Here is a 57,671-nt window from a genome sequence, read left to right on the forward strand (position 1 = left end):
CCGACCCGGGGCGCCACGCCCCGGACCCCTGGGCAGATCCCGCTGGCTCAGCTGGCCTTGTTCTTGATGCGGTTCGTCAACTCGGTCACCTGGTTACTGTGCCGACCCGGGGCGCCACGCCCCGGACCCCTGGGCAGATCCCGCTGGCTCAGCTGGCCTTGTTCTTGATGCGGTTCGTCAACTCGGTCACCTGGTTGTAGATCGACCGGCGTTCGGCCATCAGGTTCCGGATCTTGCGGTCGGCGTGCATGACCGTGGTGTGGTCGCGACCGCCGAACTGGGCACCGATCTTCGGCAGCGACAGGTCGGTCAGCTCCCGGCACAGGTACATGGCGATCTGTCGGGCCGTCACCAGGACGCGGCTGCGCGAAGTGCCGCACAGGTCCTCGACGGTCAGGCCGAAGTAAGAGGCTGTGTGCTGCATGATCGTGCCGGCGGTGATCTCCGGTCCGGCGCTGTCCGGGATGAGGTCCTTGAGGACGATCTCGGTCAACTGCAGGTCGACCGGCTGCCGGTTCAGACTGGCGAAGGCTGTGACCCGGATCAGCGCGCCCTCCAACTCCCGGATGTTCCGGGAGATCTTGCTGGCGATGTACTCGAGGACGTCCGGCGGGGCGTTGAGCCCCTCCTGGATGGCCTTCTTCCGCAGGATCGCGATCCGTGTCTCCAACTCGGGCGGCTGGACGTCGGTGATCAGGCCCCACTCGAAGCGGTTCCGCAGCCGGTCCTCCAGGGTGACCAGTTGCTTGGGCGGCCGGTCCGAGGAGATCACGATCTGCTTGTTCGCGTTGTGCAGGGTGTTGAAGGTGTGGAAGAACTCTTCCTGAGTCTGCTCTTTCGTCTCCAGGAACTGGATGTCGTCGACGAGCAGGACGTCTACATCGCGGTATCGGCGGCGGAATCCGTCTGCTTTGCTGTCTCTGATGGAGTTGATGAATTCGTTGGTGAATTCCTCAGAACTGACGTACCGCACCTTTGTGCCGGGGTAGAGGCTCCTGGCGTAATGTCCGATCGCGTGCAGCAGGTGTGTCTTTCCAAGGCCGGATTCGCCGTAGATGAAAAGCGGGTTGTACGCCTTTGCCGGGGCTTCGGCCACAGCGACGGCTGCGGCGTGCGCGAATCGGTTGCTCGAGCCGATGACGAAGGTTTCAAACAGGTACTTGGGGTTCAGTCTGGCGGCCGGTTCGGCCTCCTTTCCGGAGACCGCCTCTTCCCGGCCGGTGCCGGGGCGCATGGGCCTGGGCGACTGTCCGTGCTGGCCCTGACGGCCCGTCTGCCCGTGCCGGCCCTGGTTTGCCTGGTGGCCTGACTGGTGGTCGGACCGTCCGGGGCGTTCGGTGCGCTCGGTCTGCTCAGCGCGTCCGTCCTGGTTTCCACCGGCGGACGGCAGCGGCGCGGAGCCGCGCTCGCCGGGTCGGGGTGCGGGGCTGTCCACAAAACCGTGGACGGGCGGCGCGGAAAACTCACCCGGGATGCCGAACATTCCGTCGCGCCCGCTGAAGAGCGTTCCCTCCGCCGGCGCATCGGCGGGTGAACCCTGTTGCCGTTCGGACGCGTCGGCCGACTGCCCCGGATTATTCGTCCGCGGATCGTCGAATCGGTCCCGCTGGTCGCGGCCGTACCCGGAATCACTCGGAAAACGGTTCTGCTCATATCCGGGCCCGGTCGGGACACCCGGCCCTGTGTAGGAATGGCCGCCGTACTGGGTGCCGGGATTAGGGATGCCGCCGTACGAAGGGGAGCCGCCGTACGGCTCCTGCCGGTGACCGGGGTCCTGTCGCGCGTCGCCGTACTGACCGGGGGGGTGCTGGGCCGGATTGTGCTGAGTTGGATTGTGCTGGGCCGGATTGTGCGGCGGGAGGTTGTACAGGGCCTCCTGCTGCGGGTCGTGGGGACGACCTTCCTGCGGGCGGCCGTCGTACGGACGCGCGTCGTAGGGCCGGCCTTCGTACTGCCGGTCGGTGTGCTGGTCCGGTCGGTAGCCGCCCTGCGGTCCGTCGTACCGGCCCTGCTCGTAGCCGCCCTGTTCGTAACCCTGCTCGTAGCCGGGCCGCGGCGGGTAGCCGTACGTGCTGCCGCCCTGGCCGTACTCCTCAGGGCGGTAGGGGCCACTCTGCGGTCCTTCGTACCGGCCCTGTCCGCCGGTGTTCTCGGGACCCGAGTGGGTCTCACCGTGGTTGCTGTTCTGGCCGATCTGTCCACCAGCGCCACCCGGGCCGCCAGGACCTGCGGGGCCGTTGGCGGCGCCGGTGGGTGCCGCGCCCATGCTCTCCGGCTCCACGGCGACCGCGAACCGGATGGGCCGCCCGAAACCGTTGCTGAGGCCGTCCGTGACCACCTGTCGCAGCCGGGACTCCACCACGTTCTTCGCGTAGTCGTTCGGCACCGCCAGCAAAGCGGTGTCCGAGAACAGCGTCAGTGGCTGGATCCGGTGCAGCCAGGCGCGGTCCTTCTCGGGCACCGTCTCGTCGGTGGCGACCCGGTCCAGGAAACGTGCCCAGACAGCGGCCAGGTCGCTGGTGATGTCAGACACGGTGCACGCTCTTTCGTCGCCTCGGCGGTCAGGGGGCCACTGAAGATCTGGGCCGGATCAGGTACGGGGGCCGCTGCGGATGCCGGCGGACTATTCGAACCCTTCACGGTAGCCGTCTTCACGGCCACTCCTCAACCCGTTGTCCACAGGCTGTGAATATCGCATTTGCCCTGTTGGGAGCGGGTGGAGTGGCGGCGCAACGACTCGGACCCCGTAGTGTGGAGAGCTGATCGTGATATCGCCCGTTTGACCCAGTCGCCACTTGGCTCGTACTGTATGCAGGTCGAGTTGTCGACGGCCGCTGCCGCCTGTCCGCACACCATGTGCTCTTGATTCAGAGATCAACAGCGTAGCTGCGGACGTACGGTGGTGGCCGACGTCTTACACGTCAGCCCCCGAATCACCCCCCTGGAGCCCCCGAGTGAGCAAGCGCACCTTCCAGCCGAACAACCGTCGCCGGGCGAAGACCCACGGGTTCCGGCTGCGCATGCGTACCCGTGCCGGTCGCGCGATCCTGGCCACGCGTCGTCGTAAGAACCGCTCCGAGCTGTCGGCCTGATCTGCTGATCTGCGGGAGAGGGAACCATGCTGCCCGCCGGTAACCGGCTGCGGCGGCGTGAGGACTTCGCGACCGCAGTACGCCGAGGACGTCGGGCCGGGCGCCCGTCACTGGTCCTCCACCTGAGCCTTGCGGCCCAGGTGGCGGTCGGTGATGGCGTCCGTTCCCCGGCAGCGGCCGTTGTTCAGGCTGTCCCCGCATCCGGCATTACGGACCCGCACGCGGTCGTGGAGATACCTCCACGACCGCGTGCGGGTTTCGTTGTGAGCAAGGCCGTCGGCAACGCCGTTGTCCGCAACCGGGTGAAACGTCGGTTGCGGCACCTGGTGGCTGCCCGGATCGACCGGCTACCTGAAGGTAGCCTGGTGGTGGTACGGGCCCTGCCAGCATCGGCCGCCGCGGATTACGCGGCACTCGGCCGGGACCTGGACGCGGCGCTGGACCGGTTGCTGACTCCCTCATCGGAGCGCGGGAACCGTCCCCGGACATCAGCGGCGGAGTCAGCCGACGGCACGTCCAGTGCCGGGAACGCTGTATCCGCTCGGGGCGGGACGGGAGCGGGAACGTGACATACGTACTTATAGGCGCGGCGGTCCTCATCGGGCTGTCGCTGCTCAAGTACGTACTGCTCGGTCTCATCCGCCTGTACCAGTGGACCATCAGCCGGATGCTCGGCCCGGTGTGCCGCTTCTATCCGTCCTGTTCGCGGTACGGCTTCGAGGCGATCTCCACACACGGGTCGTTCAAAGGAGTGCCGCTGACCGTGTGGCGCATCCTGCGCTGCAACCCCTTCAACTCCGGCGGTGTGGACCCCGTGCCGCCGCGCAAGCGTAGGCCTTGGGCTGCGAGGGCGCGCGATCGTTTCAGAGATCGCACTGCCAAGCGCACAGACCTGCAGCAGACGCCTCGCACCGGGCTGCCGACCGGTGCGCACACCACCGCCCGAGGAGCTTGACCGTGGGGCTTTTGAATCCCCTTTACGCCGCTGTGTCCTGGGTCATCGTCCAGTTCCACTCACTGTTCAGTCCAATCTTCGGCAAGAACAGCGGCTGGGCCTGGGGCCTGTCCATCGTCTGCCTTGTGATCCTCATCCGGATCCTCCTGATCCCGTTGTTCGTCAAGCAGATCAAGGCGACCCGTGGGCTCCAGGCGCTGCAGCCGAAGATCAAGGAGATCCAGGCCCGGTACAAGGGCGATAAGGAGCGCACCTCCCAGGAGATGATGAAGCTCTACAAGGAGACGGGTACCAACCCCCTTGCGAGCTGCCTTCCCATCATCGTCCAGGCGCCGTTCTTCTTCGCCCTGTTCCACGTCCTGAGTTACGTCGCCAACAACAAGACCGTCGGCGTCATCGACAAGGACCTGGTCGCGAGCGCGCAGCAGGCGCACATCTTCGGTGCTCCGCTGGCCGCGAAGTTCATGGACGGCGCGGACAAGATCTCCAGTCTGGGCGCGAACAAGACCACGGTCATGATCGTCACCGCGATCATGATCATCTTGATGTCGTCCTCGCAGTTCTTCACCCAGCGCCAGCTGATCATGAAGAACACCGACCCGGCTTCGCTGGTGGGCAACCCCTTCGCCCAGCAGCAGAAGCTGATGATGTACATCTTCCCGATCATGTTCGCCGTGTTCGGCATCAACTTCCCCGTGGGTGTGCTCATCTACTGGCTGACCACCAACGTGTGGACCATGGGCCAGCAGCTGTACGTGATCAACCGCAACCCCACACCGGGCAGCCCCGCTTTCGATGTGCGCCAGGAGAAGCTGCGGCTGAAGGCCAAGGAGCAGGGCAAGGTCCTGCTCCCCGACGGCACGCTGATGACCCAGGACGAGTACGACACGAAGCAGGCGGAGGAGAAGGAGCGGGCCGCCAAGCGCGTTCAGCCCACCCGCGCCACCAAGGCCAAGCGGCACAGCGGCGGCACGGCTTCCTCCCCGGTCCGGGGTTCCACGGCGAAGACGCCCCCCGTCGCGCCGGCCGGACCGAACCTGAAGAAGACCCCGTCGGCGGACGCGCCCGCCGCGGACGCGGACAACAGCCGCGCTCCGCAGAAGCGCACGCAGCCCAAGAAGCAGGGCCGCAAGAAATAGCGGTGCCGCCCGGCGGTCCCCGCCGGAATCCTTGTAGTCCCGCTGATCCGTAGTTAAAGGAGTGCTCCCGTGACGGAAGGCACCACCCCCGCCGCTGAGACCCTGCCCGCCGTCGGCCGCACGGGTCGTTCCGCGCCCAGGGCGGACCTGCTCGAGCAGGAGGGTGAGATCGCCGCCGACTACCTCGAGACGCTGCTCGACATCGCCGACCTCGACGGTGACATCGACATGGACGTCGAGGGCGACCGCGCGGCGGTGTCGATCATTGCCGGTGAGGAAGAGGGCGACGAAGCCGAACTCAAGCGGCTTGTCGGCCGTGACGGTGAGGTCCTCGAAGCCCTCCAGGAGCTCACCCGCCTGGCTGTGCACCGGGAGACCGGTGAGCGCAGCCGGCTGATGCTCGACATCGGCGGTTTCCGCGCGGACAAGCGTGAGCAGTTCACCAAGCTCGGCGGCGAGGCCGTGGCCACGGTCAAGGAGACCGGCGAACGGCTCAAGCTCAGGCCGATGAGCCCGTTTGAGCGCAAGGTCGTCCACGACACCGTGGCCGAGGCTGGACTCCGCAGCGAGTCCGAGGGCGAAGAGCCCCAGCGCTGCGTTGTGGTCCTACCTGCCTGAACATCGAACCGTCTGCGGCCCCTCCTGCATGTCAGGTGGGGCCGCAAGCGTTGCAAAGAGGCAAGATGTTTCACGTGAAACATCGGAAGCTGACCACCCGGGGTCCGGGGGTCTCCCCCCGGAAGGACAGCAGAGTCACGTGAACCACCAGGACGAAAAGGACGAGCCGACCGACTCCACCGCTGAAGTGGAAGAGGTGCTACCGCTTGCCGACCGCGCTCCCGACGCCCCCGAAGCAGCTGCCCGGTTGTTCGGCGACAACCTGGAGTCGGCGATCCGCTACGCCGACATCCTGGCCACCGACGGCGTACGGCGGGGGATCATCGGTCCGCGTGAGGTGCCCCGGCTGTGGGAACGGCACATCCTCAACTGCGGGGTCCTCGACGAACTCGTGGGCCCGGACATGGTCGTGCACGACGTCGGCTCCGGCGGCGGCCTCCCCGGAATCCCGCTGGCGCTCGCCCGTCCTGACCTGCGGATCACCCTTATCGAGCCGTTGCTGCGCCGTACGACGTTCCTCAGTGAGGTCGTCGAGGAGCTCGGCCTCAGCCACGTCACGGTGCTGCGTGGCCGGGCCGAGGACCTGCGCGGCGAGGAACGGGCCGATGTGGTCACCGCCCGCGCGGTCGCTCCACTGTCCCGGCTGGCCGGCTGGGGTCTTCCGTTGCTGCGTTCAGGCGGCGAGTTGTTGGCGCTCAAGGGCGACACCGCCGAATCCGAATTGGCGGATTCGGAGTGGGATCTCCGCAAGCTCGGCGCGGTCGAGTGGGATGTGGTCCAGGTCGGCGAAGGCATCGTGGACCCGTTGACCACCGTGGTCCGGGTGCGTCTTGGTGAGGCCCGGCTGCAAGGGAAGAGCAATGCCGCGAAGGCCCGTACGGCTGCCTCGAAGGCCGAACGTCGCTCGCGCGGGAAAACCACTCGATAGATCCACACGGGTTGAGCATCCGGATGGCCCGGTGTGTCGGTACGGTACGTACCGCATGCCGGGCCATCGTGTTTCACGTGAAACAACGCGCGAACCGTCGGCCCTTGCTGTTTGTACTGAATGCCGACGACGGGTCGTCAGTGCCACCAGGCACCGTGGCCGGAGGAAAGGAGAGTGGTCTCTTGTCATCCGATGCAACCACCCCGCCGGGTGGCCACCCGGTCACTCGCACTGTCGAGACGATGCCGACTCAGCGCGAGCCTGTCTCAGTCGATGTTCCACGTGGAACACCGGCGCCTGCGTTCAACGGGGCCCCGGGTGTCGTTCCCCAAGAGCCGGTAGAGCCGCGTGAAACACCGCCTGAAGTCGAGCGGGCTGAAGGATTGCCGCGTCCGGCCGAGACCCGGGTCATGGTCGTCGCGAACCAGAAGGGCGGCGTCGGCAAAACGACGTCCACGGTGAACCTCGCAGCCGCGTTGGCCATGCAGGGCGCCCGTGTCCTGGTGGTCGACCTCGACCCGCAGGGCAACGCCTCCACCGCGCTCGGCGTGCCGCACCATGCGGGTGTGCCGTCGGTGTACGACGTCCTCGTGGAAGGCCGCGACCTGGCCGAGGTCGTCCAGCCGGTCCAGGATGTCGAGGGGCTGTTCTGTGCGCCCGCGACGATCGACCTGGCCGGTGCGGAAATCGAGCTGGTCTCCCTGGTGGCCCGGGAGAGCCGGCTGCAGCGGGCACTGAACGCGTACGAACAGCCGCTGGACTACGTCCTCATCGACTGCCCGCCGTCCCTCGGGCTGCTCACCGTCAACGCGCTGGTGGCCGGCAACGAAGTCGTCGTGCCGATCCAGTGTGAGTACTACGCGCTGGAGGGGCTCTCACAGCTGCTGCGGAACATCGAACTGATCCGCGCCCACCTGAACCCGCAACTGCACGTTTCAACGATGCTGCTGACGATGTACGACGCGCGTACCCGACTGGCCGCGCAGGTGGCCCAGGAAGTGCGTGACCACTTCGCCAAGCAGGTTCTGCGTACGGCGATCCCGCGGTCGGTGCGTGTCTCGGAGGCACCCAGCTACGGACAGACGGTGATGACGTACGACCCGGGCTCCAGTGGTGCGCTGTCGTACCTAGAGGCGGCTCGTGAGATCGCCATCCGCGGGACCGGTGTAGTCGAGGAGCAGGCATGAGCAAGGTGCGACCAGGGATGGGCGGGAAGGGGCTCGCAGCGCTTCTCCCGACCGGTCCGTCATCGTTGGTCCCCGCCCCCCAGGCCGACCGCAGAGGGCCGGGAGGGGAGCTGTCAGGCCGTCGGTCAGTCATCCCCGCGGTCCAGCTGGACGAGCCTGAGGCGGTGGAGTCGGCCAGTGGGGTCGGCTACTTCGCCGAGCTTCGGCTGGAGTCCATCACCCCGAACCCGAAGCAGCCACGTGAGTTCTTCGACGAGGAGGCGTTGGCCGAACTGGTCCACTCCATCAAAGAGGTGGGTCTGCTCCAGCCGGTGGTGGTGCGTGAGATCGGGGACGGTCGCTACGAACTCATCATGGGTGAGCGTCGCTGGCGGGCTTCGAAGGAAGCGGGTACTGGGACGATTCCCGCGATCGTCCGGGCGACGGAGGACAACAAGCTCCTCCTCGACGCACTCCTGGAGAATCTCCACCGGTCGCAGCTGAACCCGATTGAGGAAGCGGCTGCCTATCAGCAGCTCATCCAGGAGTTCGACTGCACGCAGGAAGAATTGGCCAAGCGGATCGGCCGGTCCCGGGAGAAGCTGTCCAACACCATGCGGCTGCTCAAGCTGCCGGTTGAGGTGCAGCCCAAGGTCTCAGCCGGGGAACTGTCGGCGGGGCACGCGCGCGCGCTGCTCAGCCTGGAGAGCCTGGGCGATCCCGACGAGACCCGGCGTCAGCAGATCGAGCTGGCCGAGCGCATCATCGCCGAGGGTCTCTCGGTCCGTACGACCGAGGAGATCGTTTTCCTCGCCGTGCCGGAGAAGAAGCGCCGCCGCAGGACCGGACCCCGACCGGGTTCGCGGGTCTCTCCGATGCTCAGTGACCTGGCGGACCGTCTCGGCCGTCGCTTCGACACCCGGGTGAAAGTGGACCTCGGGAAGGAGAAGGGCAAGATCGTCGTCGAGTACGCCTCGATCGACGACCTGGAGCGCATCCTCGCCCTGATGGCCCCGGGGGAGGGCAGGGTCCTGGCGAGCAACCGCGAGGCGGCGGCAACCGTTGAGGGTCCCGCCTGACCCCGGAACGAGGCGCATGTTTCACGTGGAACATGTGTGGCGGGGGGGCTTACCGGGGGTTCGGGGGGTGGCCCCCCGAGGGGCAGAGCCGCGTGGAACATGTGTGGCGGGGGGCTTACCGGGGGTTCGGGGGGTGGCCCCCCGAGGGGCAGAGCCGCGTGGAACATGTGTGGGGTGTGGCACAGAGTCGGGATATAGCGCCGCAACACCTAGCGACTACCATCGTGCTGAGCGTCACTGACTGCCGTATCTCAGGAGGCCTTCATGCACATGCTGCGCTGGGTTGTTGTCGGCCTTGGAGCCGGGGCTCTCGGGGGATTTGTCGGCGGGTGGGTGAGCACTCGGGTCACGTGGGCGAAGCAGGCCGAGTCGGAACGCCCGATGTGGGCGACGGGGGGCCCTGCGGTGCCGATCCGCGACCTGCCGGCGGAGCAGCGGTGGGTGTCCGGCAGTCCGCAGTCGGTCGTGACCGACAAAGTTCTCGTCGAGAGCGCCGTGCCGGTCTGAGCACGGCCGTATGTTTCACGTGGAACATGGGCGGCGGGGGCTTCCCGGGGGTTCGGGGGGTGGCCCCCCGGCAGACAGAGCCACGTGGAACATGGGCGGCGGGGGCTTCCCGGGGGTTCGGGGGGTGGCCCCCTGGCAGACAGAGCCACGTGGAACATGGGCGGCGGGGGCTTCCCGGGGGTTCGGGGGGTGGCCCCCCGGCAGACAGAGCCACGTGAAACATGAGGAGCCTGCGCGGATGACGAAGGGCCGCGGCATAGGCCACGGCCCTTCGTCATGTGATCATCCGCTTACAGGAACACCGGAAGTCGCAGCATCCCCGTCGGGGCGTCCTGGTCCGGGGGGAGGTACAGCCGTTGGACGGCCACCACGACCGACTCGGCGACCTGGTCGCGGAACTTCGTCGAAGCCAGCTGGGCGGCGTCCTCGGGGTTGGTGAGGTAGCCCAGCTCCACGCGGACCGCCGGCATGCGGGTCATCCGCAGGAGCGGCCAGGCCTTGCCGTGGGCGCGCAGGTCGCGCATCCCCGTGCGGGCCGCCAGCTCGCGCTGCACCAGCGAGGCGAAGCGCTCACCGGTGGGGGAGCGCAGGCCGAAGCGGTCGCTGCCGCTGCCGTAGTAGAACGTCGCCACGCCGGAGGCGTGCGGGTTGGCGTTCTTGTCGCTGTGCAGTGAGATGACGAGGTCGGCGTCGGTCGCGTTGGCGAACTGCGCGCGATGCTCGTCCGTGATGACGCCCGTGCCGTCCACACCGCGGGTCAGGTAGGCCTGGACGCCGAGTGCGGACAGTCTGCCTTCAAGGCGGCGGGCGAGGTCCCAGACGACCTCGGCCTCGGTCAGGCCGTTGGTACTGATGCCGGTGTCGTCGCCACCGTGCCCGGGGTCGATGACCACGACCTTCCCGGCGAGTGCCGGTCCGGAGTTGTGGATCGACTCGGACTCCCGCATCGCGTGCGGCTCGCCGCCCACGACGGTGCGGGCCAGCCGCTCCAGCGCACGGAACGTCGCCGGTCCGGCGGTGCCGTCCGGCTGCAGCCCGTAGTTGCGTTGGAACTCGCGCAGCGCCTTGTCCGTGAGGTGGCCGAAGATGCCGTCCACCCGGCCGCCGTTGAAGCCCATGTTGAGCAGGCGCTGCTGCAGAGTCGCCACGTCGTCGCCGACGATGAAGTGCGCGGCGGAGTACGACAGGACTCGGTCGCCGAGTCGCCACTGCGCCTCGTCGAGCATTCTGTACGTCTCCGGGCCGACGACCCCGTCGACGGTCATCGCACGCTGCTGCTGGAAGTAGCGGACCGCGTGGTCTACCGTCGCGTCGAAAAGTGCCTCGGCGTTCCGGTCGACCTGGGACGTTCCCGCGCGATCAGCGTCGGTGAGCAGGCCGAGCCGCATCAGCTTCGACCTGATCTCGGCTACGGCGGGGCCATCGTCACCCCGGCGGTAGTGCCGCTGCAGGATCATGGAAAGGGTCCTCCCGAGTAATAAAGCAACACTCGATCGTACGTGTGCCGCGGGACTGGAGAAGACCGCTGAGGGTTGTCGGCCCGAGGTGAGGGCCGACGCGGTTGAGGGTCCAGATTCGAATACGAACAAAGGGTGCCTCCCAGTTCCGGAAGGCACCCCCGTACGTAGCAATACCGTACGGCTGACTGGTCGTTCCGACACACACGGCGTCGGACAGGACCGGTCAGATGAAGTCCGCGAGCTCCTTCAGGAGCATCGCCTTCGGCTTTGCGCCGACGATCGTCTTGACGATCTCGCCGCCTTTGTAGACGTGCATCGTCGGGATCGACATGACGCCGTACCGGGTGGTGATCTCGGGGTTCTCGTCGATGTTCAGCTTGACGATCTCAAGCTTCTCGCCGTGCTCACCGGAGATGGCCTCGAGCGCCGGGGCGATCTGGCGGCACGGGCCGCACCACTCGGCCCAGAAGTCGACGAGCACCGGCTTGTCGTTCATCAGAACGTCGGTGTCGAAAGTCTTGTCGGTGACGTTTTTGAGGGTCCCGGCCATGGCTGGCTCCTAGCTAGACGAGAAGAGGGGAACGGGGGCTGTTGTCAGACGGCGAGGACCGGAGCGGCGGCCTTGGCCGCGTCGTCCTGGTCCATCAGGTACTTCTCGGCGTCGAGCGCGGCGGCGGCACCGGAGCCGGCTGAGGTGATCGCCTGACGGTAGATGTGGTCGACCACGTCACCGCACGCGAACACGCCGGGGACGTTGGTGTTCGTGGTGGGCGAGCTGACCTTGACGTAGCCCGCGTCGTCCAGCTCGACGACGTCCTTGAAGAGTTCCGTACGCGGGTCGTGACCGATTGCGATGAACAGGCCGGTGACCGGCAGCTCACGGGTCTCACCGGTGATGGTGTCGCGCAGCGTCAGACCGGTCAGCTTGCCTTCGCCGTGGATCTCGGCGATCTCGCTGTCCCAGGCGAAGCTGAGCTTCTCATCGGCGAACGCGCGGTGCTGCATGCGCTTGCAGGCGCGCAGTTCGTCACGGCGGTGGATGACGGTGACCGACTTCGCGAAGCGGGAGAGGAAGGTCGCCTCTTCGATCGCCGAGTCGCCGCCGCCCATCACAGCGATGTCCTGGTCGCGGAAGAAGAAGCCGTCACAGGTCGCACACCAGGAGACGCCGTGCCCGGAGAGTTCCTGCTCGTTGGGCAGACCCAGACTGCGGTATGCGGAACCGGTGGCCAAGATGACCGACCTGGCCCGGTGCACGCCGCCGGAGGAGTCCTTGACGACCTTGATCTCACTGGTCAGATCGACCTCGATAACGTCGTCCGTGACCAGCTCGGCGCCCAGCCGCTCGGCCTGCTTGCGCATGTTGTCCATCAGGTCCGGACCCTGGATGCCGTCCGGGAAACCGGGGAAGTTGTCGACCTCGGTTGTGTTCATCAGAGCGCCACCCGCGGTGACCGCGCCTTCGAACACCAGCGGCTTCAGATCGGCACGCGAGGCGTAGACGGCGGCGGTGTACCCGGCCGGGCCGGATCCGATGATGATGACGTTGCGGACGTCGTCGCTCACGCTGGGACCTTCCAGTTTCTTCTCGCGCCGTGCTCGGATTCCCGTACGAACCGGCGCCTTCGGCTTCTGGCGTTCCGCCCCCGTGCGGTGCGAAGCGGTTACACCCTCTAAACCGATCCTATGGGCGTGACATTCCCGACCGTGCGCCGACGGGCCACAGGTGGTGTTTCACGTGGAACATTCGGCACGGGGCACGGGGGGCCGGGGGACGTCCCCCGAGCGTTGGCACAGCCATGTGGAACAACGGTATGCCTTAGCGGCTGACCGTGGTGTCCTTCAGCGGCTCCGGCGAGCACGTGTCGGCGTCCGCGATGACCACACGTACGCGTTCGGGATCCGTGGTCGGCAGTATGACCACGTAGACCTTGCGGGACTTGTACGTGCCCCGGTCGACGGCCAGCGCCTGGCTGCTGCCGGCCGCACGGGCGGCGCAGTCGGGGACGGCGGCGGTGGCCGCCTGGAACGCGGGGACAGAGGTGGACGGCGGGGAGCCGCCCGGTGGGCGAGCCTCTGGAGGCGCAGTGGAACCGGAAGTGCCTCTCGGTGCCGGGTCGGTGACCTCCGACACTCCCTTGTCTGCGAGGAGCAGGCCCACCTGTCCGGTCAGTTCGCTGTCCGTGTAGGTGACACCGCGGTCGGGCAGCGGGGAGCCGGCCGTTGTCGCGGTCCGGGGCGGGGCGGCGGACATCGAACCCGGAGTCGACCGGGCATCGTCTCCGGCGCTCGGCAGCCCACCCCCCTGCGGTGCACCCGGGGTTGCCAAGGGGGCGGCAAGGGGGCCCGGCTGCGACTTGGACGCCGCCGCGCCCGTTGCGTTCTTCCCGGCGTGGGAGTCCGACGACGTGGTGTCCAGCATCGGCGGGAGCACCAGGGCGACACCCACCACGGCAGCCGCAGCGAGCAGGCCCGCACCGATCCGCCGCCGGTTGCGGCGTCGTCGGACAGCGTCCAGGGAGACGGCCGGAGCCGCGTCAGTCGGTACGTACGACGGTGGTTCGACGGGGCGGGTCGTCAGGGATAGGCCGCTCGAAGCTCCGGCGCCCGAAGCCGCGACGTTTTCCGTGAGGCCGACCAACACCGCGTCCATCCGTACGGCGATCTCGACGGGCATCGGCTCGAACGGCTGGTCACCCAGCAGGTCCTGGACACCGAGCAGTGCTTCCCTGGTCTCCCGGCACTCGGCGCACTCGATCAGGTGCGCGGTCGCCGTGGCGGTTTCCGTCTCGTCGAGGATGCCGCCTTCGACCAGGTCGGCGATGGTGTCGACGTCGAGGTGACTGTCCTGTCCGGTCCCGCTCATGCCACACCACCTCCGTTCGCCGGATCGTTGCTCGAATGTTTGCCCTGTGGTGGGACGGATCGTCCGGCGTCGGGGTTCCCGTCGGCGCCCGCGCTGTCCTCCCGGAGATGCCGAACGAGCGGCAACAGTCGCGCGCGCCCACGCGAACAGCGGCTCTTGACGGTGCCCGGGGCGACGTCGAGTATCCGCGCGGCCTCGTCCACCGGGTAGCCCTGCATATCGACGAGGACCAGGGCGGCCCGCTGCTCGGGGGCGAGGGTCATGAGCGCGGACAGCACAGTGTCGCGCTCCTCGCCGCGCAGCACCGGATCGCCGGTGTCCGGGGCGGGCAGCCAATGGTCGAGGTCGTCAGGCAGGGGGACGGCCGGCCGGGCGGCCTTTCGGCGGGCGCGGTCCAGGCAGGCGTTGACGACGATGCGGTGCAGCCAGGTTGTGACGGCCGAACGGCCCTGGAAGGTGTCAGCCTTGCGGAAGGCGGACACGAGGGCGTCCTGGAGGGCGTCAGCGGCCTCCTCGCGATCACCGAGCGTCCGCAGGGCCACCGCCCAGAGGCGGTCGCGGTGACGGCGGACGAGTTCGGCGAACGCGTGCGGGTCGCCGGAGATATGACGTGCCATCAGCTCGGTGTCGGGAACGTCGGTGAACGCGGCCTCATGCTGACCACCCGTCACCCGGCACCCCCGTACGGCTTTAGACCTCGCAGGGTCATGGTGGCACGGGCGCGGGGGAGGCGCTCGCTATGGAGGCTTCTTGCGATCCCCGATCGGAGATTTCCGTCCGACAAGGGATCAGGACAGCCGGTAGCCCGGCACCGGCGGCTCCGTCACATACCGGAAGGTCCTTCCTTGGACTGCCGCGCGCATTGAGGTGTCGCTGACCGCGCACTCCTTGGCAAGCCGGTAGATGGACACCCCGGCACGGTGACGGCGTCGGCAGTCCGCGACGGTCTCCGCCGTGAGCTTGCGCAAGGGGATGGGGCCGGCCGTGGGGGGCAGGGCTTCCTGACGCATCGGCGGGCGGGGGTTCGGCATCCGCGCCGGGGGGTCTGCGGGAATGGCTGCACTCAACCGCGCGACGGCCATGGTGTTCATGTCCATCACCCTGGTGATGCGGTCTGTGAGGGTGTCGATGTTGTCACCGAGCCGCTCGGTGGTGGTGTTCAGCCGGTCCACCGCGCTTCCGAGGTCGGTCAGGGAGTCAGCGATGTACCCCAGCAGACCGGTCATTTCCCCGGTGTTCGCGACCGCGTACGAGCCCGTCCGGCGGATCGTCGGGAGGACGTCCTGGGTGACCCAGCGGCGGAACGGCCGGGCCTCCGGCTTGTCGCTTCGGATGATCAGCGTGTAGAGCCCGGACTCGCTGACGAACACCATGGTGGGGTTGCCGCGGGTCGGCTGAATACCCTTACTTGACGTTAGGGAAATACCCTGACCTGCGAAGGAACTGGTGTTTACCCTACGTTGCTCGTCCGGGTCGAGTCCTTGGACCGCTCTGGTGGGGTTGCTGAGGTTGAGGATCCGGCAGACGTCCGCCACGCAGAACCACGGCTCGCCGTCGATGATGACCGTGCGGACTTCCTGGTTCAGCTGGTAGGGGAATACTTCGAAGACCTGGGTGCTCCCCACGGCGGCTCTCCCCGTCACTCACAGTCCGAACAGCCAGATGTTCGGGGTTCTGCCAAGGAGTAACAAGGGATTAGCAGAGAAGTCACCCAAGAAAGTTACCCCCACACCAGTGGCAACAGCTGCTGCCTGACCTCACGGTGGCAAGGGTTGGGGTGGACAGGGGCGGCGTCAGTTGGTGAAAGTGACTTCGCGGACGGCTTGCTGGTAGCCGCTGGCAGTGTTGGGCTTGTAGTTGCCCGCATCGCCGGTGAACTTGGGGACGTGGGTCATCCACAGCAGCACGTACTGCGTCTTGACCGGCGCGGCGCCATCGATGGACAGCACGTCGCCGGACGTGGACTTGGTGCCGACGGTGGTGGAGAACTGGCCGAGGCTCTGCGGCATCGACTTGGCACCGGGGGCGGCACGCATCGAGATCGAGGTCTCAGGGCCGCTGGCGCCAAGTTGGATCTTCACGGACCGGAGGTCCTTTTCCGCGCCGAGGTCGTAGACCAGCCCGAAGCCCTGCCGACCGTACGTGATTTCGGGACCGTCGACGAAGTAGCTGGTCTTCCAGAATGTGTCGGGGTTCTCGTCGAAGGTCTTGCTGACGTTCGCCCCATCCTGTTCGGACCCCAGCGATGTGAGTTCCTTCGCGTTGACCGGTCTCAGTGCCTGATTCTTGGGCGCTACCGGAGCCACAGGCTGCTCTGACTGCTTCGTCGTCGGGCCGCCCGAATCCGTCGGCGCAGTCCCCGCGCGGTCGTTGTTGTTGACCTGATCGGCTATCGCCCACGTCCCCAGCGCCACGCCGAGCAGCACGAGCACGGCGACGACCGCCTTGAGCGTCCCGCCGAACTTCCCGCTCAGCGGTGGCGGTGGCGTCTGCCTCGACCGGGCGTTCCGGTGCGGGCCGCGCCCGTTGTTCGAGGACGCGGGCGCCGGCGGCGCGTACGACGGGCGGCTGTACTGATCGCCCGTCAGTTTTGCGGTCGCCTCGTACTCGTCCTCGTAGTCGGGGACGGCGCCGACCAGCGGCTCGGGCTCCGGCGGCAGGATCGGCGCCAGCGCGGCGACCGCCTTCGCCAGCTCCTCGGGATTGGCGAACGCCGCCTGGTGCTTGACCTCATGGCCGAGCGCCCGCATGGCTATCGCTTCGAGTTCGGGGTTCATGTGCGGCCGGATCAGACCCGGGCTGCACAGCCTCCCGCTCGTACGCGGGGCTTCCTGCAGGCCGAACGCCGGTTTGTCGGGCCACCGGTGGGTCAGCGCGGCGTACATCAGCGCGCCGATGGCATGGGTGTCATGGCGGGCGGTGTCGTCCGCGGTGTGTCCGTACAGTGCGGCTTCGATGCCCAGGCCGACGATTTTGTACTGCCCGGTGTGCATGCGGAGCACGTTGTACGGGTCCAGGCGCAGGTGGGACTGGCCCGAGCGGTGTGCCACGGCTATCGCGTCGGACAGTGAACGGGCCAGCTCGTACACCTCGTACGGCGGCAGCGGGCCGGTGGCGAGCAGGGAGGTGAGGTTGTCCGCGTCGGGCAGCCACTCCTTGACGACGTAGACCGTGCCGTCCTGCTCGGAGGCGTCCAGGACCTGGACGAAGCGCGGGTCGCCGATCAGCGCGGCGGCGCGGGCGGCGTTGATCACGCTGCGGGAGTGCTCGGTGCCGCCGGTCAGCAGATGGACGCCGACCGCGCGGCGCAGCTTCTCGTCGATCGCGCGCCAGGTGCAGCTGGTGTGGTTCTCACTCAGCTTGTCTTCGAGGCGGTAGCGGTTGGCCAGTCGGTCGCCCTGGGTGAGCTTGGGCGGCCCGGGGATGACGGTGGTGGAGGCGATGTCGTTCTTCCGGCCTGCGGTTTCGAGTTCGTCGGCGGTCATCGCCCGGGTGAGTGGTTCGGCCGCGCGGCTCTTGCCCGCCGTCCGGTCCTGACTTTTGTCGTCGGAGCCGTGGGAGCCGGCAGAGCCGTGGGAGCCGTGGGAGCTGTCACGGTTGTCGGTCTTGGCGCTTGAGTCGTCCGTGGCGGGTTCGTTCACCGCCGACTTGCCGGGTGTTTCACCCGCCGGGCCGCCACCGGCTTCGGGTGCGTCCACAGGTGCTGCGGAAAACGGCGCGGAATCGGTGGCGGCAGGGCTCTGCCGAGTGTCCCCCGCGCTGTCCGGCACCGGTTCGGCCACGGTTTCGGCAGCAGTTGCGACAGCGCTCGCCACAGCAGTGCTCTCCACCGCCGTCGGCTGATCGTCCTTCGTGGGCTCTTCCTGTGCCGCCCCCGGCGTGCTCCGCTTCAGAGCGCCCGTCCCCTTCGCTTGCGACCCGTTCTTCGACGCGACGTCGTCGGCTTCCTGCAAGGCAGCCTTCCCGGAGTCCGCGGGTTCGACAGCGGTCACCGTCTCGGAGGCACCCTGGTCGCCGTCCGCCAGTTCGACGGATCCTGCAGTCCGCTCCGTCGCCACCGTCGCCTCGCCCTCCTCGTTGCCCCGACCATCGTAGGGGGCCGTTCCGCCCGCTCATCGTTAGGACTCCCCGACGCCGGAGTGTGGTTGCCCACTCCGTCGGCACAGCGGCCCCACGGTCAACAGATGGCGCATGCAGTTTTTTCGTCCCTACCCAGCTGGGAACCGGGCTCACCAGACGGGTGGTTTTCCGGACAGCGGGCAGTGCGCCGACCGGAAGGCCCCCTGGGGCCACTGCTGCCCATCCTCGTCCATCATGTGCCGCCGCGCCCGTCGAACCTCTCAGTCCACCGGTAGCGATCGGATAAAGAGACCGCGCGGCGGCACCTCGGGTCGCTGAAGTCAGCGTCCGAGCTTGCCCTTGATCATTCCGGTCATCGCGTTCATCTCCTCGATGCGCATCTTGCTGGCGACGACGAAGAACACGACGATCATGACGGTGGTTCCGGCGAAGACCGCTGCGGCCGAGCCGACGAAGCCACTGTCCAGCGCACCGGTACACACCCGGGCCACGGCGAACGCCGCCACGGCACCGATCGCCGCGGCGATCGACAGCCGGATGTACGTACGCGCGATCCGTTTGCCGTCGAGGTCGCCGAGCTTCCTGCGCAGCCGGGTACCGGCCAGGAGCGCGCCGATGAGGTAGGCGACGCTGTACGCCGCCGCGATACCGACGCCGGCCCACTTCGCGGGCAGGGCCAGATAGGACAGCCCGGACAGGGCCGCCGTGGCGGCGGCCACCCACACCGTGTTGGTGAACGGCGTACGGGTGTCCTCGTACGCGAAGAACCCACGCAGCATCACGTACTGCGCCGAGTAGGGGATTAGGCCCAGGCCGAGGGCCATGAGCATGTAGCCGATCCAATGGGCGCTCTGGGTTCCGGACGCGAAGAACAACATCCCGCCGATGTCCCGGCCGAGGGCGAGGAATATGAACGCGGCCGGGATCATCGCGACGGCGGACAGCCGCATGCCGGATGAGATGTCATCACGGACGCTGGCCCTGTCGTTGTCCGCTGCCGCGCGGGCCATCCTGGGAAGCATCGCGGTCATCACGGAGACGGTGATCACCGCCTGCGGCAACTGCCAGATCAACAGGGCATTGCTGTACGCGGTCAGGCCGACGCCCCACTTGATGCCCTCGCGGCGGGCGTCGTCGTCGATCAAGGTGGCCAGCTGGGTGACCACGAGGTAGCCGGCCTGGTTGGCCAGCACGAACAGCAAAGACCACTTCGCGAGACCGGCTGCCTTGCCCAGGCCCGAACCACGCCAGTCAAACCGCGGGCGGAACCGGAACCGGGCCGCGCGCAGGTACGGGATCATCGTCAGCGACTGCACGACCATGCCGAGCATCGTGCCGAGACCCAGCAGCCGCACCTCGGCCTGCGTGATGGTCTCCGAATCCAGGCCGGACCTCGAGAACGGCCCGGCCACCCAGATGAACAGGCCGAAGGTCAGGATGATGACCAGGTTGTTGAGGACCGGGGTCCACATCATCGGGCCGTAGCGTTCACGTGCGTTCAGGATCTGCCCGAACATCACGTGCAGTCCCATGAAGAAGATGGACGGCAGGCAGTACCGGGCGAACGTGATCGCCAGGGAGAAGTCGGCTTCGTTGCTGGCCAGCGAGTTGGCCATCAGCCGGATGATCCACGGCGCGGCGACCACGGCGACCACGGTGACCGTGAACAGCACCACCATGACAAGCGTCAGCAGCTTGTTGGCGTACGCCTCGCCGCCGTCCTCGTCGTTGCGCATCGCACGGACCAGCTGCGGCACGAACACGGCGTTCATTGCGCCACCGCCGACAAGGATGTACAGCAGCGTCGGAATCGTGTTCGCCACCGTGTAGGTGTTCGCGAACACCTGGCTGCCGAGCGCCGCGACGATCACCAGGCTGCGCAGGAACCCGGTACCCCGGGAGACCAGCGTGCCCGCGGCCATCACCGCGGACGAACCCAGCAGACCGCCGAGCTTGCCCGGCTTCTTGCCCGGCTGCGTCCCGACGGGGATGCCCGCCATCCGCTCCTCGGCGCCCGACCCCGGCATCCGGTAGACGGGTGAAGAACTGGGGGCCGGGACCGGATTGTGGTCCAGGTCCAGCTCGACCGGATTGACCGTGATGATCGACTCGGCCCGGTGCATGGTCTCGTAGCGGTGGTACGCCTCGGCGTACGACGGCATACCGGCGTCACCGGTCAGACCCAACTGGATTCCGGTGAGCGTCTGGTCCATCAACCAGCCGCCGGGACGCTCGTAGTCGCCCCAGCCGCCCTGCTGTATCCCCTGGCCGTACTGCCCCTCGGCGAGCGGCCGGCCGTACTGGTCGTACTGCGACGGCTGCTGCGACTGCTGGGCGTACTGCTGCGGGGACCCGTGGGCGGGGGACGCGCCGTGCGCCGGTGGCGCGTAGGCCTGGTGCTGTCCGGAACCGTCGTACGGGTTCGGCTGCCCGTACGGGTCCTCGTACTGCTGTCCGTCAGGTTCGGCGCCCGACATGATCCCGTCGACGCCTACGTACTGCCCGCCGTCGTTCCCGTGGCCGCCTTGGGGCTGCTCGTCGCGGAACCAGGCGCCGCCGTCACCGGACTGCGCCTGCGGCGGCTGCTCGTGGTAGCCCTGCTCGTGGTAGCCCTGCTGGGGCTGCTGCTGCTGGGCGTAGGGATCCTGCTGGTAGGCGGGGTACTGGCCGGGCGGGTACGCGGACTGCTGCTGGTCCTGCTGTTGGTCCTGTTGCTGAACCTGCTGCTGACCGTACGGATCCTGGTAGGACGGCTGACCGGAGCCCTGCTGGTCGGGCTGGTCGGGCTGACCGTGCTGACCGTCCTGTGCGTCGGACTCGTCGTCGGTCCGCTGCTGCGCATAAGGGTCTTCGTACGGCCGGCCGTGCTCGTCGTAGTACCGCCGGTCCCAGCCGCCTGGCGTGCTCATACTGTCCCCCGCACCGGATCAGGAGTCAGTGGACCGGAGACCACGCTGCGCACCCTGCGCTCCACCATGGATCGGGACCTCTGCTCTCGCCTCACGGGGACGGACTTCTGTCTGTCGGACTCACTTTCTCATCCACACCGCCCGGAGGTGGATCCCCTGGCTGTGTGTCCCGCAGGTCCGACCCGGTTTGCCCGTTCTTCTGCCGGTGAAAATCGGTGTCCGAACCGGTGTCCGCGTCGGCCGGGTCGGCCGAGTCGGTGTCTGACTCCGTGTCCGGATCCTCGTCGGCCCTGGCCGCGGCCTCCCGCTTGCGGCGCAGATACGCGCGGATCGAGAACACCAGCAGCAGTACCGCGAGGATCGCGATGATCACCATGGTGATTGTGTCGATGCTCGTGGTGTTCACGAAGAACGTCTGCGTCTGACCCACCTGACGCCCGTCCGGGGTGAACATCTTCACCTCGACGAGCACCTTGCCGTTGGCCGCGGCCTCCGCGTCGAACCGGACGGCCGGTTTGCTCCCGGCCGCGACCTTCACTTCCTGCGTCACGGTCTTGACGGACAGTCGGTTGGGCTGCTTCGAGGTCACCTCGATCCGGACCATCACCGGCTGCTTCAGATCGTTCACCACGGTGATCGGGATGCTGCCCTTGTCACCGGAGATCGTCATCCCGCGTTTGCGGATGATGTAGACCAACTGTTCGACACTGCGCAGGCTGCGGGTCACCGCCACCCGGTAGTCCTCGGCCTTACCGGCCTCACCCCGCCACGCGGTGGAGAGCGTGCGCTCGACAGCCGGCTCGTACGGCCTCCGCACCCGGTCGGGCGCGCTGAGGATGGAGGAGAACACCGAAAGCGACTTCTGCAGCTCCGGCACCCGCGCGAGGTAGGTCGCACCGGGCTCGGACGAGCGCAGGTCCTGCGGGTAGGCCTGCATCTCACGACCGGCCCTCGGGTCCGTCGCAGCTTCTGCCAGCTGGTCCAGCTTCACCGTTGTCGCCCACGGCTTGGCCTGCTTCAGCACCTCGGCCAGGAGTTCCGCTGTCTTGACGCCCATCTGCCGGGGCGGGGCGATCAGCACGGTACGGGCCAGTGCGGGCTGTTCAAGCGGGATCATCAACAGCTCGGCCAGCAACCGCTGGGTCGTGAGCACCCTGCTGCCGGGTGAGCTCAGGTCGGAGGTGAGCAGTTTGTTGATTTCGGAATCGCCGACCAGGCCGTTGACCGCACCAGGCAGATCCGTACGGGCGCTCGGGGTGTACGTCAGACTGCTCCTCCACGGCAGCGAGGAACTCGAGGCGATCATCGCCTGTGCGCCGGTCTTCTTCGCCGTGGCCACGATCGACGCGTCCACCGCGCCGTCCAGCGGCCAGGCGATGTCGCTGCGCACGGGGCGGCCGAGCAACGTCTGGACGGTTGCCCTGCCCTGGTCTGTGGCGGACTGCAGGAGCGGGTGCAGATCGACCTTTTCCGAATGCGCGACCGCCGCGAGGTCGGTGTCGCCGTAGGGCAGCGAAACGACTTCGTTCGCCCGGGACATCGTCTGCAGGGACAGCAGCCAACCCGCGGCCATCGGGCCGCCGTGGCCCTCATCGGTGTTGCTCAGGCTCTTGGGGGTCACCTTCAGCTCGGTCTCGTCCGCGCTGTAGCCGTCCTCGACCGCGCGCCGCTCCGCCGCGACGTCTTTCGGCGGCTCGACGTCGGGCCGCGTCAGCCGGTAGCCGTCCCGCATCGCCGCTGCGGAATCCAGGAGGTCGGGGTCCACCACCCAGGTCGCGTTGATCCCCGTGCCCGCGTTCACCAGTCCGGCCAATCGACCGTCGGGTGCGAATGACTGGGCCAGCTCGTCATCGGAGAAGACCGGCGTCTGGTCCTGGTCGCCGATGGTGGTGCCGTCCCGGTGCGGCCGGTCGACCAGCGGCCACAGGGTGGCCACGGACAACGGTTTGGCATCCTTCGCGTCCGGCAGCCACGGCACGAGCGTGCGGGTGAACCCGAGCTGGCCGTCGTCGCTGGTCACGGCCTCTACCGCGGCGGCGTACACACCGTTGTCATTCAGCACTTTGTCCAGGTCGGCGCCTTTGACCGTGAACGTCCACGGCACCCGGGCCCCGGCCGGCACCCGCGTCAGTTGCACGGGCAGGCCGGTCACGTGCACCGGGTTGCCCAGCGACGTGCCGTCCAGGTTGGCGATGGCACTGCGGGTCCCCAGTTTGGAACTACGCAGCCGCAGGTTCACCTGGACGTCGTTGTACGACTTGCCGCCGGTGTTGACCAGCGTGCCGCTCATCGTCAGGGCGTCCTTGGCCGAAGGCACCGGCGTCATCGCTTCGATGACCACCTGCAACGGCTGGTTCGGGGCATGCGGCGGCTCCCCGGCGGCGGACCCGGGCCCGGCCCCCAGCAACGTCGCCGTCAATGCCAGTACGAGCAGCAGCGCGCCGCGTACGGCCGTCGTCCTTGTCCGCATATCCCCGAGACCTGTCCTCATGCAGTGTTCGCCAGCAACTCAGGCGCCCGCCGGACGAGTCGGCGCTCGTCCGGGTACGCGAGCCGGGCGGGCAGCGCGCCGAGGGGGACCCAGGCCACCGCCTCGACCTCGACGTCTTCGTCCGACAGTGCTCCGCCGGAGGCTTCCATCAAAAAGTGGTGCACAGTCTTGTGGACGCGCCGGTCCGGCGCGGTGAACCAGTAGTCGATCACACCGAGCGGCGCGAGCACCCGGCCGACGATGCCGGTCTCCTCGCACACCTCGCGCAGCGCCGCCTGTTCGGCGGACTCACCGTCCTCGATGTGGCCCTTGGGCAGGGACCACAGCAGTTTTCCACGCCGGTCCCGGCGGGCGATCAGCGCCGCCCGCAAAGTGACCCGGTCGACCACCAGGCCACCGGCGGAGAACTCCTCCACGGAGATCAGCCGCGACTGCCGTACGGGCTGCGCGGACCGGTTCACCGCACTCCCGGGCTGCGGCCCCGGGCGGGGCTGACCCCATGACCGACCGCGCCGTGGCGGAGTGGTCTCGGAAGGCATCCTTCGATCCTAATGTGCGGCGGGGAAACAACCTCGACAAGATCACCCCTGGCTGAGCGTAACCACCTGCACAGTCCCCCGACGGTTAATGCGCGCGAGACTCCTGCTCAGGCCCCGTACGCTTATACGTCGTGCCGAACGCGAAGAACTCACCCGAGACGGACGCCCCGACGACCCCCGCGACCACCACCACGCCGTTGAGCGTGGTGCAGCGCCGTGCCGTCACCGAACTGCTGCGTGTCGCCCCGGTGCTCGACGACCTCGCGAGACGCTTCCAGGAGGCCGGTCACAAGCTCGCGCTGGTCGGCGGCCCGGTCCGCGACGCGCTGCTCGGCCGACTGGGCAACGACCTCGACCTGACCACCGACGCCCGCCCCGAGCAGGTCCTCAAAATCGTGCGGCCGTGGGCCGACGCGGTCTGGGAGGTCGGGATCGCCTTCGGCACCGTCGGATGCCGGAAGGACGCCCGGGTCGGCGACACCGACCTGAGCTTCCAGATCGAGGTCACGACCTACCGGTCCGAGGCCTACGAGCGGGCTTCCCGCAAGCCCGAGGTCTCCTACGGAGACAACCTCGAAGACGATCTCGTACGGCGTGACTTCACGGTGAACGCCATGGCCGTCGAGTTGCCCGGAGTTCATTTCGTCGACCCGTACGGCGGCCTTGAAGACCTGGCCGCCGGGATCCTCCGGACCCCCGGAACCCCCGAGATGTCGTTCAGCGACGACCCATTGCGGATGATGCGCGCCGCGCGGTTCGCCGCCCAGCTCGACTTCGAAGTCCTGCCCGAAGTCGTCGCGGCGATGACCGACATGGCCGAACGCATCGAGATCGTCTCCGCCGAACGGGTCCGCGACGAGTTCAACAAGCTCGTCCTGTCCGAGCACCCGCGCAAGGGCCTGCGGCTGCTCGTCGACACCGGCCTCGCCGACCGGGTCGTCCCAGAACTGCCCCAGCTGCGCCTTGAACTGGACGAGCACCACCGGCACAAGGACGTGTACGACCACACCCTCACCGTGCTCGAACAGGCGATGGCACTGGAGAGCGACGGGCCTGACCTGACACTGCGCCTCGCCGCGCTGCTGCACGACATCGGCAAGCCGCGCACCCGCCGCTTCGAGGAGGACGGCCGGGTGTCGTTCCACCACCACGAGGTGGTCGGCGCGCACATGACACGCAAGCGGATGAAAGCGTTGAAGTACCCGAAGGACATCACCGACGACGTCACCACGCTCGTGGAACTGCACCTGCGCTTCCACGGGTACGGAACCGGTGACTGGACGGATTCGGCCGTACGGCGGTACGTCCGCGACGCCGGGCCACTGCTTGAGCGGCTGCATAAACTGACCCGTTCGGACTGCACCACCCGCAACAAGCGCAAGGCCAACATGCTGGCGCGCTCGTACGACGGCCTTGAGGACCGGATCGCTGAGCTCCAGGAACAAGAGGAGCTGAACTCGATCCGCCCCGACCTGGACGGCAACGAGATCATGCGCATCCTGGGCATCCCGCCGGGCCGTCAGGTCGGCGAAGCGTACAAACACATGCTTGAGCTGCGCCTGGAGCACGGGCCGATGGACGAGGAGACGGCCGCCACCGAGCTGAACAAGTGGTGGGCGGAGCAGCAGGGCTGACCGTCCGCACAGCCGAAGGGCCCGCCACGACAACCGTCGTGGCGGGCCCTTCGGCGTACGGATGATCAGGAAGCGGACTGGCCGCTCTTGGCGAGGAGCTCCTTCTTGGCCACGGCGAACTCCGTGTCGGTGAAGCCGCCGAAGTTGATCGAGTCGAACTTCTTCAGATCCGCCAGTGCGGTGTGCGGCGTGATGGTCATGCAGAGGACGCCCTTACCGCCGCTCTCCCAGTAGAGGCTGACGATCGCACCCTTGTCGTTCAGCTCTTTGGTGTCGCACTTGCCGGTGTCTGAGCTGTCGTCGAACTTCTGCAGCACCTTCCACGCGGCCTTGGGGTTCTCGCACCCGACGACCTTGGGGGTGTCTTTCTTGCTCGCCATGTTGGTGACGCAGTCGCCGACGCTGGCCTTGGTCGCGTCGTCCTTCTTCGAGCCGAAGTAGGCGAGTACCCCGACGACCACTATGAGTGCCGGGACGGCGATCCGGGCGACCTTGAAGAACTTCTTGAAACCGCTGGTCGGCGGTTGCGGCGCGGCGCCGTAGTAGCCCGGCTGCGGGGGCATTCCGGGCTGGCCCGGCTGGTTCCAGCTCGGCTGTGCCTGTGGCGCCTGCGCGGGGAACTGCTGGCCCGGCTGTCCCGGCTGCGGGGCAGGGCTTCCGCCCTGCTGCTGGCCGTAGGGGGTCTGCGGGTCGGGCTGCTGGCCCTGGCCGAAGGGGTTGCTCATAAGAAACGCGGCTCCATCGCATGTTTCGGGGACGTTCGACCCCGGCGCGCGACCGTACGGAACGGCAGGACGTGGCACTCACAGGATCGATCTGGAGTGCACACTAATGGGCTTACCTGACATTTCGCAGACGGAATGTGCCGAATCGGCGGCAGATGTGAGCCAAATGACGGCTATTCAGGTATCAATTCGATCACGTACGGAAATTTGCGCGAACTAACTGCTACGGGAGCTGACCCCTGCGTGTTCGGAATCCCGGACGGCCGGAACCGCGGCTGTTCACCGCCGCGCGATACAGAGCATGTCCCTGGCGTCCCCGCGGGTCCGGGCCATCGGCGTCTCCGCGCCGGGGATCGCCCCGCAGACCTCGACGTCCTCCGTGTTCTTGACGACGTCCACGATGACGTACTTGGCCTCCGGGCTGCTGCAGGGCACCCCCTTCGGGTCGGACCCGGACAACTCGGCGAGGCAGTCACCGCGCAGGACAAGCGAGCCGACGTTGTCGTCGCGCCCGAGGTACCACCAACTGCCGGCCCCCGCCAGGCCCAGGACCAGCACGGCGATCAGGCTGATGATCACGCCCCTGCCGCTGGCGGGCTCCTTTTCCTTCTCCGCCCGCCGGTGGCCGCCCATCGTGACCGCGGCCGCGCCGCTGGGCGGCGTGGGCTTGGGTGCCCGGACGATCGGGGTCCCGTGGTCGGGGGTGGGGGACCAGGCGGGGGTGTACGTCGGCGGCTGCTGCTCCGGGAACGGTTCCGGCGCGCGGTAGGGCACCGGCTGTCCGGCGCGCTGCGGGGACCCTTGCTGCGGCTGTGGATGTTGCTGTCCGTGAGACCACGGCTGAGGCTGGCCGTACGGTCCTTGAGGACCTTGTGGCGGTGTGGTCATGACGGACTCCGGCGCTGGCGGGGTGGTGTGTAGACCGGAGGATAGGAGTCGCGGCGCGCCAACACATCAACAAATAATTAGTTGTTCGTCACAGGTCGCATAGCAAAATAGTCCAGAGGCATACTTCTACGTCCTTTTCTCCGCGTTGAATTCCTGGGCCTCGGGTGCGGGTGGTGCCAGTGGGGCTACAGAGGGAATCCGCGGTGGGTGCCGTCGGGCCGCCAGGGCGTACAGGATCCCGGTTGCCGCGTATCCGAAGGCCGCCGCGGTCAGCACCGAGGGTGACCGTCCGTCGTCGGGGAGGGTCAGCGCGGCCACCGCGCCAGCCGCGACAAAAGCGACATTGAACAGGACGTCGTAGACCGAGAACACCCGGCCCCGGAAGGCGTCGTCCACGTTCGTCTGGACGATCGTGTCCACGCCGATCTTCGCGCCCTGGGACACGACACCCAGGAGGAACGCCCCGATCGTCAGCGGGACCAGGGCGAACGGCAGTCCGAAGGCCAACTGGCCGACAGCTCCGAGGAAGGCACAGCAGACGATCCACCCGGCGACCCCGAGCCGCGTGACGGCGTACGGGCTGATGAGGGCGGAGACGAAGAACCCCACTCCGGACACCGCGACGGTCAGCCCGAGGGTGGCCAGACCGGCGTCGGTGTCCGCCGGGTCGTTGAAACTGCTCCGACACAGCAGGACGGTCATCACCGCCAGGACGCCGTAGCAGAAGCGCATGGCGGTGATCGCGGCCAGCGCGTACGCGGGGGACCGGCGACCCCACACATGCGCGGCCCCTGCACCCAGCCCCCGGACGACCGACCGGACAGCCGAGCGCAGTCGCGGCACCGTCAGTTCCGGATCGGGGCCGAGGAGGTCCTTGCCCATGGTCGAGGCGATGGCCGCGGAACCGGCGTAGAGCAGCCCGGCGAGCAGGATCACTGCGGCGGTCCGCCCCGCACCCTCCGGGAAAAGCCCGTGCACGAGTACGGAGATTCCCGCACCGGCGGTCGCGGCGACCGTGCCGAGGGTGGGCGAAACGGCGTTGGCGGTGACCAGGTCGGCGGCCGGGACCACGCGGGGGAGCGAGGCGGAAAGCCCGGCGAGTACGAACCTGTTCACCGACATGACGGCCAGACAGGAGACGTAGAACAGCGCGGCGGGGGCACCGGCGAGGACCAGGACGGCGGTAAGCGCGACCAGCGCGGCCCGCAGCAGGTTGCAGTACACGAGCACCTGACGCCGCCGCCACCGGTCGAGCAGCACCCCGGTGAACGGACCGATGATCGAGTACGGGAGCAGCAGCACGGCGAAGGCAGCGGCGATGTCGGCCGCTGAGGTCTGCTTCTCAGGAGCGAAGAAGGCATAGCCGGCCAGCCCCACCTGGAAGACCCCGTCGGACAGCTGCGAGGACAGGCGGGTGGCCAGCAGCCTGCGGAAATCCCGCAGCCGGGCAAGGGTCTTGAGGTCACGGATCAGAGCCACGCGGCAAACGTATAGGGGCGCGCACGGGACATGTCCCGTGCGCGCCCCTATCAGCGCGGTACCTCAGTCAGTCGGTGGGCAGGTACCAGGACAGGTCGGTGTCGGGGACGCGGACGCGTTGGGTGCCGTGCGGGCTGATGTGCAGTTTGAACTCCGTCATGGGGGGCGATCCGGCTTTGCGCCACGCGAGGAGGTCCTGCGCGATGGGGCCCCAGAGGTTGACGGGTCCCGCGTGGGTGACGTTCCATCCGCCGTCGGGGTGGGGGCGCAGTGCCGCCCAGGAGCCGGTGACGGTGTCCATGAGGTAGGTGGTCATCGGCCCGCCGTCGATCGCGATGCCGGTCCACTGGGCGTTGGGGGCGGCGAGTTGGGCGACCATCACCGCGTCCGGGCTGGCGTCGATGTCGGGGCCGACGTCGGTGTGCCAGTGCTGGGCGTTGACCTCGTCGACCAGTGCCGTGACGTCGTAGGGCAGGGGCGGGGCGGCGTGCGGCCGGGCGGCCATGAAGCTGACGAGCCCGGGGAGGAAGTCGCCGTCGGCGGATCCGTCCGGGTTGACCGTCAGGCGGATGAGGCTGGCGGCCTGCGCCCAGCCCTGGAGTGTGACCAGGATGGTGCCGCCGGGGCGGACCTGGGTCAGCCAGGGTCGGGGGATGTGCCGCACGGAGCACATGACAATAATCTTGTCGTACGGGCCGCGGCCGGGCCAGCCCTGGAGCCCGTCATAGGTGATCAGCATCGGGTGGAAGCCCGCGCGGTCCAGGGCGTGGGCGGCGCGGTCGGCGACTCCGCTGTCAACTTCCATGGTGGTGACGGCGGCGTCGCCGAGCATGTGGCACAGCAGCGCGGTGGTGTAGCCGGTGCCGGTGCCCACCAGCAGGACCTTGTCGGTGGGGGACAGGTCCAGGTCCTGGATCATCCGGACCACCAGGGACGGCAGGGTGGACGACGAGGTGGCGTACCCGGGCACGGGGCCGGTCACCTGGCCGGGCATCACCTTGTTGTCGAGCTGGGTGACCAGGGTCTCGTCGCGGTAGGCGGCCTCCAGCCACGGGACCCGTCCGCCACGGGAGGCGGACACCGGTTCCCACCGGTCCTGGCCGGTGGCGGTGGTGCGGCGGAAGAAGGCCGGCACGAACAGGTGCCGGGGCACTTGTTCGACGGCCTGGCGCAGCGGCGCGCTGTCGAGTTCTCCGTCGGCGACCAGGGCGGCGGCCAGGGTGTGGCGCAGTTCGTTGGCCAGGGCTTCGAACGTGGCGTCGATGTGGTTCATTTTTCGGGGCTTCCTTGGGTGAGGAGGTCGGCGAGGGCGGTGGCGACGGGCAGGTTGACGGCGTCGGCCAGCCATCCCCACTGGCCGCCGGGGTTGCATTCCAAAAAGACCCACTGTCCGTCCTCGCGGACGGCGAAGTCGAATGCCCCGTACGCCAGTCCGAAGTGGGCCAGGTAGGCGTGGAGGGCGGTGACGGTGTCGGGCGGGGTGGTGGTGCGCCGGTAGGTGTTGCGGGTGTAGTCGCGTCGCCAGTCGAGTTGGTCGGTGCTGATCTGGACGGACAGGATGTTGTCGCCGACGACGGTGGTGCGGACGAACTCCCAGCCGTCGCGGCTGGATTTGATGCGCTCCTGGAACAGGTGCCCGGTGCCGTCCACGTCCTGGGTGAGTTGCCGAAGGTGGATGTCTTCGGCCCACACGGTCAGGGCTTGGTTGTCGCGTGCGTACGGGGTGCTGCGTAGCGGCTTGTAGATGAACTGCCGCTGTTCGTCGGCGAGGAACCCCTGAGCGTCGGTGTGCCGGTTGGTGACCAGGGTGGCGGGGATCTGCATCCCCGCCGACCGCGCGACCTGAAGTTGCGCGATCTTGTTTTCGGCTTCCCGCTCATTCGCGGGGTGGTTGACGTACAGCGCGCCGGGCAGCGAGCGGAGGATGCCGCCGAGTCCGGCGGCGGCCTGGGCGGTGGCGAACGCGGCGTCCATGGGGTCGAGTTCCCGGAAGGCGTGGCCGTAGGGGGTGGGGCGGCGGCGGTACACCGCCCGCACCGTGGACAGGTCCACGATGCGGGACGGTGTGCGCAGGAGTCCGGTCAGGCCGGATCCGGGGCCGCTCCCGACCCAGGCCGACACGGTGATCTCGCCGGGGAAGTCACGCCCGGGGTCGAACCGGACCACGGGGGTGTCCCGCCGGTTCAGTTCGGTGATCACGTCGTCGGCGGTGGTGTCGTCCTTGGCGGTGAGCACGAGGACGGGGCGGGAGTCGGCCATGTCAGTCGTCTTTCTGGATTTCGTCCTGCGTGTGGTCGTTGGGCTTGCGCGGCCCTTTGCCGTCGCCCCCGGCCGGGACGGTTGTTGTCTCCGTGCCCTGCTTGGTCTTGCGGTGTCCGGCCAGGGGGAGGGTGTCCCCGTCGGGGTTGGTGTAGACGGCGGTCTGGGTGACCGGGTCGATGTGGATGGTGCCGGGGTCCGGGACCTGGTCGACGCAGGTGTACGGGGCCAGGCGGGTCAGCCCCCACGGGCGGCGAGGCTGCATCGCGAACGTGGTGGTCACAGAAGTCTCCTGGGGATGGTGACCCCACCCGGTGTGGGGCTGATGGCTTGGGAATCAATTTCTCGTCCGGACCGCTCAAGAACGGGGAACGCACACTCCGATGCCTTTGCTGTCGTCGCACCGCTCTGTGAACACCCTTCCGCGCAGCGCCTTTACCTGCGCGCCGATCAGCATCAAGCCGCGCCCGGACTCCCCTGGGTCATCCGCCTCGTCGACCAACTCCGGTATCAGCCTGGGCATTCGCTCAGGGTCGTCGTCGTCCACCCTCAGGCAGACGAGCACGTCACCGACGGCCAGGGTCACCCGGACCCGGGACCACGAACCGGCGTGCCGGACGGAGTTCGTCGCCAACTCGGAGGCCACCAAGACGAGCACGTCCCGCGTGTCTTCCGGCACCGCCCACACCCGCAGCCGCTCCTCGACCACCCGGCGCACCACACTGATCAGTGCCGGGTCCTGCGGCATCTCCCACACCGCGAGGTCCCTGCGTATGGCCACCGCCCGCAGCCCCCCGTTCACAAGCGCAACGGGTCGGACAGGTGCAGACGGCCGGGGCATGATGCCCTCCCAGATGCGGTGGGTGCGGTTGCTGACGAATCCTCAGCGTCCTCCTGGCATGACGGTGCCCCGGGTACTCCGTGTACCCGGGGCGAAGATTTTTTCCGTCAGCTCAGGCGGCGATCCCGATCCGTCGCGCCATGATCCGCACTGGCTCCCGACTGCTGGCCTTCTCCCTTTCCAACGCCGCACCGACCAGCTCGCGGGCCATCACGTGCGCGTGTACGTACTCCGGTGCCAGGCGATCGGCGTCCATCAACGCCTCCATCGACGCCTTGTCGTCCTTGGCCTGCGCGTGGGCACGGGCCACGTCGATCAGGTGCCGGGCCTTACGTTCTTTTGGCAGCACGGTGAAGTCCACGCCAGCGGTGACGGTCAGCGCCCCCATGCCGTCGCCCATCTCCAGGCCGGCGGACGCCGCGTTCAGAGCGACGTTGGCACCGCCGAAGCAGGTGGCGTAGTCGTCCCGCTCCCCCGTACGGTCCGCGGCGCGGCGGGCTTCGGCCAGGTGCCCCATACTGTCGGCGCGTTCGCACCGCTGTGCCGCGCCCGTCGCGGCGACCAGGTGCAAGGTGCCCCACAGCGACCAGGCCGCCGGGTCGTCGCCGAGTGATCCGTCGAGGCTGTCCAGGACGGAGCCGACCAGGGTCAGGCCCTCGGTGAGCGCACCGGCGGTGAAGTAGACCTCGCTGAGGGTCCATTGTGCGGCCACCGTCATCAGCGGGTCGCCGCAGTGGTCGGCCGCCGTCAGAGCCTGCTGGGCGGCGATGGCCGCCAGGTCCACGTGCCCAAGTTTCTTCAGCATCATGGCTGTGTGGTTACGGACGCCGCTCAGGAGTCCGTACGCCGTCTCGGCCTCAGGGCTCCGGCTCGTCCCCGCTGTTTGGGCGGCGCTGTCGAGCAACCCGGGGAGTACTAGGCCGAGTTCGCCGTACTGCCCATGCCGACACAGGCGGTGGGCTTCGCGGGCACTGTGCCGGATCTGGTCGATCGGGTAGGGCCGGTCAGCGGTGCCTCCGGAGAGCTGGCCGCGCAGTAGCGCACGGCGGATTGCTGCGATGGTGTCGTGACCACGACGTATGCCTTCGGCTACAGGCGTGCCGTGCGGCAGCGGGGTGCCGGTCAGTTCGCCGGGGGCGACGCTCAGCGCGGCGGCCAGGCCCGCGATCAGGGAGTACCGGTCAAGCTGGCGGCGGCCCAGTTCGACGGACTTCATCCAGTCCGGTGACCGGTCGACGGCTGCCGCCAGGTCGGCGCGGGACATGTCCCGGCGTTTGCGGATCGCGCCGACCCGTTGGCCGATGGTGGTGTGCTCGGTGGTGTCCACGTGCGCTCCCGAGGGGGATTCGTTGGTGTGGGGTCTCCGCTTTCCACCGTACGGCCCTCCACCCATGAGCGGCATGGGGTTGTCAAGGGATTGCCCGAAAGCAGTTATATCCCGCTTCGCATGGAGGCGCCGTGGAACATATGGGTACTCCTACGAAGCACAGCCACCTCGAGGACGCGACCTGGCTGTCCGGGTACGCCATGCTTCGCGACCTGCGCGAGCTCCGAATGGTCACAACCAATGCGGGGAAAACCGAGCACACCCCCGGCAGCCCGACTGAGATCGAACGCCACCACGTAGAGGGCCCGTGCAAGGAAGACGACTACCTGCCGTGACGCATCCTGCGAACGGTCCGATACGGACCCGCTGCCGCTGTGTCCATTCACGGGGGCTACGTTGTCGCGGGTAGCCAGGGGTTCCCGTTCAGGGCACGGTGGATGGCAGTCAGCGGCGTGATGCCATGACCGCGCGCGCTGACGAGGTAGGAGCGGACCCGCAAGTAGGCGCCCAGCGTTTTGGGTGTGTGCCAGTACCCCGAGACGGCTTGACGCCGTTTCGGCCCTCGAAGCGCCTGTTCGCTGGGGTTGTTGGTCCAGGGGACCGCGAAGTTCCGGGTGAACAGCCAGACCTGCTCGGCCTTGTCCTTCAACCGAGCCGCCAACCGGTAGCCGGGATGGTTGCCCGCCTTGTCCCAGTCCCGCAGCCGATTGGTCGTCTTCCCCCAGTCCACCGCCATGTCGTAGCGGGCCCGCAGGTCCTCCAGCAGCTTCACGTCCAGACTGTCCCGCCCGCCCGGCACCGTCGCGGTGGTGATGTGCCCGCATCCGCAACGCCGACGGGGCAGGTGGTAGGCGACCTTCTCCACGATGACCGGCAAGGTGTCCCACACCTGGGCCCAGGTGTCCGCCAGTTCGCGGGCGTCCACGAGGTTGTTTCCGCGGTTCCCGCAGTCGATGGGGGCACAGAGCGCCTCGGTGCGGTCCGGCTTCTCAGTGGGCTCCAGCCGTGCGCCCTTATGGCCTGTTTGCCCGCCGGGCTTACGCTCCTTGGAACGCTCCCGCGAGGACAGGTCCGCCCGCTTCTTGGCTTTGGCCGCGATCGAGTCCTTCGAGGACGGCTGGCCTGAATTTGTGGAGTCCCGGCCCAACTGCCGCTTCAACTCCGCGACTTCCAACCGCAGGCCGACGATGGCCTTCTCTTGCTCCACCGCCAGTGCGCGCAGCTCGTCGATCACGCGGGCCTGAGAGGCGACCAGCGCGGCCAGGTACGCGTACGACGGCTGCTGCGACACGCGGATCAACCTACCGGCCCGTCAGGCGGCTCCCGAACCCGCGTACCCGTGAATGGACACGGTCGACGGCGGTGACATCGGCGCCGGCGGCAGCTGCGGCACTGGCGAAAGCGGCGGCACCCCCGGGGCAGTCGAGGATGTGCAGTCCAGCGAGATCGTCCAGGTCAGCAATGCCGAACATGGTCAAGTAATCGTGCGAGCCTCGCGACGAAACGATCAGCTGTTCTGTCGACAGTTCCTTTGTCGACAACGATTCATCGGCACCCATTTAAATCCCCCCAGCGTGTGCGTGATCCACACGATAGGGAGCGCGTTCTGCCTACGGGCGACTGTGTGGCGTACCCCACACGGCCTAGTTGTGGCCCGTCCGCTCGTTGGTCGAGGTCCCCGGCGCGTTGGTCGTAGGGCCACTCCAGTGGGAGAAATCTGGGAGTGATCATGTGATGGGAGAGCAGAAAGAAACCTCGAAGCCCCACGCAAAACAACGTGCCCCCGACGCAACTAATGCGTCGGTGGCACGTTGTGAAGTAGCTAAACTCCCTGCTCCTGCTTCAATAAATGCAGGTCAGAAGGGGTTTTGCTCAGCGCTCGACCTCGCCCTTGATGAACGCCTCGACGCTGTCCCGCGCCGCGTCGTCGAAGTACTGCACGGGGGGAGACTTCATGAAGTAGCTGCTCGCCGAGAGGATCGGGCCACCGATGCCCCGGTCGAGGGCGATCTTCGCGGCGCGGACGGCGTCGATGATGACACCGGCCGAGTTCGGGGAGTCCCAGACCTCAAGCTTGTACTCGAGGTTCAGCGGGACGTCGCCGAAGGCCTTGCCCTCAAGGCGGACGTACGCCCACTTGCGGTCGTCGAGCCACGCGACGTAGTCGGACGGGCCGATGTGCACGTTGTTGGCACCCAGGTCACGGTCGACCTGCGAGGTGACAGCCTGCGTCTTCGAGATCTTCTTGGACTCCAGGCGCTCACGCTCGAGCATGTTCATGAAGTCCATGTTGCCGCCGACGTTCAGCTGCATGGTGCGCTCGAGGAGCACACCGCGGTCTTCGAACAGCTTCGCCAGCACGCGGTGCGTGATGGTCGCGCCGACCTGGGACTTGATGTCGTCGCCGATGATCGGCACGCCGGCCTCGGTGAACTTGTCCGCCCACTCCTTGGTGCCGGCAATGAAGACCGGGAGGGCGTTGACGAACGCGACCTTGGCGTCGATGGCGCACTGTGCGTAGAACTTGGCGGCGGCTTCAGAGCCCACCGGCAGGTAGCACACGAGCACATCGGCCTTGGTGTCCTTGAGGGCCTTGACGATGTCCACGGCGTCTTCGGTGGACTGCTCGATGGTCTGGAGGTAGTACTTGCCCAGGCCGTCGAGGGTGTGGCCACGCTGGACGGTGATGCCGGTCAGCGGCACGTCGCAGATCTTGATGGTGTTGTTCTCGCTGGCGCCGATGGCGTCCGCCAGGTCGAAGCCGACCTTCTTGGCGTCCACGTCGAACGCGGCGACGAACTCGATGTCGCGGACGTGGTAATCACCGAACTGCACGTGCATGAGACCGGGCACGCGGCTGTTCGGGTCGGCGTCCTTGTAGTACTCGACGCCCTGGACCAGCGAGGCGGCGCAGTTGCCCACTCCGACGATGGCTACGCGAACCGAACCCATTCCAGTTGCTCCCTGTGTGCTCATTGGCGCCTCTTTCGAGACAGCCAACTGGTTGCTTCGGACGGGTCGTTCCGGCCACGTCCTGAGTTGTTTGCATCTTCCGGGTCACTGCGGGGTCCGTTGAGGGACCGCAGGTCACCGAACCCCCGTGCCGGAGGCTTCGGGGTCGTCGGGTGAACCCGACTTTCCCGTACCGCCTCCGGTACCACCGGCCGCACCGCCCGGGGACGGATCCCCGGCGTGCCGTTCGGCGTTGATCAACTCGTTGAGCCAGCGCACTTCGCGCTCGACCGACTCGAGTCCGTGCCGCTGCAGCTCGAGGGTGTAATCGTCGAGCCGCTCCCGGGTCCGGGAGAGTGAAGTCCGGATCCGCTCGAGACGTTCCTCGAGTCGGCTGCGGCGACCCTCGAGGATGCGCATGCGCACCTCGGCGTCGGTGCGGCCGAAGAAGGCGAAGTGCACGCCGAAGTTGTCGTCCTCCCAGGCTGAGGGCCCGGACTGAGACAGCAGTTCTTGGAATTGCTCTTTGCCTACAGCGGTCAGCTTGTAGACGATCTTGGACCGTCTGCTGCCGGCCAGCGCCGCTGCCGCTTCGGCGTCCTCTTCCTCGGCGATCCAGCCCCGCAACAGCAGGGCCTTCAAACAGGGGTAGAGAGTGCCGTACGACAGGACGCGGAAGGAACCAAGCACGGTGTTGAGCCGTTTACGCAGCTCGTAGCCGTGCATCGGAGTCTCGTGCAGCAGGCCGAGGACGGCGAATTCGAGAACACCACCGCGCCTACTCACAGGAGACCTCCTTCCAAGTCTTTGGTCCGGGGCCGGTTGCAGGTCGTCGTCACGCCCTGCAGTACCGTCACCGGCGGGTCTTCAGTCCTTGTACGCACGATATCTCGATGCGATGTATCGGGCCGATACATCAGGACGATATGTCGCGCCGTCATATCAACGCAAGGTGTGAGTCGGTTTTGTCCGTTTGTGTCGGCGGTGAAGAAGATCACAGCGGCCAGGATGGCCTTCCCTGTTGTCGCCGACGGCGGTATGTCGAGTCACCCGTACGAGATTGAAGTTCCGTACAGGTGGGAAAGGCTGCGCGATCGTCCGCGTAGTGTGGACCGCCATGTTGTGCATCGGGACGCGACCGGACCCACGGACAGCGGAATGTCGTAAGCGCCCGAGCGGTCCCCGCGGAACCGAATCGCACGTCGGGATGTCCTGGGGAGCGGAGAGCCATGATCTCCGCGCGGCACGTCCCCGTCGTGCGGCCGAGGAGAAGCCAGTCGATGAGTGAGCACCGCCGCAGACAGTCACAGGACCCGAGTGCCCAGGGGCGCGACACACCGCCCGGGGGTGATCGACGGACTCCCGGTGACGGAGCGCCACGCGCCTTCGGCGCGGAGGCGCCGCAACCCATGTCCAGGACCGGGGCCCGGCAGACCCAGCGGGGCGGTGGCGGAGGCCGCGGTTCAGGCGGCGGCCGCCGGGGCGGGGGTACCCCGCCGGGCGGGGGCACACCGCCAGGAGGGGCCGACCGGCCGGGCGGGCTGAACAGCGGTCCCGGCCGGGGCCGGGGTGGCAACGGTCGTCCGGTCAAGAAGCGGTTCATCGACTACCCGCGCGCCGGCAAGCGGGGTGTGCGTCGCTGGCTTCCGTCGTTCAAGCAGATCCTGGCGATGTTCGTGCTGTTCGTCGGGATGATCGTCGGTGCGGTCGGCGTCGCGTATTCGATGGTCAAGATCCCGGACCCGAATGCCGGTGTGAAGTCCCAGTCGAATGTTTACTACTACGCGGACGGCAAGACCGAGCTGGGCCGCAGCGGCGCGGTGAACCGGCAGGTCGTCGGCCTGGACCAGATCCCCAAGCCGGTCCAGCAGGCCGTGCTCGCGGCGGAGAACGCCACCTTCTACACCGACTCCGGTGTCTCACCCAAGGGGCTGACCCGAGCGGTGGTCAACATGGCCAAGGGCCAGGAGACCCAGGGTGGCTCGACGATCACTCAGCAGTACGTGAAGAACTACTACCTGACCGCGGACCAGAGCTTCACGCGGAAGTTCAAGGAGATGTTCATCGCGGTCAAGATCGACCGGCAGATGACCAAGGACGACCTCCTCGCCGGCTACCTGAACACGATCTTCTACGGCCGACGGGTGAGCGGCATCCAGGCCGCCGCCAAGGCGTACTACAACAAGGACGCCAAGGACCTGAACGTCGCGGAGGGTGCCTACATGGCGACTCTGCTGAACGCGCCGGGCATCAACGACTGGTACGTCTACGAGAGCCGCCGGCCGCAGATCGAAGCCAAGTGGCGCACTGTGCTGAACCGCATGGTGAAGGAGGGCTGGCTGGACAAGGCGACCGCCGACGCCACCAAGTTCCCGCAGCCGATCAAGCCGATGCCCGCCGCCAACAAGGCGGGCCAGGCCGGCTATCTGATGGAGGTGGCGGACAACTACCTCAAGAAGAACAAGCTGGTGGACGAGGCGGCGCTGACGGCCGGCGGCTACAAGATCGTCACGACCTTCGACAAGCCGAAGCAGGACGCGGCGGTCGCGGCGGTCGAGCAGAAGCTGACGTCACAGCTTGATCCGGAGAAGCGCGACGCGGACAGGTACATGCGCACCGGGGTCGCTTCGGTGGTGCCGGGGGACGGCGCGGTGGTGGCACTGTACGGCGGTCCCGACTTCCTCAAGCAGGAGCTGAACGACGCCACCCGGCAGGATGTCCAGGTCGGCTCGACGTTCAAGGCGTTCGTACTGGCCACGGCGCTGCGGGACGGCAAGGCGGGGAAGCCGATCCCGCCGGAGAGCATCTACAACGGCGACAGCAACATCCCGATCATCATGCCAAACGGGCAGCCGTACAAGGACAGCAACGGCAAGGTCTACATCGCGGGTAACGAAGGGAAAAGGCCTTACGGGCCGATCACCCTCCGCACGGCGATGGAGCGGTCGGTCAACTCGGTGTTCCTCCAACTCGCCGCCGACGTCGACCCGGTGAAGGTGAAGAAGACCGCGATGGACGCGGGAATCCCGGACCTGAAAGCGGACTTCGACGCCACTCCGACGATCGCGCTGGGCGTCAGCCAGCCCAGCGCCCTGGACATGGCCGAGGCGTACGCGACCTTCGCGGCGCGGGGCAAGCACGCGGACCCGTACTTCATCAAGGAACTGAAGCACGAGGGAAACAAGATCGAACTACCCGCGCGGGAGGTGGCGAAGGTCTTCGACGAGAACGTCGCGGACACCGTCAACGACGTGCTGCAGAGTGTCGTGACGAACGGCACCGGTAAGAAGGCGCAGGCCTTGGGCCGTCCCGCGGCGGGCAAGACGGGTACGACCAACGAGAACAAATCCGCCTGGTTCGTCGGTTACACCCCGAACCTGGCGACAGCCGTCGGGCTGTTCCGTGAAGACCCGGTGTCACACGCCAAACTTTCGATGTCCGGCGTGGCAGGCAACGACTCACTGCACGGTGGTGACCTCCCGGCGGCGGTCTGGACCGAGTACATGAAGGCCGCGCTGGATGGTGTGCAGAAGCAGGACTTCACCAAGCCCAGGGACCTCGGGGACCCGCAGAACGCCTCCAACGTGACCCCGTCGGCCCCGCTGTCCACGAGCCCTTCGTCCACACAGTCGGCACCCACCAGCCAGACGCCGACCGCCCCGGCGACTTCCCTGAAGCCCACGGACACGGCCGGGACCAGCGCGACCAGCACCAGCACCAGCACCAGCACCAGCACCAGCACTTCCACCAGCACCGGTGGGAACAGCTGGGGCGGAATAATCGGTGGCGGCAACGGCGGCTCGAGTAAGCCCCCCTCATCGAGCGGGCCACCCGCGACGTCGGGGAACAGCGGCACTGACGCCGCCAACGGCAACAGCCACGGCAGAACGCACCGGGACGACGCCACGACGAACCGGACCACCGGCGGACTCTTCGGGGGCTAGCCGCTGACAGCCGGCTGCGGGGCGCGGGAGGGAAAGTCCTCCCGTGCCCCGCAGTGCTTTGTCCTCACCCGTACGCTCTCTTCACCCGGGGTCCGGGAACCCCTGGCTCCGGCCGCTGCGGGCACCACCCCGGCAGGACCCTGCTTTTGGGCACCGCCACCCACCCCGCCTGCGGAAAGATGACCTGCATGAAGCCGACATTCTCCGAGCCGGTCCTGCCGTCGCACGACGATCCGATCATCCGGGCCGGCAGCGAAGTGGTGGGCGGCCCTGCCGGTCGGCGGATCCGCTTCGGTGCCGGTTCCACCGGGCGCAACGGGTGGTGGACCCCCGTGCGTGTCCTCATCCTCCTGGCGGTGCTGTGCTTCGCACTCGGCCTGGTGCAGAAGAAGCCCTGCTTCGACGGCGGCTGGTTCTCCGGCAGCACGCAGTACTCCCACGCCTGTTACAGCGACATGCCGCACCTGTACACCAGCCGCGGATTCCACGACGGTGCCGTACCGTACTTCGACACCACCGGTGACAAGGACATGAAGTTCCTGGAGTACCCGGTGATCACCGGCGGTGTCATGCAGTTCGCCGGGGTGATCGCCCGGACGCTGGGCGGCGATCTCCACAACGAGCAGCTGTGGTTCGTCTGGATCAACGTGCTCGTCCTCATGGCCTGTGCTGTGGTGACCGTGGTGGCCACCATGAAGACGTCGGGCCGACGGCCGTGGGACGCGGCGATCGTGGCCTGCGCGCCCGCGCTGGCGCTCAACGGCATCATCAATTGGGACCTGGTCGCGGTCGCGCTCACCGCCGTGGGAATGATGGCCTGGGCCCGGCGCAACATCGTCCTGGCCGGCGTGCTGATCGGCCTGGCGACGGCGGCCAAGCTGTATCCCATCCTGTTGCTCGGCCCTTTGTTCCTGTTGTGCCTGCGGACCGGCCGCATGACCGACTTCGCCAAGACCACAGTGGCGACCGTGGCGTCCTGGTTGCTCGTCAACCTGCCGATCGCGCTCCAGTTCCGGGACGGCGGAGTACACATCCGGGAGGGCTGGAAGCTCTTCTACACGTTCAGCCAGACGCGCGGTGAGGACTACGGCTCGTTCTGGCTGATCGTCATGCAGCGCGGCGACGGCAAGCACATAGAGGCACTCAACACGTATGTCAGCGTGAGCCTGGTGCTGTGCATGCTGGGTGTCGCCGCGCTGGCTCTGTGCGCGCCGCGCCGTCCGCGGTTCGCCCAACTCGTGTTCCTGATCGTCGCGGCGTTCATCCTCACCAACAAGGTCTACTCACCGCAGTACGTTCTGTGGTTGATCCCGCTGGCGGTGCTCGCCCGGCCGCGCTGGCGCGACTTCCTGATCTGGCAGGCCGGCGAGGTCGTCTACTTCCTCGGGGTGTGGATGTACATCGCCTCGTTCAGCGGCAAGGGCCTGTCGCAGAACGCGTACCACGTGACGATCATCTTCCACCTGGTCGGAACGCTGTTCTTCGCGGCGATGGTGATCCGCGACATCCTGCTGCCCGACCGCGATCCGGTCCGGGCCGACGGCAGTGACGATCCGTCAGGGGGCGTGCTCGACCGAGCTCCTGACGTGTTCACGGTGAGCCTGGTGCGGCGTCGTCGCACGGCGGAGAAGCACGAGGAACCGGCGCTTCTTTAGGTCCGGAGACGAATAAGAGGGCAGGTCTTCGCGTACGGAATTCCCGTACGCGAAGACCTGCCCTCTTATTTCGGTGCGGAAGGGCTCGGTGCGGAAGGGATTCAGCGCAGGATGACCCGGTCGAACTGGGTTGTGGTGTGCCGCAGCGTCGCGTCCAGTTCGTCGCCGATGGCCGGCGGGGGCACCTCGCCCTCTAGGAACAGCAGGCTGACCTGCATGTGCGGCGGCTCGGCGAACCAGCGCTGCTTGCTCGCCCAGGCGAACGGCGACAGCGCGCGGTTGACGGTGGCCAGACCGGCCCGGGCGACGCCCTTGGCCCGGGGCATGACGCCGCGTACGGTCTTGGGGGCCTCCAGGCCGACGCCCTGCGCGGTGCCACCGCTGACGATCAGGAGATGGCCGTCGGACGCGGCTTTGCGCTGGCGGTAGCCGTACCTTTCGCCCTTGGCGACCCGTACGACATTGATCACGGTTCCCCGGGACGACAAGGCGTCGTGGTCGCCCAGCCAGAGGTCGGTGCCGATGCGGGGCCGGAACACCGTGTCGGGGTAGCGCTGGCGCAGAGCATGCAGTTGATTCGCCGTCAGGTGGCTGACGTAGAGCGTGTGCACCGGCAGCCGGGCCGCCTGGAGCCGCTCGATCCAGTCGGCGACCTCACGGGCCGGGTCGTAGTTGTCGAAGTGGTCCATCGGCAGGTGCAGGGAGAAGCCCTCAAGGCGGATGTCGTCCAGTGACGTCCGCAGCTTGACCAGGTCCTCCTCGGTCACGCCGTCGCGCTTCATGCTGGTCATGCAGCTGACCACGATGCGGCGCCCGAGCAGTTCGCGGACACCTTCAACCGAGGAGACCGTACGGACGACCCTGTCCGGCAGGGCCATCGGCTCCTCGCCCCGGTAGTACGGGGTGAGGACCAGGATCCGGCCGTCGAAGCGGTCCTTGACCTGGTCGGCTTCGTAGGTGGTGCCGACCGCGACCATGTCGGCGCCCATCCGGGTCGCTTCCTCGGCCAGCCGCTCGTTGGTGAAGCCGTACCCGTTCCCCTTCATCACCGGGACCAGGCCGGGGAAGGCCGCGCGCACCTCGTCCTGGTGCTTGCGCCAGCGGGGGGCGTCGACGTACAGCGTCAGCGACATGAGCGGTCCTCAGAGTTGAACGTGCGAGGCGAAGCGAGCGATCCAGCGTGAGCCGAAGAGATCGGCCCGGTGTACGAGGCGACTGCGCGAAACGACTGAGCGAAACGAAGCGCCACCCCTACGAGGGGACTGAGCGAAGCGAAGCACCGACCCTACGAGGCGACTGAGCGAAGCGAAGGAGCGCGTCCGGAGGACGCGATCTTTTCCGGGCGACGCGCAGGCGCCGACCGGCGGCTGAGCGAAGCGAAGACGACGGGAGGATGACGCCTGCGCTTGGAGCCCGGGGTCTACCCGCGCTTGGAGCCCGGGGTCTACCCGCGCTTGGAGCCCGGGGTCTACCTGCGCGACATGTACATGTCCAGCGCCTTGTGCAGCATCTTGTTCAGCGGGAAGTCCCACTCGCCCAGGTATTCCACGGCCTGGCCGCCGGTGCCCAGCTTGAACTGGATCAGGCCGAACAGGTGGTCGGTCTCGTCGAGGGTGTCGCTGATCCCGCGTAGGTCGTACACGCTGGCGCCCAGGGCGTACGCGTCGCGCAGCATCCGCCACTGGACCGCGTTCGACGGGCGCACCTCACGCTTGTGGTTGGCCGAGGCACCGTACGAGTACCAGACGTGGTCGCCGACGGTCACCATCGTGGTGGCGGCGAGCACCTCGCCCTCGTGCTTGGCCAGGTAGAGGCGCATACGCTCGGGGTCCTCGGCGGCCATCGCCTTCCACATGCCCTGGAAGTAGGCCAGCGGACGCGGCGTGAAGTGGTCGCGGATCGCGGTCGTCTTGTAGACGTCGTGGAAGACCCCCAGGTCTTCGTACGTGCCCTGGACGACCTCGACGCCGGCCTTCTGCGCCTTCTTGATGTTGCGCCGCCACAGCTGGTTGAACCCGGCGTGCACATCGTCGAGCGAGCGCCGGGTCAGCGGCACCTGGTAGACGTAGCGCGGCTGGAAGTCGCCGAAGCCGGCGCCCCCCGACGGGTCCTGCAACCAGCCGAGTGACCGCAGTAGGTGCTCGACGCCCTCGGCCCGCTCATCGGTGAAGTCGGCCGGCAGGTCGCGCAGCCGCTTGCCGGACTTGTCGGCGATGGCCTTTTTGATGGTGTCGGCCTCCCAGCGGCGGACCACCACCGGCGGGCCCATCTTCACCGAGAACGCGCCCTGCTTCTTCAGGTGCGCGAGCATCGGATTCAGCCAGCGCTTCAGGTCGCCGTCGAACCAGTCGATGACCGGGCCCTCGGGCATGTACGCGAGGTAGCGCTTGAGCTTGGGCAACTGTCGGTACAGGACCAGGGCGGCGCCGACGACGTGGCCGGTCTCGTCAACCCAGCCGATCGACTCCGAACGCCAGTCGGCCTTCACGTCACCCCAGGCGGGGGTCTGCAGGAAGCTGGCGTTGGGGCGGCTCTTGATGAAGGCGAGGTGCTCGTCCCGGGTGAGCGTCCTCAGGCGGAGGGTCATATCTGGCAAGCTCCTCGGCTCATCGGGATCGGTTCGGCCGAGTCAGAGCGTACTCGCCCGGATGGATGTGCTGTCGTCCCGTCATTTCCGGACAACGGCCCGGTAAGGGCCGCCGCTGCGCGCAGCCGCCGTCGGTTCCGCACGCGTGTGCGGAACCGACGGCGGCTGTGGTGAAGCCCGTTTCTGTGCCTGCCGCCTGAGCGCGGACGGCTATCCAGACGGCTGTCTAATAGAGGCCGCCGTGGGCCAGACCCATGAAGAGACCGACCGCAGCCGTGCCGGTGGCGATGACGTTGACCGTGCGCTCCGCGGTGGTCGCCGACATCATCTGCGCGCTGAACCCGACGAACACGCCGAGCAGCCCGGCCCACGAGCCGAGGATGTGCATGCCAGGGAAGAACGCGCACACGATCGACACCAGGGCGAAGGTGACGGTGCCCGCGATGACGGCGTTCTCCCGCGGATGGGCACGGCCGTCGGTTTGGAAACCGAGTCGTTGGAGGGTGGATTTGAGGCCGGGCGGCCGGGTGACCGGGTCGGCCTTGCTGGTCTGGGCAGCGTGACCCGCGTGCAGCGGACTGCTCCGGCCGATTCTGGAAGCCATGACGCACCTCCTGCTGGGAGACGGTTATGGACATGTTTGTCCGTGATCTCCGGACACCAGGATGCGCCCGTCCACCTGCGGATTTCAAGACGAGGGCGGAAGCCAGGTACGCTGTACCGTCCGTCGTGTCCCGGCCGGCTCGCTGCACAACCCTTGTTGTCAGTGGTGCCGACTAAGTTCGGAACACATCAACGGATCAACGCAGAACCCTCCTGCCACGGAGATTCCGTGGCCGCTGAAGTCCACAGGAGGTGGGTGTTTCATGCGTAACTATGAACTCATGCTCATCCTTGACCCGGACCTCGAAGAGCGCGCCGTGACGCCGCTTATCGAGCAGTTCATGAACGTCATCCGTAACGGTGGCGGCAAGGTCGAGAAGGTCGAGCAGTGGGGTCGTCGTCGACTCTCCTACGAGATCAACAAGAAGACCGAGGGCATCTACGCCATCGCCGAGCTCATCGCTGAGCCCGCGCTGGTCAAGGAGCTTGACCGTCAGCTCAACCTCAACGAGTCGGTGCTCCGGACGAAGGTCATGCGCCCCGACATCCGGTGATCAGAGTCCTCTGACTCTGGCACTACCGGCAGCAGGCCACCAACGGCAGTAAACGCAGCGAAAGGTCACGCATGGCAGGCGAAACCGTCATCACAGTCGTCGGCAACCTGACTGCGGACCCGGAGCTGCGTTTCACTCCCAGCGGGGCCGCTGTCGCCAACTTCACCGTCGCGTCCACCCCCCGCACGTTCGATCGTCAGACGAACGAGTGGAAGGACGGCGAGGCGCTCTTCCTCCGGTGCAACGTGTGGCGTCAGGCGGCTGAAAACGTCGCCGAATCGCTGCAGAAGGGCATGGCGGTCATCGTGCAGGGCCGGCTTAAGCAGCGGTCGTACGAGACCAAGGAAGGCGAGAAGCGCACTGTCTACGAGCTTGAGGTCGACGAGATCGGCCCGAGCCTGAAGTTCGCCACCGCCAAGGTCACGAAGGCTTCCCGTCAGGGTGGCCAGGGTGGCGGCGGATTCGGCGGCGGACAGCAGCAGGGCGGCGGTGGCTACGGCGGGCAGCAGTCCGGCGGCCAGCAGGGTGGCAACTTCGGAGGCGCACGTCAGGGCGGTGGCCAGCAGGCCCCCGCCAATGACCCCTGGGCGACCCCCGGCGGTGGCGGCAACGCCGCTCCGCAGGGCGGCGGCTGGGGAGCCCCTCCCGGCGGTTACTCGGATGAGCCCCCCTTCTAAGCCCACTGGGTAAGCCCACTGGGCTTCGGGGGACCAAACTTCTTGTTTATCACGCACCCGCGCCGCGGAGACGCCGGGCGGGTGTGGGAACGATCTGGAGAACACGATGGCCAAGGCGCCTGTGCGCAAGCCTAAGAAGAAGGTTTGCGCCTTCTGCAAGGACAAGGTCCACTACGTGGATTACAAGGACACGAACATGCTGCGGAAGTTCATCTCCGACCGCGGCAAGATTCGTGCCCGTCGTGTCACTGGTAACTGCACGCAGCACCAGCGTGACGTTGCCGTAGCCGTGAAGAACGCCCGCGAGGTCGCTCTTCTTCCTTACACCAGCACTGCACGCTGAGAAGGGAGATCTTGAAATGAAGCTCATTCTCACTCACGAAGTGACCGGCCTCGGCGAGCCCGGTGATGTCGTAGAGGTCAAGGACGGTTTCGGCCGCAACTTCCTCATCCCCCGTGGTCTCGGCATGCGCTGGACCAAGGGTGGCGAGAAGGACGTCGAGGCGATCCGTCGGGCCCGCAAGGTCCGCGAGATCCGTACCCTCGACGAAGCCGTCGCGATCAAGAACCAGCTCGCTGGTCTCAAGGTCGTCCTGAAGAGCCGTTCCGGCGATGCCGGCCGTCTCTTCGGCGCGATCACCGCTGCGGACGTCGTTTCGGCCATCACGGCCGCCGACGGCCCGCAGCTCGACAAGCGCCGTGTCGAGATCGGTCAGCCGATCAAGACCGTCGGTACCCACCGTGTGTCGGTTCGCCTGCACGCTGAGGTCTCCGCCGACGTCGACGTCAACATCGTCGCTGCGTAATCAGGTTCCTCGGAACCCAGCCGGACTCGTCCGGTGCTGATCGTCCGGGCCCCTCCTCACGGAGGGACCCGGACTTTCGTGTTTCCCGACGGGTTTCTCAGTGCCTCCGGGCCCCGGTGACCAGCCAGGCGTCGCCGCGGTAGCGCCACCACAGGACCGCCAGGCGGGCCGCCATGAACGTGTTGAGCCCGAACCACCACAGCGCGGCGATCCCGCCGCCGCAGACCCATACCAGGGTGGCCGCCCCGGCGAACAGCACCAGGACCACGGGCATGGTCAGGGCGAGGTAGCGGCCGTCACCCGCGCCGATCAGGACACCGTCCAGCACAAAGACCGCGCCGGCCAGGGGCTGCTGGACGGCGGCGGCGATCAACGTCGCGGCCAGCAGGTCGCGTACCGCTGTGTCCGGGGTGAACAGCGGGACGTACAGCGGTCTGGCGGCCAGGACGGCCACGGCGAACAGCGCGCCCGCCCAGACGCCCCAGGCGAGCATCCGCCGGGTGGCGGCCCTGGTCCCGGCGATGTCCCCGGCGCCGAGCGCGCGGCCGACGATGGCCTGCCCGGCGATGGCCAGGGCGTCCAGCGCCAGAGAGAGGAGGATCCAGATCTGGAAGGTGATCTGATGGGCGGCGACCGAGGTGTCGCCCAGGTGGGTGGCGGCCACAGTCGCGATCACGAACACCGCCCGCATGCTGGCGGTGCGGATCAGCAGTGGGACCCCGGCGGTCGCGCTGGCCCTTATCCCGGCCCGGTCGGGGGTGAGCGGTGCGCCGTGCCGACGGGCGCCGCGGACGACTACGACCAGGTACACCGCGGCCATGCCGTACTGCGCGATCACAGTGCCCCACGCGGAGCCGGCGATGCCCCAGTGCAGTCCGTACACAAAACCCAGGTTGAGCAGCAGGTTGGCGACACAGCCCGCGACGGCCACGAACAGCGGGGTCCTGGTGTCCTGGAGGCCGCGCAGGACACCGGTGGCGGCCAGGACAAGCAGCATGGCGGGGATGCCGAGGGCGCTGACGCGCAGATAAGTCAGGGCGTACGGATGCGCTGTCGAGGAAGCGCCGAGTGCTTCGAGGACCCACGGAGCGGTGCCCGCGGCCAGTACGGTCAGCAGGACTCCGAGGCCGAGGGCGAGCCAGAGTCCGTCGATGCCCTGGCGGACGGCACCGCGCAGGTCCCCGGCGCCGACCATCCGGGCGACGGCTGCAGTGGTCGTGTAGGCGAGGAAGACGCACAGGCTGACGAGGGTGGTCAGGACGGTTCCGGCAATACCGAGACCGGCCAGTTGGGGGGTGCCGAGATGGCCCACGATCGCCGAATCGGCAAGGATGAACAGTGGCTCGGCCACCAGCGCGAAGAAGGCTGGGACAGCAAGCCGCAGGATCTCCCGGTCGGCTGTGCGGCGGAGGGCCCTGGGATGGGGCTTAGTTGTGGGTGTGCCAGTCACTTGTCCACCGTAGTCATCCACAGGTAAGAGCCACAATGCGCTCCTGACTCTTACTTTCGGGTGACAGTGGCCGCTGTGGGCGTGTGTGGGGGGATTACCTCACCAATCCGGCTGAACTTTTTCCCATGCACAGGCCGTGGATGGCGAAGTTGCAGGTCAGAGCCAGTGGATGCCGGTGTCGTCGCAGGCAGTCGAACGCTGTGTGCACAGCTTGTGCACAGCCGAGCCGGTGGTACTCCACAGGTTATCCACAGTTATCCACATACCCTGTGGATAACTTCTTTGGAGGCGGGCCGACAGACCCGTACGGTAAGGGGTCGTCACCCGCGTCGTACGGCCGAAATGTCGGCCGGGTGCCGTAAGAAGGATGGCGGAGCCGGTGCTGGATGAGGCGCTGTGGTCGTCGGTGGACACAGAGGGAAAGAAGGGGTCGCGATGAGCGCCGAGTACGAGGACGCTCCGCCCCCGGAGGCCCCCCGTGAAGGATTCGAGCGGGTGCCTCCGCAGGACATCCCTGCGGAGCAGTCGGTCCTGGGCGGCATGCTGTTGTCCAAGGACGCCATCGCCGACGTGGTGGAGAAGCTCAAGCCGATCGACTTCTACCGCCCGGCGCACGAGACCATCTACGTCGCCATCCTCGACCTCTACGCACGGGGCGAACCGGCCGACACCATCACCGTCGCCGACGAGCTGACCAAACGCGGGGAGATCACCCGCGCCGGCGGGCAGGCCTACCTGCACACCCTGATGAATGCGGTGCCCACCGCCGCCAACGCCGAGTACTACGCCCGGATCGTCCGCGAAAAGGCTGTTCTGCGCCGTCTGGTCGAGGCCGGTACCCGCATCGTGCAGATGGGCTACGCCGCCGAGGACGAGGTCGACGACATCGTCAACCGCGCCCAGGCCGAGGTCTACGCGGTCACCGAGCAGCGCACCAGCGAGGACTACCGGCTGCTCTCCGAGATCATGGAGGGCGCCCTCGACGAGATCGAGGCCATCGGATCGCGTGCGGGCCAGTTCACCGGGGTTCCCACGGGGTTCACCGACCTCGACGCGCTGACGAACGGGCTGCACCCGGGACAGATGATCGTCATTGCGGCCAGACCGGCCGTGGGCAAGTCGACACTCGGCCTGGATATCGCACGGGCGTGCTCGATTCAGAACAACCTGACCAGCGTCATCTTCTCGCTCGAAATGAGCCGCAACGAGATCATGATGCGCCTGCTGTCGGCAGAGGCGAAGGTGGCGCTGCACCACATGCGCTCGGGCAGCCTGACCGACGAAGACTGGAACCGGATCTCGCGGCGGATGCCCGATGTCAGTGGTGCGCCGATGTTCATCGACGATTCGCCGAACCTGTCGATGATGGAGATCCGCGCCAAGTGCCGTCGGCTCAAGCAGCGCAACGATCTGAAGCTGGTCATCATCGACTACCTCCAGCTGATGTCGGGCGGTGGCTCGAAGCGGGCTGAGAACCGCCAGCAGGAGGTCTCCGATATGTCGCGAAACCTCAAGCTCCTGGCCAAGGAGTTGGAGATCCCGGTGATTGCGATGTCCCAGCTGAACCGTGGTCCCGAGCAGCGAACGGACAAGAAGCCGATGGTTTCCGATCTTCGCGAGTCGGGTTCAATCGAACAGGATGCTGACATGGTCATCTTGTTGCACCGCGAGGACATGTACGAAAAGGAATCGCCGCGTGCTGGTGAGGCCGACCTGATCGTGGCCAAGCACCGTAACGGCCCGACCGCGACGATCACGGTGGCCTTCCAAGGCCACTATTCGCGTTTCGTGGATATGAACCAGCACTCCTGACATAGGCGAACGCCCGCGCCCTCCACAGGCTGTGGAGGGCGCGGGCGTTTGTGGTTTTCAGTGCTTCGGGGCTTCGTGGCTTCAGTTGACGGGCGGCTCGGCGACGTAGCGGTAGGTCTGTCCGCGGACGGCCGAGCGCATGGTCGAGTCACTCACACAGTGACTGATGGCGAGCCGGTAGACGGAGACGCCGCTGCGGTGGAGGCGGCGGCACTCGGCGACGACCGCGGGGGTGAGGTGCTGATCGGCGCGGGGGCGGGGGACTTCCTGCTCCCTCATCGCGGAGGTAGCGGGCATCGGTTGCTCGCTACCTCGCTGAGCTTCGGGGATCTCGGAGTTTGTGGTCCACAGGGGAAGTCCTGCCAACTGGGTGAGCGCCCGGGTGGTGGCCTCCCAAGCGAGCGCCAGCCGTTCGATGCCGGACTCGATGTTCGCCACCCGGGGTTCGAGGCGGCTCAGCTTGTCCTCGATCGCGGTGACCCGGTCCTCGACGTTGCTGAGACGCTCCTCGATGTGGCCGAGGTGGGTGGGGATGTCGTACTGCGAACTGCCAAGCTGGTTGGTTGTGACCTCGTATCGGCCGGTCTTGCGAATTGCGGGGAGGACCTCCCGGGTGACCCAGTTCTGGAACTGCTTGGCCTCGGGTTTGTCGCTGCGGAGGATCAGCTTGTAGAGACCGGACTCGCTGATGAAGGTCTTGTTGGGGTTTCCGCCGCGGTTCGGAACCTCGGAGGTAGAGGGGACTCGTTCCCCTCTACCTCGCTGACCTGCGAAGACCGACCTGTGGATAACTTTCTTCTCGTCATTGTCGAGTTTCCGGACGGCCGAGGTGGGGTTGTTGATGCCGAGGCCGTGACACACGCCGTCGTTTCCGAACCACGAGATCCCGTCAATGAGAACCACTTCGAAATCGAGTCCCTCGCGGTAGGTGAACACCCGCAGCGCGGGCAGGTTCCCCGCCTCGCTGGCGTCGTTCGGGTCGTTCGGGCATCCTGTGCCCGAGGGGATGGCCGGGTTCATCGGCTTGCTCCTTACGGTTGGCCACTGTTGATCCAGCGGTCTGACTTCCGCGGCGGTCGCCTCTTCACCGGAGGCGGCCGTCGATTCTGTTGCGCAGCAAGGAGTATGACGCCCCGTTATGGCGGAAATGCGTCAAATCAGGGCAACGCCGTCATGGAAGCATTCAATTGGTTGGTCATTGACCAAACGCCGCTCCAGGTCGGGGAGTTCGGGCTATATATCGAGACAGCTGCCTCAGTGAAGCCGAACGAACTCACGGCGGGCGCGAGGTGGGTCCAGGCCCACCACTGATTCGGATATTGGGTGCAGTGCGCTGCGGATCGATCATCAGCAGACTGTTCTCCATGGGGAAACCACCCCGTGGGGCGGCTCGGGAGGGAACAGTCATGAACGGTTCGGCGGTGGTCCAGACGGCGGAGTCTGTACGGACGGCAGGGCAGCGTGGGGCCGGGGTGCGGGTCCGGGACGGGCTGATCGCGGTCAAGCGCGGTGTGGTCCTCAGTCTGCTGATGGTCCCTCAGGTGGTGTTGAGCTGCCTGATGTGGGCCGCCGTTTCGCTGGCCAGTATCGGGGTCGGCGTCGTGATGCTCCCCACGGTGACAACTTGGGTACGCAGGCTGGCGGACCGCAGCCGGCGGCTGGCGGGTGAGTGGTCCGGGGTCCGGATCGACCGGCCGTACAACGCCGAACCGGAGCACGAGCCGGGGTTCGCCGGCTCCTGGAAGCGGTTCACCGCGTACGTGGGTGACGTGGCGACGTGGCGGGACATGGCCTGGCTCACGGCCGACCCGGTCGTCGGATCCCTCCTGGTGATCCTCCCGGTCGCGCTGATCGGGAACGGCCTGTTCGGGGTGTTCATGCCGCTGTACTGGGAGCCGATCTTCAATGTCGGCGGCACCCAGTGGTACCTCTTTGTGCCGGTGCAGGACCTGCCGACCGCGTTCCTCGCGGTGCCGGTCGGCCTCTTGCAGATCGGGCTCGGCCTCGGGGTCGCCCCGGCGCTGCTCCGGCTGCACGGGAAGTGGACCAGGGTGCTGCTCGCGCCGACCAAAGAGGCCGAACTCTCGCAGCGTGTGCAGAAGTTGACCGAGACCCGGGCCGACGCGGTGGACACCAACGCGGCCGAACTGCGGCGCATCGAGCGGGACCTGCACGACGGCGCGCAGGCCCGCCTGGTTGCCATGGGCATGAACCTCGGCGCGGCCGAGGCCCTGCTCGACCGGGATCCCGAGGCGGCGCGCAAGCTGCTTACAGAAGCCCGTACGTCCTCGGCCAAGGCTTTGACCGAACTCCGGGACCTGGTCCGGGGGATCCACCCGCCGGTGCTTGCCGACCGGGGGCTGGCCGACGCGGTCCGGGCCCTTGCCCTGGACCTGCCGTTCCGGGTCGAGGTGACCGCGGATGTGGTGGGGCGGCTGGACGCTCCGGTCGAGTCCGCCGCGTACTTCGCGGTCTCCGAATGCCTGGCCAACGCCGGGAAGCACGCCGGTGCGGCGCACGTGAGTGTCGATATCGCTTACGACGCGCGCCGGTTGCAGGTCATCGTGACCGACGACGGTGTGGGCGGCGCGGACCTCATGCGGGGGACCGGACTGCGCGGGATCCAGCGGCGACTCGGTACATTCGACGGCGTCCTCGCCCTGCACTCCCCGGTGGGCGGTCCGACCGTCGTCACCATGGAGCTGCCGTGCGCGCTGTCCTCGCCGAAGACCTTTTCCTCCTGAGGGACGGTCTGGTCCGCCTGCTCGAAGCCCACGGGTTCGAGGTGGTGGCGGCGGTGGACAACGGTCCTGATCTGCTCACCGCGCTACTCGACCACCGCCCGGAAGTGGCGGTGGTCGACGTGCGTCTGCCACCGACTTTCACCGACGAGGGCATCCAGGCGGCACTTGAGGCGCGGCGCCAGGTCCCGGGGTTGCCGGTCCTGGTGCTGTCGCAGTACGTGGAGCAGTTGTACGCACGGGAGCTGCTCGCGGACGGCACGGGAGCGATCGGCTACCTGTTGAAGGACCGGGTCTTCGACGCCGACCAGTTCATCGACGCGGTGCGGCGGGTGGCGGCCGGCGGGACGGCGATGGACCCCGAAGTGATCGCCAAGCTCCTGGCCCGCAACGAACGGAACGAGCCGCTGGGCAAACTCACGCCGCGCGAGCGCGAGGTCCTGGGGCTGATGGCCGAGGGCAGGTCGAACGCGGCGATCGCGCAGCGCCTGGTGGTCAGTGACGGTGCGGTGGCCAAGCACACGACGAACATCTTCACGAAGCTCGACCTGCACCAGTCGGACGACGACCACCGGCGGGTGCTGGCCGTACTGACCTACCTCAACGCGTAGTGGTCCCTGCGTAGGAGGTCCGCCGTACTCCCGCTGTAGTAGATGTTCGAACCCGCGCCTGCGGACGGTGTGCAGGGGTGTCGTACCCCGGGCTGAACTTCTTGCGAGAAGGCCTTTTCAACTTGGTCCGTACGCAGGCGTACGCCTACGGTCGAAGCTGACACCACCAGCGACTTCCCGGTTGTGCGTCAATCGGCAAGCCTTTGTGAAGCAGATCACAAGGATCGGTTCAAGGGGGAAGCGCGCGCTACCGAGGGGACCCTCATGTTCGGACGTCTAGGGCGATTCGTCGTCAAAAATCCGTGGCAGGTGATCGCGGCCTGGATCGTGGCCGGGCTCGCCCTGGTGTTCCTCGCCCCATCGATCGCCGACGTGACGAACCAGGACACCAAGAGCTTCCTCCCCAGCAAGTACGAGTCGGCGCAGGCGGCGAAGATCGCCGAGCGGGAGTTCCCGCAGTCCAAGGACCAGACCACCATGGTGGTCTTCAAGCGCGCCGACGGTGGGGTGCTGACCCCGGCCGACGTCGACAAGGTCAAGCAGATCGAGGCCGGCCTGGGGGCAGCCGGTGTCGACAAGGTCTCCAAGGTCGAGCACGCGGGCACCGCGCCTGCCGCAAACCCCAAGATCGCGCTGGCGACGGTCTACCTCAAGGGTGAAGCGCAGGACGTCAAGCTCAACGACGCGGTCAAGGACCTGCGCAAGAAGACCGTCACACTGCTGAACGGCACGGACCTCAAGGCCGGTTACACCGGCGGTCCGGCGACCATGCTGGACAGCGCGAAGGCCTTCGAGAAGTCCAACATGCTGATCGGCCTCGGCACTTTCATCGTCATCATCGTGCTGATGCTCGTCATCTTCCGCAGCCCGATCGCGGCGATCCTGCCGCTGGTGGTCGTCGGCGTGGTCTCCATGGTCGCGCCGCACATCATCGCGCTGGTCGCCAAGGGCACCGGCCTGCAGGTCGACAACTCACTTGAGGGCATCCTCACCGTTGTCCTCTTCGGCATCGGTACGGACTACATCCTGTTCCTGCTCTTCCGCTACCGCGAGCGCATGCGCGCCGGTGACGACAAGAAGCAGGCCATGATCGTGTCCGTCGAGCGGGTCGGCGAGGCCATCGTCTCCGCCGCCGGCGCAGTCGTCATCGCCTTCAGTGCGATGCTGCTCGCCAGCCTCGGTATGTTCCAGTCGATGGGCCCGGCCTTGGCCATCGCGGTCGTCGTCATGGCGGTCGCCGGGCTGACCCTGGTCCCCGCAGTCGTCTCCCTCCTCGGCCCGCTCGTCTTCTGGCCGTCGAAGAACTGGATGGCGCAGCCCACGGGCAGCGTCTACCAGAAGATGGGCGCGCTCGTCGGCCGCAAGCCCGGCGTAGTCGCCGCCGTCTCCGGGCTGATCCTGGTCGCGCTGGCCGCCGGCGCACTCGGCTTCAAGGCCGACTACAGCCAGATCGGCGCGACCCCCGCGGGCACCGAGTCCAGCCGCGCGCAGGAGGACATGCAGTCCGCCTTCCCGAAGGGCATGTCGGGCCCGACCCAGGTCTACGTGCAGTCGACCGACGGCAAGCAGCTCGACAAGGCCGCGTTGGAGAACTACGCCCAGGAGCTCAAGGGCGGCAAGGGCGTGGCCGACGCCAAGGCCGTGCCGGACCCGGCCGCGACCGCACCGCACTTCGCCCAGCTGAACGAGGCGGGCACTACGGCGCAGATCGACCTGATCCTCAAGGACGACCCCTTCGGGCTCACCGCGCTCAACGAGATGAAGGCGCTGCGCTCCTTCGCCGACGCACACGCACCCAAGGGCACCGAGGTCCACGTCGGCGGCCTCAGCGCGACCTTCGCCGACATGCGGACGGCCACCGACCGCGACATGAAGGTGATCTTCCCGGTCGCCGCGATCCTGATCGCCCTGGTCCTGGGTCTGCTGCTGCGCAGTGTGGTCGCCCCCTGGTACCTGATGCTGGCAGTGGCCCTCGGCTACGCGGCCACCCTCGGCTCGGCGGTCCTGGCCTTCCAGTTCATCGGCGGTGAGCCGGGCGTCATGTTCATGCTGCCGATGATGATCTACATGTTCGTGGTGGCCATCGGGACGGACTACAACATCCTCATGGTGGCCCGCCTCCGCGAGGAAGCGCAGGAAGGCCACAGTCCGCGCAAGGCCGCCGCTCTTGCGGTGGAGCACGCAGGGCCTTCGGTGGGCGCGGCCGGCATCATCCTGGCCGGCACCTTCGGCACGCTGCTGCTCTCCGGGGTGGACATGATGACCCAGATGGGCTTCGCGGTGTCGGTGGGCGTGCTCCTGGCGGCCTTCGTGATGTCGACCTTCCTGGTGCCCGCACTGACCGCGCTGATCGGCAAGAAGGCCTGGTACCCGGGTCACGGCGCGGACTCCCGCGTTGTGCCGCAGGCCGACGCCGACGACCAGCGCGAGCCTGTCCTCGCCGGAAAGTACTGACCGGCACACTGTGCGTATGAGTTCACCGGAAGGCCCCGCGCAATCGGTTGCGCGGGGCCTTCCCCGCGTCCTGGGTCCGCTGGTTCTGGACCCGTTCGGTCCGGACGGGCCGTTCCGGCGGCGGTTCTGCTTCCTGCGGCCGTGGACGGTCGAGTTCCTGACGGTCGGGGCGGTGCTCGCGATGACCCTGGCCGGTACGTACAGCCAGAACAACACCAGCCAGGGCCAAATGTCCGGGCTGAACCTGGCGATCGCGGTGCTGACCTGCCTGGCCCTCGGACTGCGCACGCGTTCCCCGCTGACCGCACTGTGCCTGACCGAGGCGGGACAGGCGCTGTTCCTTGCCGCGGAGGGCCCGGACGGCCCGATTCTGCTGCCGACCATGGTGGCGCTGTACACCCTGGCGTCGCGTGGCCGGCTGAGCCGCTCGGTGTGGATCGCGTCCGGTGTGGCGCTGGCGCACGCACTGGTGCGGATGCTGGTGGTCGGGTCGTTCTTCCAGCCGGAGGTCTACCTGGCGGGGATCTGGATGTACCTTCCGGTGGCGATCGGGGAGGCCGTCCGGGCCAAGCGCGCGTACTGGGCGGAAGTTCAGGCGCGGTTGTCCCGGGCCGAGGCCGAGCGTGAGGAGGAGGCCCGACGGCGGGTCATCGAGGAGCGCATGCGGATCGCCCGGGAGCTGCACGACGTGGTCGCGCACAGCATCGCGATGATCAACATCCAGGCGGGGGTGGCCGCCCACGTCATCGACAACGACGTGCCGCACGCCAAGCAGGCCCTGGTGCACATCAAGGAGGCCAGCCGGGACGCGCTGGCCGAGCTCAGGACGACGCTCGGTGTGCTGCGGCAGGACGGCGAGAGCGCCGACCCGACCGAGCCGACGCCGGGGGCGGCCGGGCTGGAGAACCTGGTGGCCTCCTACCGGGAGACTGGCCTGCCGGTCCGGCTCACGGTCGAAGGCGAGCAGACGCTGACCGCTCCGGTGGGTCTGGCGCTCTACCGGATAGTGCAGGAATCGCTGACCAACGCAGTCAAACACGCCGGTCCCGGAGCCAGTGCGCAGGTCACTGTGACGTACGGTCGGGACGCGGTCATCATCGACGTCAGGGACGACGGCCGGGGCGGCGCGGCACCTGCTTCCACGGGGACCGGGCACGGTCTGGTCGGGATGCGTGAACGTGCGGTCTCGGTGGGCGGCACATTGACTGTGGGGCCCTGTGCTGACGGCGGATTCGTCGTCCATGCCGTATTGCCGATCGCACCGTGAAAGCGACTGAGCAAAGCGGAGCAGCCAAACTCCTACGAGGCGACTGAGCAAAGCGGAGCAGCCAAACTCCTACGAGGCGACTGAGCAAAGCGGAGCAGCCAAACTCCTACGAGGCGACTGAGCAAAGCGAAGCAGTTGAACCCCTACAAGGCGACTGAGCGAAGCGAAGGAGCGCGTCCGGAGGACGCGGCTTTTCCGGGCGACGCGTGGACGCCGACTGGCCCCGGAGCGAAGCGACGGGGACAGGAGGAAAACGTCCACGCTTGGAGCCCGGCAACAAGAAGGAGTGCTAAGTGACCGTCAGAGTGCTCATCGCGGACGACCAACTGCTGGTCCGGGCCGGGTTCAAAGTTCTGGTGAACTCCGACCCGGGGCTTGAGGTGGTCGGTGAGGCGGCGACCGGCACGGAGGCGGTGCGGCTGGCCCGGGAGACGCTCGCCGACGTGGTCCTGATGGACATCCGGATGCCCGAGATGGACGGCTTGGAGGCGACCCGGCGGATCGTGCAGGACGAGGACCTCGCGGGCGTGCGGGTGCTGGTGCTGACCACGTTCGAGATCGACGAGTACGTCTTCG

50 protein-coding genes and 2 pseudogenes (1 of these 52 running past the window's edge) are annotated in these 57,671 nt (G+C 67.4%); 23 read left to right on the forward strand and 29 right to left on the reverse strand.

Translation table 11 applies throughout. From position 1 onward, the window contains the following. Positions 1-148: 148 nt before the first annotated feature. The gene (dnaA, locus tag AC0Z36_RS18435) at positions 149-2,533 is read right to left on the reverse strand and encodes a chromosomal replication initiator protein DnaA (RefSeq protein ID WP_485464025.1); all 2,385 of its coding nucleotides are present in this window, start codon (positions 2,531-2,533) and stop codon (positions 149-151) included. 421 nt (positions 2,534-2,954) lie between these two features. On the opposite strand from dnaA, the gene rpmH reads away from it, so the two are divergent. The 9 genes from rpmH (at position 2,955) to AC0Z36_RS18480 (ending at position 9,484) form a co-directional block, all read left to right on the forward strand. Continuing rightward, positions 2,955-3,092: a 50S ribosomal protein L34 gene (gene rpmH, locus AC0Z36_RS18440; RefSeq protein ID WP_485464026.1), complete on the forward strand. Its 138-nt coding sequence runs from the start codon at positions 2,955-2,957 to the stop codon at positions 3,090-3,092. A gap of 26 nt (positions 3,093-3,118) precedes the next feature. After that, a complete protein-coding gene (gene rnpA, locus AC0Z36_RS18445) occupies positions 3,119-3,661 on the forward strand; it encodes a ribonuclease P protein component (protein WP_485464027.1) in 543 nt (180 codons plus the stop codon). Positions 3,662-3,759: 98 nt separating this feature from the next. Further along, on the forward strand, positions 3,760-4,047 hold the full coding sequence (gene yidD / locus AC0Z36_RS18450) for a membrane protein insertion efficiency factor YidD (RefSeq protein WP_485464078.1): 288 nt from the start codon (positions 3,760-3,762) through the stop codon (positions 4,045-4,047). A gap of 2 nt (positions 4,048-4,049) precedes the next feature. After that, positions 4,050-5,186, forward strand: a complete 1,137-nt coding sequence (gene yidC / locus AC0Z36_RS18455; protein ID WP_485464028.1) for a membrane protein insertase YidC — start codon at positions 4,050-4,052, stop codon at positions 5,184-5,186. Between the two features lie 69 nt (positions 5,187-5,255). After that, the gene (locus AC0Z36_RS18460; RefSeq protein WP_485464029.1) at positions 5,256-5,804 is read left to right on the forward strand and encodes a Jag family protein; all 549 of its coding nucleotides are present in this window, start codon (positions 5,256-5,258) and stop codon (positions 5,802-5,804) included. 187 nt (positions 5,805-5,991) lie between these two features. Further along, positions 5,992-6,732: a 16S rRNA (guanine(527)-N(7))-methyltransferase RsmG gene (gene rsmG / locus AC0Z36_RS18465; protein ID WP_485464079.1), complete on the forward strand. Its 741-nt coding sequence runs from the start codon at positions 5,992-5,994 to the stop codon at positions 6,730-6,732. Positions 6,733-6,974: 242 nt separating this feature from the next. Continuing rightward, positions 6,975-7,919 (forward strand): ParA family protein, encoded by a 945-nt coding sequence (locus AC0Z36_RS18470; protein ID WP_485464030.1) that lies wholly within the window; start codon positions 6,975-6,977, stop codon positions 7,917-7,919. Beyond that, on the forward strand, positions 7,916-8,977 hold the full coding sequence (locus AC0Z36_RS18475) for a ParB/RepB/Spo0J family partition protein (protein WP_485464031.1): 1,062 nt from the start codon (positions 7,916-7,918) through the stop codon (positions 8,975-8,977). The genes AC0Z36_RS18470 and AC0Z36_RS18475 overlap by 4 nt, the downstream gene beginning before the upstream one ends. A gap of 333 nt (positions 8,978-9,310) precedes the next feature. Continuing rightward, positions 9,311-9,484: a hypothetical protein gene (locus AC0Z36_RS18480; protein WP_485464032.1), complete on the forward strand. Its 174-nt coding sequence runs from the start codon at positions 9,311-9,313 to the stop codon at positions 9,482-9,484. 290 nt (positions 9,485-9,774) lie between these two features. Here AC0Z36_RS18480 and AC0Z36_RS18485 read toward each other — a convergent pair whose 3' ends face one another. The 10 genes from AC0Z36_RS18485 to AC0Z36_RS18530 all read right to left on the reverse strand — a co-directional run bounded on the left by AC0Z36_RS18485 (position 9,775) and on the right by AC0Z36_RS18530 (position 23,751). Continuing rightward, complete coding sequence (locus tag AC0Z36_RS18485; RefSeq protein ID WP_485464033.1) at positions 9,775-10,941, reverse strand: N-acetylmuramoyl-L-alanine amidase; 1,167 nt, start codon at positions 10,939-10,941, stop codon at positions 9,775-9,777. Between the two features lie 226 nt (positions 10,942-11,167). Continuing rightward, the gene (trxA, locus tag AC0Z36_RS18490) at positions 11,168-11,494 is read right to left on the reverse strand and encodes a thioredoxin (protein WP_485464034.1); all 327 of its coding nucleotides are present in this window, start codon (positions 11,492-11,494) and stop codon (positions 11,168-11,170) included. Between the two features lie 44 nt (positions 11,495-11,538). Next, complete coding sequence (gene trxB, locus AC0Z36_RS18495) at positions 11,539-12,510, reverse strand: thioredoxin-disulfide reductase (protein WP_485464035.1); 972 nt, start codon at positions 12,508-12,510, stop codon at positions 11,539-11,541. Between the two features lie 253 nt (positions 12,511-12,763). Then, a complete protein-coding gene (locus AC0Z36_RS18500; protein WP_485464036.1) occupies positions 12,764-13,810 on the reverse strand; it encodes a hypothetical protein in 1,047 nt (348 codons plus the stop codon). Then, entirely contained in the window at positions 13,807-14,481 is a 675-nt protein-coding gene (sigM, locus tag AC0Z36_RS18505) for an RNA polymerase sigma factor SigM (RefSeq protein WP_485464037.1), read from the reverse strand. Before sigM ends, AC0Z36_RS18500 begins: the two co-directional genes overlap by 4 nt. Before the next feature lie 117 nt (positions 14,482-14,598). Next, positions 14,599-15,435, reverse strand: a complete 837-nt coding sequence (locus AC0Z36_RS18510) for a BRO family protein (protein ID WP_485464038.1) — start codon at positions 15,433-15,435, stop codon at positions 14,599-14,601. 168 nt (positions 15,436-15,603) lie between these two features. Further along, on the reverse strand, positions 15,604-17,868 hold the full coding sequence (locus AC0Z36_RS18515; protein ID WP_485464039.1) for a protein kinase family protein: 2,265 nt from the start codon (positions 17,866-17,868) through the stop codon (positions 15,604-15,606). A gap of 342 nt (positions 17,869-18,210) precedes the next feature. Then, positions 18,211-20,799, reverse strand: a complete 2,589-nt coding sequence (gene murJ / locus AC0Z36_RS18520; RefSeq protein ID WP_485464040.1) for a murein biosynthesis integral membrane protein MurJ — start codon at positions 20,797-20,799, stop codon at positions 18,211-18,213. Between the two features lie 91 nt (positions 20,800-20,890). After that, positions 20,891-23,269, reverse strand: a complete 2,379-nt coding sequence (locus AC0Z36_RS18525) for a DUF6049 family protein (protein ID WP_485464041.1) — start codon at positions 23,267-23,269, stop codon at positions 20,891-20,893. A 17-nt stretch (positions 23,270-23,286) separates the two neighbouring features. Further along, complete coding sequence (locus AC0Z36_RS18530) at positions 23,287-23,751, reverse strand: NUDIX hydrolase (RefSeq protein WP_485464042.1); 465 nt, start codon at positions 23,749-23,751, stop codon at positions 23,287-23,289. Positions 23,752-23,960: 209 nt separating this feature from the next. On the opposite strand from AC0Z36_RS18530, the gene AC0Z36_RS18535 reads away from it, so the two are divergent. Further along, positions 23,961-25,463, forward strand: a complete 1,503-nt coding sequence (locus tag AC0Z36_RS18535; RefSeq protein WP_485464043.1) for a CCA tRNA nucleotidyltransferase — start codon at positions 23,961-23,963, stop codon at positions 25,461-25,463. A 65-nt stretch (positions 25,464-25,528) separates the two neighbouring features. Here AC0Z36_RS18535 and AC0Z36_RS18540 read toward each other — a convergent pair whose 3' ends face one another. The 8 genes from AC0Z36_RS18540 to AC0Z36_RS18575 all read right to left on the reverse strand — a co-directional run bounded on the left by AC0Z36_RS18540 (position 25,529) and on the right by AC0Z36_RS18575 (position 32,982). Continuing rightward, positions 25,529-26,188, reverse strand: a complete 660-nt coding sequence (locus AC0Z36_RS18540) for an LppU/SCO3897 family protein (RefSeq protein WP_485464044.1) — start codon at positions 26,186-26,188, stop codon at positions 25,529-25,531. Positions 26,189-26,467: 279 nt separating this feature from the next. Continuing rightward, positions 26,468-26,962, reverse strand: coding sequence for an LppU/SCO3897 family protein (locus AC0Z36_RS18545; RefSeq protein ID WP_485464045.1), 495 nt, complete (start codon positions 26,960-26,962; stop codon positions 26,468-26,470). Positions 26,963-27,202: 240 nt separating this feature from the next. After that, on the reverse strand, positions 27,203-28,555 hold the full coding sequence (locus AC0Z36_RS18550) for an MFS transporter (RefSeq protein WP_485464046.1): 1,353 nt from the start codon (positions 28,553-28,555) through the stop codon (positions 27,203-27,205). 67 nt (positions 28,556-28,622) lie between these two features. Next, positions 28,623-29,828 (reverse strand): ATP-grasp peptide maturase system methyltransferase, encoded by a 1,206-nt coding sequence (tgmC, locus tag AC0Z36_RS18555; protein WP_485464047.1) that lies wholly within the window; start codon positions 29,826-29,828, stop codon positions 28,623-28,625. Next, positions 29,825-30,814 (reverse strand): MvdC/MvdD family ATP grasp protein, encoded by a 990-nt coding sequence (locus AC0Z36_RS18560; protein ID WP_485464048.1) that lies wholly within the window; start codon positions 30,812-30,814, stop codon positions 29,825-29,827. The genes tgmC and AC0Z36_RS18560 overlap by 4 nt, the downstream gene beginning before the upstream one ends. Position 30,815: 1 nt before the next feature. Continuing rightward, entirely contained in the window at positions 30,816-31,097 is a 282-nt protein-coding gene (gene tgmA / locus AC0Z36_RS18565) for a putative ATP-grasp-modified RiPP (protein ID WP_485464049.1), read from the reverse strand. Positions 31,098-31,172: 75 nt separating this feature from the next. After that, on the reverse strand, positions 31,173-31,595 hold the full coding sequence (locus tag AC0Z36_RS18570; protein ID WP_485464050.1) for an ATP-binding protein: 423 nt from the start codon (positions 31,593-31,595) through the stop codon (positions 31,173-31,175). 172 nt (positions 31,596-31,767) lie between these two features. Continuing rightward, positions 31,768-32,982, reverse strand: coding sequence for a helix-turn-helix domain-containing protein (locus tag AC0Z36_RS18575; protein WP_485464051.1), 1,215 nt, complete (start codon positions 32,980-32,982; stop codon positions 31,768-31,770). 140 nt (positions 32,983-33,122) lie between these two features. Between AC0Z36_RS18575 and AC0Z36_RS18580 the strand changes: the two genes are divergently transcribed. Continuing rightward, on the forward strand, positions 33,123-33,317 hold the full coding sequence (locus AC0Z36_RS18580; protein WP_485464052.1) for a hypothetical protein: 195 nt from the start codon (positions 33,123-33,125) through the stop codon (positions 33,315-33,317). A 56-nt stretch (positions 33,318-33,373) separates the two neighbouring features. Here the strand turns inward: AC0Z36_RS18580 and AC0Z36_RS18585 are convergent. The 5 genes and pseudogenes from AC0Z36_RS18585 to AC0Z36_RS18605 all read right to left on the reverse strand — a co-directional run. Further along, positions 33,374-33,739 (reverse strand): annotated as a pseudogene (locus tag AC0Z36_RS18585) (IS66-like element ISFsp11 family transposase); the annotation flags it as partial. A 255-nt stretch (positions 33,740-33,994) separates the two neighbouring features. After that, positions 33,995-34,273, reverse strand: a pseudogene (locus AC0Z36_RS18590) (DUF6444 domain-containing protein); the annotation flags it as partial. A gap of 10 nt (positions 34,274-34,283) precedes the next feature. Further along, positions 34,284-34,541, reverse strand: coding sequence for a hypothetical protein (locus AC0Z36_RS18595; protein ID WP_485464053.1), 258 nt, complete (start codon positions 34,539-34,541; stop codon positions 34,284-34,286). Between the two features lie 313 nt (positions 34,542-34,854). Continuing rightward, a complete protein-coding gene (locus tag AC0Z36_RS18600; protein WP_485464054.1) occupies positions 34,855-35,934 on the reverse strand; it encodes an inositol-3-phosphate synthase in 1,080 nt (359 codons plus the stop codon). A 135-nt stretch (positions 35,935-36,069) separates the two neighbouring features. Next, positions 36,070-36,720 (reverse strand): PadR family transcriptional regulator, encoded by a 651-nt coding sequence (locus AC0Z36_RS18605; RefSeq protein ID WP_485464055.1) that lies wholly within the window; start codon positions 36,718-36,720, stop codon positions 36,070-36,072. A gap of 623 nt (positions 36,721-37,343) precedes the next feature. Between AC0Z36_RS18605 and AC0Z36_RS18610 the strand changes: the two genes are divergently transcribed. Together AC0Z36_RS18610 and AC0Z36_RS18615 are read left to right on the forward strand one after the other, a co-directional pair. After that, on the forward strand, positions 37,344-39,878 hold the full coding sequence (locus AC0Z36_RS18610) for a transglycosylase domain-containing protein (protein ID WP_485464056.1): 2,535 nt from the start codon (positions 37,344-37,346) through the stop codon (positions 39,876-39,878). A gap of 188 nt (positions 39,879-40,066) precedes the next feature. Next, complete coding sequence (locus tag AC0Z36_RS18615) at positions 40,067-41,533, forward strand: glycosyltransferase family 87 protein (protein WP_485464057.1); 1,467 nt, start codon at positions 40,067-40,069, stop codon at positions 41,531-41,533. A gap of 101 nt (positions 41,534-41,634) precedes the next feature. Here the strand turns inward: AC0Z36_RS18615 and AC0Z36_RS18620 are convergent, their stop codons facing one another. From AC0Z36_RS18620 to AC0Z36_RS18630, 3 genes are all read right to left on the reverse strand, one after another. Beyond that, entirely contained in the window at positions 41,635-42,666 is a 1,032-nt protein-coding gene (locus tag AC0Z36_RS18620) for an alanine racemase (protein ID WP_485464058.1), read from the reverse strand. A gap of 335 nt (positions 42,667-43,001) precedes the next feature. Next, positions 43,002-44,120, reverse strand: coding sequence for a lipid II:glycine glycyltransferase FemX (locus AC0Z36_RS18625; protein WP_485464059.1), 1,119 nt, complete (start codon positions 44,118-44,120; stop codon positions 43,002-43,004). A 226-nt stretch (positions 44,121-44,346) separates the two neighbouring features. Continuing rightward, positions 44,347-44,724, reverse strand: a complete 378-nt coding sequence (locus tag AC0Z36_RS18630) for a hypothetical protein (RefSeq protein WP_485464060.1) — start codon at positions 44,722-44,724, stop codon at positions 44,347-44,349. Positions 44,725-44,986: 262 nt separating this feature from the next. On the opposite strand from AC0Z36_RS18630, the gene rpsF reads away from it, so the two are divergent. The 4 genes from rpsF to rplI all read left to right on the forward strand — a co-directional run bounded on the left by rpsF (position 44,987) and on the right by rplI (position 46,760). Further along, a complete protein-coding gene (gene rpsF / locus AC0Z36_RS18635; protein ID WP_485464061.1) occupies positions 44,987-45,277 on the forward strand; it encodes a 30S ribosomal protein S6 in 291 nt (96 codons plus the stop codon). Between the two features lie 71 nt (positions 45,278-45,348). After that, a complete protein-coding gene (locus tag AC0Z36_RS18640) occupies positions 45,349-45,954 on the forward strand; it encodes a single-stranded DNA-binding protein (protein ID WP_485464062.1) in 606 nt (201 codons plus the stop codon). A 106-nt stretch (positions 45,955-46,060) separates the two neighbouring features. Then, the gene (gene rpsR / locus AC0Z36_RS18645) at positions 46,061-46,297 is read left to right on the forward strand and encodes a 30S ribosomal protein S18 (protein ID WP_485464063.1); all 237 of its coding nucleotides are present in this window, start codon (positions 46,061-46,063) and stop codon (positions 46,295-46,297) included. A 16-nt stretch (positions 46,298-46,313) separates the two neighbouring features. Next, positions 46,314-46,760 carry a 50S ribosomal protein L9 gene (rplI, locus tag AC0Z36_RS18650; protein ID WP_485464064.1) on the forward strand — a complete coding sequence of 149 codons (447 nt, stop codon included), beginning with the start codon at positions 46,314-46,316 and terminating at the stop codon, positions 46,758-46,760. Positions 46,761-46,857: 97 nt separating this feature from the next. Here the strand turns inward: rplI and AC0Z36_RS18655 are convergent, their stop codons facing one another. Continuing rightward, entirely contained in the window at positions 46,858-48,210 is a 1,353-nt protein-coding gene (locus AC0Z36_RS18655) for an MATE family efflux transporter (protein ID WP_485464065.1), read from the reverse strand. Between the two features lie 435 nt (positions 48,211-48,645). Here AC0Z36_RS18655 and dnaB point away from each other — a divergent pair, with 435 nt between their 5' ends. Next, positions 48,646-50,022 carry a replicative DNA helicase gene (dnaB, locus tag AC0Z36_RS18660; protein WP_485464066.1) on the forward strand — a complete coding sequence of 459 codons (1,377 nt, stop codon included), beginning with the start codon at positions 48,646-48,648 and terminating at the stop codon, positions 50,020-50,022. An 81-nt stretch (positions 50,023-50,103) separates the two neighbouring features. Here dnaB and AC0Z36_RS18665 read toward each other — a convergent pair whose 3' ends face one another. Further along, positions 50,104-51,042: a BRO-N domain-containing protein gene (locus tag AC0Z36_RS18665; RefSeq protein ID WP_485464067.1), complete on the reverse strand. Its 939-nt coding sequence runs from the start codon at positions 51,040-51,042 to the stop codon at positions 50,104-50,106. A 386-nt stretch (positions 51,043-51,428) separates the two neighbouring features. Here AC0Z36_RS18665 and AC0Z36_RS18670 point away from each other — a divergent pair, with 386 nt between their 5' ends. The 5 genes from AC0Z36_RS18670 to AC0Z36_RS18690 form a co-directional block, all read left to right on the forward strand. Then, on the forward strand, positions 51,429-52,766 hold the full coding sequence (locus AC0Z36_RS18670; RefSeq protein WP_485464068.1) for a sensor histidine kinase: 1,338 nt from the start codon (positions 51,429-51,431) through the stop codon (positions 52,764-52,766). Continuing rightward, positions 52,730-53,374 carry a LuxR C-terminal-related transcriptional regulator gene (locus tag AC0Z36_RS18675; RefSeq protein ID WP_485464069.1) on the forward strand — a complete coding sequence of 215 codons (645 nt, stop codon included), beginning with the start codon at positions 52,730-52,732 and terminating at the stop codon, positions 53,372-53,374. Before AC0Z36_RS18670 ends, AC0Z36_RS18675 begins: the two co-directional genes overlap by 37 nt. Positions 53,375-53,638: 264 nt before the next feature. Further along, entirely contained in the window at positions 53,639-55,828 is a 2,190-nt protein-coding gene (locus AC0Z36_RS18680) for an MMPL family transporter (RefSeq protein ID WP_485464070.1), read from the forward strand. A 16-nt stretch (positions 55,829-55,844) separates the two neighbouring features. After that, a complete protein-coding gene (locus AC0Z36_RS18685) occupies positions 55,845-57,095 on the forward strand; it encodes a sensor histidine kinase (RefSeq protein WP_485464071.1) in 1,251 nt (416 codons plus the stop codon). A 293-nt stretch (positions 57,096-57,388) separates the two neighbouring features. Beyond that, positions 57,389-57,671: the 5' portion of a response regulator gene (locus AC0Z36_RS18690; RefSeq protein WP_485464072.1), read on the forward strand. It continues 383 nt past the right edge of the window; 283 of the gene's 666 nt are visible here — the first part of the coding sequence; its start codon is at positions 57,389-57,391; the stop codon falls past the right edge of the window.

Source organism: Kitasatospora sp. UYEF31 (genome assembly GCF_057291755.1).

Coding starts and splice junctions, on each gene's coding strand:
- AC0Z36_RS18600 (WP_485464054.1), bottom strand. CDS start 35,934: ATGGGTTCGGTTCGCGTAGCCATCGTCGGAGTGGGCAACTGCGCCGCC.
- AC0Z36_RS18560 (WP_485464048.1), bottom strand. CDS start 30,814: ATGGCCGACTCCCGCCCCGTCCTCGTGCTCACCGCCAAGGACGACACC.
- AC0Z36_RS18610 (WP_485464056.1), top strand. CDS start 37,344: ATGTCCAGGACCGGGGCCCGGCAGACCCAGCGGGGCGGTGGCGGAGGC.
- AC0Z36_RS18475 (WP_485464031.1), top strand. CDS start 7,916: ATGAGCAAGGTGCGACCAGGGATGGGCGGGAAGGGGCTCGCAGCGCTT.
- AC0Z36_RS18670 (WP_485464068.1), top strand. CDS start 51,429: ATGAACGGTTCGGCGGTGGTCCAGACGGCGGAGTCTGTACGGACGGCA.
- tgmC (WP_485464047.1), bottom strand. CDS start 29,828: ATGAACCACATCGACGCCACGTTCGAAGCCCTGGCCAACGAACTGCGC.
- AC0Z36_RS18665 (WP_485464067.1), bottom strand. CDS start 51,042: ATGAACCCGGCCATCCCCTCGGGCACAGGATGCCCGAACGACCCGAAC.
- rpsR (WP_485464063.1), top strand. CDS start 46,061: ATGGCCAAGGCGCCTGTGCGCAAGCCTAAGAAGAAGGTTTGCGCCTTC.
- AC0Z36_RS18595 (WP_485464053.1), bottom strand. CDS start 34,541: ATGGGTGCCGATGAATCGTTGTCGACAAAGGAACTGTCGACAGAACAG.
- yidD (WP_485464078.1), top strand. CDS start 3,760: ATGCTCGGCCCGGTGTGCCGCTTCTATCCGTCCTGTTCGCGGTACGGC.
- AC0Z36_RS18625 (WP_485464059.1), bottom strand. CDS start 44,120: ATGACCCTCCGCCTGAGGACGCTCACCCGGGACGAGCACCTCGCCTTC.
- AC0Z36_RS18620 (WP_485464058.1), bottom strand. CDS start 42,666: ATGTCGCTGACGCTGTACGTCGACGCCCCCCGCTGGCGCAAGCACCAG.
- dnaB (WP_485464066.1), top strand. CDS start 48,646: ATGAGCGCCGAGTACGAGGACGCTCCGCCCCCGGAGGCCCCCCGTGAA.
- AC0Z36_RS18580 (WP_485464052.1), top strand. CDS start 33,123: ATGGGTACTCCTACGAAGCACAGCCACCTCGAGGACGCGACCTGGCTG.
- AC0Z36_RS18685 (WP_485464071.1), top strand. CDS start 55,845: ATGAGTTCACCGGAAGGCCCCGCGCAATCGGTTGCGCGGGGCCTTCCC.
- rnpA (WP_485464027.1), top strand. CDS start 3,119: ATGCTGCCCGCCGGTAACCGGCTGCGGCGGCGTGAGGACTTCGCGACC.
- trxA (WP_485464034.1), bottom strand. CDS start 11,494: ATGGCCGGGACCCTCAAAAACGTCACCGACAAGACTTTCGACACCGAC.
- AC0Z36_RS18540 (WP_485464044.1), bottom strand. CDS start 26,188: ATGAGCAACCCCTTCGGCCAGGGCCAGCAGCCCGACCCGCAGACCCCC.
- rpsF (WP_485464061.1), top strand. CDS start 44,987: ATGCGTAACTATGAACTCATGCTCATCCTTGACCCGGACCTCGAAGAG.
- murJ (WP_485464040.1), bottom strand. CDS start 20,799: ATGAGCACGCCAGGCGGCTGGGACCGGCGGTACTACGACGAGCACGGC.
- rplI (WP_485464064.1), top strand. CDS start 46,314: ATGAAGCTCATTCTCACTCACGAAGTGACCGGCCTCGGCGAGCCCGGT.
- AC0Z36_RS18640 (WP_485464062.1), top strand. CDS start 45,349: ATGGCAGGCGAAACCGTCATCACAGTCGTCGGCAACCTGACTGCGGAC.
- AC0Z36_RS18485 (WP_485464033.1), bottom strand. CDS start 10,941: ATGATCCTGCAGCGGCACTACCGCCGGGGTGACGATGGCCCCGCCGTA.
- AC0Z36_RS18630 (WP_485464060.1), bottom strand. CDS start 44,724: ATGGCTTCCAGAATCGGCCGGAGCAGTCCGCTGCACGCGGGTCACGCT.
- AC0Z36_RS18525 (WP_485464041.1), bottom strand. CDS start 23,269: ATGCGGACAAGGACGACGGCCGTACGCGGCGCGCTGCTGCTCGTACTG.
- AC0Z36_RS18500 (WP_485464036.1), bottom strand. CDS start 13,810: ATGAGCGGGACCGGACAGGACAGTCACCTCGACGTCGACACCATCGCC.
- AC0Z36_RS18615 (WP_485464057.1), top strand. CDS start 40,067: ATGAAGCCGACATTCTCCGAGCCGGTCCTGCCGTCGCACGACGATCCG.
- AC0Z36_RS18470 (WP_485464030.1), top strand. CDS start 6,975: ATGCCGACTCAGCGCGAGCCTGTCTCAGTCGATGTTCCACGTGGAACA.
- AC0Z36_RS18680 (WP_485464070.1), top strand. CDS start 53,639: ATGTTCGGACGTCTAGGGCGATTCGTCGTCAAAAATCCGTGGCAGGTG.